The sequence below is a fragment of the Streptacidiphilus monticola genome (assembly GCF_042658505.1).
Classification (GTDB): domain Bacteria; phylum Actinomycetota; class Actinomycetes; order Streptomycetales; family Streptomycetaceae; genus Streptacidiphilus; species Streptacidiphilus monticola.
The window spans coordinates 1-56992 of record NZ_JBHSQJ010000138.1; the positions used below are offsets into that span (position 1 = coordinate 1).

The 56992-nt window shown below is 70.8% G+C and carries 52 protein-coding genes and 4 tRNA genes (1 of these 56 cut by a window edge); 44 read left to right on the top strand and 12 right to left on the bottom strand.

The features are described from left to right. Positions 1-95 precede the first annotated feature (95 nt). The 9 genes from ACFP3V_RS27000 to ACFP3V_RS27040 all read left to right on the top strand — a co-directional run bounded on the left by ACFP3V_RS27000 (position 96) and on the right by ACFP3V_RS27040 (position 9663). A complete protein-coding gene (locus tag ACFP3V_RS27000; RefSeq protein WP_380588730.1) occupies positions 96-1058 on the top strand; it encodes a complex I subunit 1/NuoH family protein in 963 nt (320 codons plus the stop codon). 53 nt (positions 1059-1111) lie between these two features. Continuing rightward, positions 1112-1687, top strand: coding sequence for a NuoI/complex I 23 kDa subunit family protein (locus ACFP3V_RS27005; RefSeq protein ID WP_380588980.1), 576 nt, complete (start codon positions 1112-1114; stop codon positions 1685-1687). Positions 1688-1692: 5 nt separating this feature from the next. Then, positions 1693-2283, top strand: a complete 591-nt coding sequence (locus tag ACFP3V_RS27010) for an NADH-quinone oxidoreductase subunit J family protein (protein ID WP_380588983.1) — start codon at positions 1693-1695, stop codon at positions 2281-2283. Positions 2284-2287: 4 nt separating this feature from the next. Continuing rightward, complete coding sequence (nuoK, locus tag ACFP3V_RS27015; RefSeq protein ID WP_380588733.1) at positions 2288-2701, top strand: NADH-quinone oxidoreductase subunit NuoK; 414 nt, start codon at positions 2288-2290, stop codon at positions 2699-2701. After that, positions 2698-4779, top strand: coding sequence for an NADH-quinone oxidoreductase subunit 5 family protein (locus ACFP3V_RS27020; RefSeq protein ID WP_380588736.1), 2082 nt, complete (start codon positions 2698-2700; stop codon positions 4777-4779). Before nuoK ends, ACFP3V_RS27020 begins: the two co-directional genes overlap by 4 nt. Before the next feature lie 88 nt (positions 4780-4867). Beyond that, the gene (locus ACFP3V_RS27025) at positions 4868-6553 is read left to right on the top strand and encodes a complex I subunit 4 family protein (RefSeq protein ID WP_380588739.1); all 1686 of its coding nucleotides are present in this window, start codon (positions 4868-4870) and stop codon (positions 6551-6553) included. A gap of 3 nt (positions 6554-6556) precedes the next feature. Then, a complete protein-coding gene (locus ACFP3V_RS27030) occupies positions 6557-8107 on the top strand; it encodes an NADH-quinone oxidoreductase subunit N (protein ID WP_380588742.1) in 1551 nt (516 codons plus the stop codon). A gap of 209 nt (positions 8108-8316) precedes the next feature. Continuing rightward, a complete protein-coding gene (gene htpX, locus ACFP3V_RS27035) occupies positions 8317-9183 on the top strand; it encodes a zinc metalloprotease HtpX (protein WP_380588745.1) in 867 nt (288 codons plus the stop codon). A 75-nt stretch (positions 9184-9258) separates the two neighbouring features. Then, positions 9259-9663, top strand: a complete 405-nt coding sequence (locus tag ACFP3V_RS27040; RefSeq protein WP_380588748.1) for a YccF domain-containing protein — start codon at positions 9259-9261, stop codon at positions 9661-9663. On the opposite strand, the gene mug is transcribed toward ACFP3V_RS27040, so the two are convergent. Beyond that, complete coding sequence (gene mug, locus ACFP3V_RS27045) at positions 9651-10223, bottom strand: G/U mismatch-specific DNA glycosylase (RefSeq protein ID WP_380588751.1); 573 nt, start codon at positions 10221-10223, stop codon at positions 9651-9653. The two genes, ACFP3V_RS27040 and mug, sit on opposite strands and share 13 nt — an antisense overlap. A 104-nt stretch (positions 10224-10327) precedes the next feature. Here mug and ACFP3V_RS27050 point away from each other — a divergent pair, with 104 nt between their 5' ends. Beyond that, positions 10328-11800, top strand: coding sequence for a serine/threonine-protein kinase (locus tag ACFP3V_RS27050; protein ID WP_380588754.1), 1473 nt, complete (start codon positions 10328-10330; stop codon positions 11798-11800). 66 nt (positions 11801-11866) lie between these two features. On the opposite strand, the gene ACFP3V_RS27055 is transcribed toward ACFP3V_RS27050, so the two are convergent. Then, positions 11867-12355, bottom strand: a complete 489-nt coding sequence (locus ACFP3V_RS27055) for a YajQ family cyclic di-GMP-binding protein (protein WP_380588757.1) — start codon at positions 12353-12355, stop codon at positions 11867-11869. A 207-nt stretch (positions 12356-12562) separates the two neighbouring features. Here ACFP3V_RS27055 and ACFP3V_RS27060 point away from each other — a divergent pair. After that, positions 12563-12643 (top strand) — tRNA-Tyr (locus tag ACFP3V_RS27060). 133 nt (positions 12644-12776) lie between these two features. On the opposite strand, the gene ACFP3V_RS27065 is transcribed toward ACFP3V_RS27060, so the two are convergent. Both ACFP3V_RS27065 and ACFP3V_RS27070 read right to left on the bottom strand, forming a co-directional pair. Next, on the bottom strand, positions 12777-13010 hold the full coding sequence (locus ACFP3V_RS27065; RefSeq protein ID WP_380588760.1) for a hypothetical protein: 234 nt from the start codon (positions 13008-13010) through the stop codon (positions 12777-12779). Then, positions 13007-13816, bottom strand: a complete 810-nt coding sequence (locus ACFP3V_RS27070) for a single-stranded DNA-binding protein (protein ID WP_380588763.1) — start codon at positions 13814-13816, stop codon at positions 13007-13009. The genes ACFP3V_RS27065 and ACFP3V_RS27070 overlap by 4 nt, the downstream gene beginning before the upstream one ends. Here ACFP3V_RS27070 and ACFP3V_RS27075 point away from each other — a divergent pair. The 8 genes from ACFP3V_RS27075 (at position 13741) to ACFP3V_RS27110 (ending at position 20720) form a co-directional block, all read left to right on the top strand. Next, the gene (locus ACFP3V_RS27075; RefSeq protein WP_380589007.1) at positions 13741-14268 is read left to right on the top strand and encodes a hypothetical protein; all 528 of its coding nucleotides are present in this window, start codon (positions 13741-13743) and stop codon (positions 14266-14268) included. The two genes, ACFP3V_RS27070 and ACFP3V_RS27075, sit on opposite strands and share 76 nt — an antisense overlap. A 667-nt stretch (positions 14269-14935) precedes the next feature. Then, the gene (locus ACFP3V_RS27080) at positions 14936-16234 is read left to right on the top strand and encodes a GNAT family N-acetyltransferase (protein ID WP_380588766.1); all 1299 of its coding nucleotides are present in this window, start codon (positions 14936-14938) and stop codon (positions 16232-16234) included. Between the two features lie 135 nt (positions 16235-16369). Continuing rightward, on the top strand, positions 16370-16549 hold the full coding sequence (locus tag ACFP3V_RS27085) for a GNAT family N-acetyltransferase (protein WP_380588986.1): 180 nt from the start codon (positions 16370-16372) through the stop codon (positions 16547-16549). 466 nt (positions 16550-17015) lie between these two features. After that, positions 17016-18317, top strand: coding sequence for an aspartate--tRNA(Asn) ligase (aspS, locus tag ACFP3V_RS27090; protein WP_380588989.1), 1302 nt, complete (start codon positions 17016-17018; stop codon positions 18315-18317). A 65-nt stretch (positions 18318-18382) separates the two neighbouring features. After that, entirely contained in the window at positions 18383-18901 is a 519-nt protein-coding gene (locus ACFP3V_RS27095; RefSeq protein ID WP_380588769.1) for a GNAT family N-acetyltransferase, read from the top strand. Positions 18902-18926: 25 nt separating this feature from the next. Next, positions 18927-19850, top strand: coding sequence for a LysR family transcriptional regulator (locus tag ACFP3V_RS27100; protein WP_380588772.1), 924 nt, complete (start codon positions 18927-18929; stop codon positions 19848-19850). A 69-nt stretch (positions 19851-19919) separates the two neighbouring features. Beyond that, positions 19920-20102, top strand: coding sequence for a 4-oxalocrotonate tautomerase DmpI (dmpI, locus tag ACFP3V_RS27105; protein ID WP_380588775.1), 183 nt, complete (start codon positions 19920-19922; stop codon positions 20100-20102). Between the two features lie 111 nt (positions 20103-20213). Next, complete coding sequence (locus tag ACFP3V_RS27110; RefSeq protein WP_380588778.1) at positions 20214-20720, top strand: GNAT family N-acetyltransferase; 507 nt, start codon at positions 20214-20216, stop codon at positions 20718-20720. A gap of 126 nt (positions 20721-20846) precedes the next feature. On the opposite strand, the gene ACFP3V_RS27115 is transcribed toward ACFP3V_RS27110, so the two are convergent. Then, positions 20847-21890, bottom strand: a complete 1044-nt coding sequence (locus tag ACFP3V_RS27115; protein WP_380588781.1) for an amidohydrolase family protein — start codon at positions 21888-21890, stop codon at positions 20847-20849. Between the two features lie 198 nt (positions 21891-22088). On the opposite strand from ACFP3V_RS27115, the gene ACFP3V_RS27120 reads away from it, so the two are divergent. From ACFP3V_RS27120 to ACFP3V_RS27155, 8 genes are all read left to right on the top strand, one after another. Next, a tRNA-Thr gene (locus ACFP3V_RS27120) sits at positions 22089-22161 on the top strand. Positions 22162-22204: 43 nt separating this feature from the next. Next, positions 22205-22280 (top strand) — tRNA-Met (locus tag ACFP3V_RS27125). Between the two features lie 88 nt (positions 22281-22368). Then, positions 22369-22533: a 50S ribosomal protein L33 gene (gene rpmG, locus ACFP3V_RS27130; protein ID WP_065962933.1), complete on the top strand. Its 165-nt coding sequence runs from the start codon at positions 22369-22371 to the stop codon at positions 22531-22533. Between the two features lie 128 nt (positions 22534-22661). Then, positions 22662-23114: an FAS1-like dehydratase domain-containing protein gene (locus ACFP3V_RS27135; protein WP_380588785.1), complete on the top strand. Its 453-nt coding sequence runs from the start codon at positions 22662-22664 to the stop codon at positions 23112-23114. 7 nt (positions 23115-23121) lie between these two features. Then, entirely contained in the window at positions 23122-23550 is a 429-nt protein-coding gene (locus ACFP3V_RS27140) for a MaoC family dehydratase (RefSeq protein WP_380588788.1), read from the top strand. A 68-nt stretch (positions 23551-23618) separates the two neighbouring features. Next, positions 23619-24173 (top strand): TetR/AcrR family transcriptional regulator, encoded by a 555-nt coding sequence (locus tag ACFP3V_RS27145; protein ID WP_380588790.1) that lies wholly within the window; start codon positions 23619-23621, stop codon positions 24171-24173. Between the two features lie 93 nt (positions 24174-24266). Further along, positions 24267-25700, top strand: coding sequence for a DHA2 family efflux MFS transporter permease subunit (locus tag ACFP3V_RS27150; RefSeq protein WP_380588793.1), 1434 nt, complete (start codon positions 24267-24269; stop codon positions 25698-25700). 401 nt (positions 25701-26101) lie between these two features. Next, positions 26102-27163 carry a UDP-N-acetylmuramate dehydrogenase gene (locus ACFP3V_RS27155; RefSeq protein ID WP_380588796.1) on the top strand — a complete coding sequence of 354 codons (1062 nt, stop codon included), beginning with the start codon at positions 26102-26104 and terminating at the stop codon, positions 27161-27163. 588 nt (positions 27164-27751) lie between these two features. On the opposite strand, the gene ACFP3V_RS27160 is transcribed toward ACFP3V_RS27155, so the two are convergent. After that, complete coding sequence (locus ACFP3V_RS27160) at positions 27752-28828, bottom strand: adenosine deaminase (RefSeq protein WP_380588799.1); 1077 nt, start codon at positions 28826-28828, stop codon at positions 27752-27754. 238 nt (positions 28829-29066) lie between these two features. Here ACFP3V_RS27160 and ACFP3V_RS27165 point away from each other — a divergent pair. The 9 genes from ACFP3V_RS27165 to ACFP3V_RS27205 all read left to right on the top strand — a co-directional run bounded on the left by ACFP3V_RS27165 (position 29067) and on the right by ACFP3V_RS27205 (position 41706). Beyond that, a tRNA-Trp gene (locus tag ACFP3V_RS27165) sits at positions 29067-29139 on the top strand. Between the two features lie 122 nt (positions 29140-29261). Next, complete coding sequence (gene secE / locus ACFP3V_RS27170; protein ID WP_380588801.1) at positions 29262-29591, top strand: preprotein translocase subunit SecE; 330 nt, start codon at positions 29262-29264, stop codon at positions 29589-29591. 163 nt (positions 29592-29754) lie between these two features. Further along, positions 29755-30603: a transcription termination/antitermination protein NusG gene (gene nusG / locus ACFP3V_RS27175; RefSeq protein ID WP_380588804.1), complete on the top strand. Its 849-nt coding sequence runs from the start codon at positions 29755-29757 to the stop codon at positions 30601-30603. Between the two features lie 239 nt (positions 30604-30842). Then, entirely contained in the window at positions 30843-31277 is a 435-nt protein-coding gene (gene rplK / locus ACFP3V_RS27180; protein ID WP_380588807.1) for a 50S ribosomal protein L11, read from the top strand. A gap of 82 nt (positions 31278-31359) precedes the next feature. Continuing rightward, a complete protein-coding gene (rplA, locus tag ACFP3V_RS27185; RefSeq protein WP_380588810.1) occupies positions 31360-32082 on the top strand; it encodes a 50S ribosomal protein L1 in 723 nt (240 codons plus the stop codon). Positions 32083-32449: 367 nt separating this feature from the next. Continuing rightward, positions 32450-33019: a 50S ribosomal protein L10 gene (rplJ, locus tag ACFP3V_RS27190; RefSeq protein ID WP_380588812.1), complete on the top strand. Its 570-nt coding sequence runs from the start codon at positions 32450-32452 to the stop codon at positions 33017-33019. Positions 33020-33094: 75 nt separating this feature from the next. Next, positions 33095-33478: a 50S ribosomal protein L7/L12 gene (gene rplL, locus ACFP3V_RS27195; protein WP_380588815.1), complete on the top strand. Its 384-nt coding sequence runs from the start codon at positions 33095-33097 to the stop codon at positions 33476-33478. Positions 33479-34228: 750 nt separating this feature from the next. Further along, positions 34229-37702: a DNA-directed RNA polymerase subunit beta gene (gene rpoB / locus ACFP3V_RS27200; RefSeq protein ID WP_380588818.1), complete on the top strand. Its 3474-nt coding sequence runs from the start codon at positions 34229-34231 to the stop codon at positions 37700-37702. 104 nt (positions 37703-37806) lie between these two features. Continuing rightward, entirely contained in the window at positions 37807-41706 is a 3900-nt protein-coding gene (locus ACFP3V_RS27205) for a DNA-directed RNA polymerase subunit beta' (RefSeq protein ID WP_380588820.1), read from the top strand. Positions 41707-41866: 160 nt separating this feature from the next. Here the strand turns inward: ACFP3V_RS27205 and ACFP3V_RS27210 are convergent, their stop codons facing one another. Next, on the bottom strand, positions 41867-43078 hold the full coding sequence (locus ACFP3V_RS27210; RefSeq protein WP_380588822.1) for a DUF2786 domain-containing protein: 1212 nt from the start codon (positions 43076-43078) through the stop codon (positions 41867-41869). 197 nt (positions 43079-43275) lie between these two features. Between ACFP3V_RS27210 and ACFP3V_RS27215 the strand changes: the two genes are divergently transcribed. From ACFP3V_RS27215 to ACFP3V_RS27250, 8 genes are all read left to right on the top strand, one after another. Next, positions 43276-44559, top strand: coding sequence for a DUF2637 domain-containing protein (locus tag ACFP3V_RS27215; protein ID WP_380588824.1), 1284 nt, complete (start codon positions 43276-43278; stop codon positions 44557-44559). Between the two features lie 138 nt (positions 44560-44697). Then, positions 44698-45237 (top strand): DUF1707 and DUF4190 domain-containing protein, encoded by a 540-nt coding sequence (locus ACFP3V_RS27220; protein WP_380588827.1) that lies wholly within the window; start codon positions 44698-44700, stop codon positions 45235-45237. A 327-nt stretch (positions 45238-45564) separates the two neighbouring features. Then, on the top strand, positions 45565-45936 hold the full coding sequence (gene rpsL / locus ACFP3V_RS27225; protein WP_014144289.1) for a 30S ribosomal protein S12: 372 nt from the start codon (positions 45565-45567) through the stop codon (positions 45934-45936). 2 nt (positions 45937-45938) lie between these two features. Continuing rightward, positions 45939-46409 carry a 30S ribosomal protein S7 gene (gene rpsG, locus ACFP3V_RS27230; protein ID WP_380588830.1) on the top strand — a complete coding sequence of 157 codons (471 nt, stop codon included), beginning with the start codon at positions 45939-45941 and terminating at the stop codon, positions 46407-46409. Positions 46410-46448: 39 nt separating this feature from the next. Beyond that, complete coding sequence (fusA, locus tag ACFP3V_RS27235) at positions 46449-48554, top strand: elongation factor G (protein ID WP_380588832.1); 2106 nt, start codon at positions 46449-46451, stop codon at positions 48552-48554. 166 nt (positions 48555-48720) lie between these two features. Next, positions 48721-49914, top strand: a complete 1194-nt coding sequence (gene tuf, locus ACFP3V_RS27240; RefSeq protein ID WP_380588835.1) for an elongation factor Tu — start codon at positions 48721-48723, stop codon at positions 49912-49914. A gap of 266 nt (positions 49915-50180) precedes the next feature. Next, positions 50181-52175: a hypothetical protein gene (locus tag ACFP3V_RS27245; RefSeq protein WP_380588838.1), complete on the top strand. Its 1995-nt coding sequence runs from the start codon at positions 50181-50183 to the stop codon at positions 52173-52175. 111 nt (positions 52176-52286) lie between these two features. Then, positions 52287-53819 carry a hypothetical protein gene (locus tag ACFP3V_RS27250; protein ID WP_380588841.1) on the top strand — a complete coding sequence of 511 codons (1533 nt, stop codon included), beginning with the start codon at positions 52287-52289 and terminating at the stop codon, positions 53817-53819. A 49-nt stretch (positions 53820-53868) separates the two neighbouring features. Here ACFP3V_RS27250 and galE read toward each other — a convergent pair whose 3' ends face one another. The 5 genes in view from galE to ACFP3V_RS27275 are tightly spaced (at most 44 nt apart) and all read right to left on the bottom strand, a layout consistent with a single transcriptional unit that may run on beyond the window. Beyond that, on the bottom strand, positions 53869-54837 hold the full coding sequence (gene galE, locus ACFP3V_RS27255; protein ID WP_380588844.1) for a UDP-glucose 4-epimerase GalE: 969 nt from the start codon (positions 54835-54837) through the stop codon (positions 53869-53871). Positions 54838-54863: 26 nt separating this feature from the next. Further along, a complete protein-coding gene (locus ACFP3V_RS27260; RefSeq protein WP_380588847.1) occupies positions 54864-55766 on the bottom strand; it encodes a glycosyltransferase family 2 protein in 903 nt (300 codons plus the stop codon). Then, on the bottom strand, positions 55763-56518 hold the full coding sequence (locus tag ACFP3V_RS27265) for a glycosyltransferase family 2 protein (RefSeq protein WP_380588850.1): 756 nt from the start codon (positions 56516-56518) through the stop codon (positions 55763-55765). Before ACFP3V_RS27265 ends, ACFP3V_RS27260 begins: the two co-directional genes overlap by 4 nt. Further along, entirely contained in the window at positions 56515-56922 is a 408-nt protein-coding gene (locus ACFP3V_RS27270; protein WP_380588853.1) for a DUF2304 domain-containing protein, read from the bottom strand. Before ACFP3V_RS27270 ends, ACFP3V_RS27265 begins: the two co-directional genes overlap by 4 nt. Positions 56923-56966: 44 nt before the next feature. Beyond that, a protein-coding gene (locus ACFP3V_RS27275; RefSeq protein WP_380588856.1) for a lipopolysaccharide biosynthesis protein crosses the window boundary here: on the bottom strand, positions 56967-56992 show its 3' portion. 1303 nt of this gene lie beyond the right edge of the window; only the last 26 of its 1329 coding nucleotides appear in the window; its start codon lies off the right edge, out of view; the stop codon is at positions 56967-56969.

Genomic DNA, 56992 nt, shown 5'->3' on the forward strand with positions numbered 1-56992 from the left:
CCCTCGGCGCCCTCGGGGGACGCGGAGGGCGATGGCGCTGCGGGCGGGAGCGGGGAGCCCGGTTCGGAGGACGAGCGTGAGCGTGGAGGTGGGGCGTGAGTGCCTGGGAGGCGCTGCTGCGCTGTGTCGTCGTGCTCGTCGGGTTCCTGGTGTTCCCGCTCGTCATCGGGCAGATGGAGCACAAGGTGATGGGCCACATGCAGGGCCGTCTCGGCCCCATGTACGCCGGCGGCTTCCACGGCTGGGCCCAACTCGTCGCCGACGGCGTCAAGTTCGCGCAGAAGGAGGACATCGTCCCCGCTGACGCGGACCGGAAGGTGTTCCAGCTCGCGCCCGCCGTCGCTCTCCTGCCGTACCTCCTGGTGCTGATCGCGATTCCGGTCGGGCCCAGCGACAGCTGGGTGGGGCAGATCGTCGACGCCGGTCTCTTCTACGTCCTCGCGGTGATGGGCGTGGGCGTCCTCGGCTCCCTCATGGGCGGTTGGGCGTCGGCCAACAAGTACTCCCTCCTCGGCGCGCTGCGCTCCGCCGCCCAGCTGATGGCGTACGAGCTGCCGATGCTGATCGCCGGGGCCTCCGTGGCCATGGCCGCGGGCACGGTGTCGCTCGCGGGCATCCTCGGCGGGTTCCACTGGTGGTGGATCCCCTGGCAGATCATCGGCGGCTTCGTCTTCTTCACCGCTGGCCTCGCCGAGCTCCAGCGGCCGCCGTTCGACATGCCGGTGGCCGACTCCGAGATCATCTTCGGTGCCTACACCGAGTACACCGGGCTCCGCTTCGCCATGTTCCTGCTGGCGGAGTACGCGGGCATCCTCGTCCTCTGCCTGCTCACCTCCGTCCTCTTCCTGGGTGGTTGGCACGGCCCGCTCGCGGGCTCGCTCGGCTGGCTGTGGACGCTGCTGAAGACCTTCGCCCTCGCCTTCGTGGTCATCTGGCTCCGCGTCACCTACCCGCGGCTGCGCGAGGACCAGCTGATGCGCTTCGCCTGGACCGTCCTCATCCCGCTGTCCCTGCTGCAGCTCGCGCTGACCGGCATCGTCAAGGTGGTGATCTCGTAGTGTCCGTTCCCGGCCGCGGCCTGGCCAAGGGCCTCGCCGTCACCCTGCGGACGATGACCCGGAAGAGCGTCACGGCGCAGTACCCCGACGTCCAGCCGGAGTTGCCGCCGCGCTCACGCGGCGTCATCGCGCTGCTGGAGGAGAACTGCACCGTCTGCATGCTCTGCGCACGCGAGTGCCCGGACTGGTGCATCTACATCGACTCCCACAAGGAGACGCTGCCTGCGGTCGAGCCGAACGCCCGTGCCCGGACGCGCAACGTGCTGGACCGGTTCGCGATCGACTTCTCGCTCTGCATGTACTGCGGCATCTGCATCGAGGTCTGTCCTTTCGACGCGCTGTTCTGGTCGCCGGAGTTCGAGTACGCGGAGGAGGACATCCATGACCTCACCCACGAGCGCGAGCGGTTGCGCGAGTGGATGTGGACCGTGCCGGCCCCGCCCGCGCTGGACCCGTCCGCGGAGGAGCCGAAGGAGATCGCCGCCGCGCGCAAGGCTGCCGAGAAGGCCGCCGCGGCGGAGGCAGCCGCCCGGGCTGCTGCTGCCGCGGCCGCGGACGCCGATGGCGAGGCAGGCGCCGGTGCCGATGCCGGAACCGACGCCCCCGGCTCCTCCGAGGGGGACGCGTGATCCTCATGCCGACCCCCGGCGCAGCCGCCGGCTCCGCCGGCCACTCCCTCGCCGTGTCTGCTCTTGCCGCCCACGGATTCCTCTCGCCTACCGGTGTCGAGATCGTCTTCGTGCTGGTCGGTCTCGCGGTTCTCGGCGCGGCGCTGCTGACGGTGACCACCCGTCAACTCGTCCACGCCGCCCTGTGGCTGGTGGTCGCCCTGGGCGGGCTGGCCGTCGAGTACCTGCTGCTGACGGCCGAGTTCGTGGCCTGGGTGCAGGTGCTGATCTACCTCGGATCGGTCGTCGTGCTGGTGCTCTTCGGGCTGATGCTGACCAAGGCGCCCATCGGGGCCTCGCCGGACGCGGATTCGGGCAACCGCTGGGTCGCCCTCGCGGTGGCCGCTGCGACCGCCGCGACGCTGGTCACCCTGGTCGTCGACGGCTTCCGATCGACCTGGATCGACCTGTCGACCACCGGCGGCGGCAGCACCTCCGCCAACGGCGAGACGCTGTTCCGCTACTGGGTGCTGCCCTTCGAAGCCCTGTCCGTGCTGCTGCTGGCCGCCCTGGTCGGCGCGGTGGTCCTGTCGCGTCGCCGCTCCGGGGAGCGCTGAACCGATGCATCTCGTCTATCCCGTCGTCCTCTCCTCCCTGCTCTTCGCCATCGGCGTCTACGGTGTGCTCGCCCGCCGCAACGCGATCCTGGTGCTGATGGCCGTCGAGCTGATGCTCAGCGCGGTCAACCTCAACCTGGTCGCCTTCGACGTCTGGCTGCGCGACAAGCTGCATGCCGGGCAGGCACTGACGCTGTTCACCATCACCATCGCCGCCGCCGAGATCGGGCTTGGGCTGGCCATCGTGCTGATGGTCTTCCGCAACCGCGGGAGCACCGACGTGGACCGCTTGCGCGAGCTCGCCGACGCCGACGGCCGCAGCCTGTTCGCCTCCGGGACCGACCCCGCCGACGCGGCTGACGACGCGTCAGGCTCCGAAGCAGCCGACACCGCCGGGAAGAAGGCCGCCGTCGCATGACCGTCACCCTGGCCGCCCTCGTCCCGCTGCTGCCCTTCCTCGGCGCGCTCGGCGGGCTCGCCTCCGACCGCCGTGCCCCCGGCCTGGTCCGCCCGCTCGCCGTGCTGCCGACGCTGGCGGCCGCCGTGCTCGCGGTCGTCGTCGCCGTCCAGCTCGGCGCCGGGCGCCACCTCGACGCGGCTCACCGGCTCGCGCCGACCGGTAGCGTGCCCGTCGACCTGGCCCTGCACCTGGACGGCATCGCCGTCCTACTCGCCGTCCTGGTCGGTGTGGTGGCGACCTGCGTGCAGGTCTATTCGATCTCCTACCTGCGCGAGGACCCGCGTTATCCGTCCTACGCCGCGCTGGTCTCCCTGTTCACCGCTGCGATGCTGCTGGTCGTCTACTCGGGCGACCTGATCGTGCTGCTGACGGGCTGGGAGGTCATGGGCATCTGCTCGTACTTCCTGGTCGGGCACCACTGGGAGACCCGGGACGCCCGCAGCGCGTCGATCAAGGCCTTCCTGGTCACGAAGCTGGGAGACGTGCCGTTCCTCTTCGGCATCTTCGTGCTGGCTGGGGACGCCGGGACGTTCCGGATCAGCGGGGTGCTGGACGCGGCGGCCGCGGGCCGACTGCACCATGCCACCCTGGCGGCGCTGCTGCTGCTGTGCGGCGTGGCGGGCAAGTCCGCCCAGTTCCCGCTGCACACCTGGCTCCCGGACGCGATGGCCGGCCCGACCCCGGTCTCCGCGCTGATCCACGCGGCCACCATGGTCGCCGCGGGCGTCTACCTGGTCGCCCGGCTGCTGCCGGTGTTCCTGCTGTCCACCGCGGCGCTCGCCGTGCTGGGCGTGATGGCGGCGGTCACCATGGTCGGCTCGGCACTCTGCGCGCTGGCGCAGGACGACATCAAGCGGGTGCTCGCCTACTCGACGGTCGGTCAGCTCGGCTACATGTCGGGCGCGTTGGCCGTCGGCGACCGCGACGCGGCGCTGTTCCACCTGATCACGCACGGCGCCTTCAAGGCGCTGCTGTTCCTGGCCGCGGGCTCGGTCATCCACGCCGCGCACACCAACTCGCTCGCCGCCATGTCCCGGATGGACGGGCTGCGCAAGCGCGTGCCCGACGCCTACTGGACGATGACCATCGGCCTGCTCGCCCTGGCGGGCATCCCGCCCTTCTCCGGCTTCTTCAGCAAGGAGTCGGTGCTCGGGGCGGCCGAACACGCCGCCACCGGGGACGCGTTGACGCACGGTCAGGGAGCTGCCTCGGCCGTGCCCTGCTGGCTCGGCTGGCTGGTGCTGGTGGCCGGGCTGCTCACCGCGCTGCTCACCGCCGCCTACGCGACCAGGCTCTGGCTGCTGGCCTTCCGCGGCCCGAGCGTCCGCCCCGCGATCGCCCTCCCGGCCGACGCCCACGGCTCCACCGGGGCCATGTCGCTGGTGCTCTGGCTGCTCGCGGTGCCCGCCCTCGCGCTCGGCGTGGTGGGCCTGCGGGACGACTGGCTGCCCGCGTTCCTCGATGGGAACGCCGCCGAGTTCCGCCCGGCACTGAGCACCTCCCTGCTGGGCGTGGGACTGGCCGTCGTCGGCTGCGCCGTGATGGCCGTCGCCTGGCGCGTCGCGGTGCGCCGGGAGGTCGCCGTCGCTGCGGGCCGAGCGACGCAGGGCGCCTCCGCGGTCCAGGAGGCCGCGGTGCCACCGGAGTTGGAGGCCCGCCCCGGAGAGACGCCCGCCGACCTCGCTCCCGCGCTGGCGGCCGAGACCGCGGCTTCGCTGGCGGAGGCGGAAGCGGCGGTGCCGACGCCCTCGCCCGCGCACCTGCTGCTCGGGCCGCTGCTCGGCCCGGCGGCCCGCGGCTTCGGCATCGACCGGCTCTACCAGCTCGCCTTCGTGCTGCCCACCGAGAATGCCGCCCGACTGGTCCGCTTCCTGGACGCGCAGGTCGTGGAGACGTACGTACGCGGCGCGGCCGGGAGCGCCGGACTGCTCGGCCGACTGGTCCGCCGGGCCCAGAACGGCAACGCCCAGGGCTACCTGAGCGCACTGTTCGCCGGGGTCGTCGTGCTCGCCGTCGTGGTGGCGGTGGCCTGGTGACCGCACGTCGCACCGCATGCCAGCCGAGCCGCCGTCAGGCCGCCCGCCGCTGTTCCCGCTTCCTCCCCAGTGCCACGGAGGCCGCCCGATGAACGTCCTCCTGATCGCGCTGCTGGCGCTGCCGCTGGTCGGCGCGCTGCTGACGCTCGCCCCGGGCCTGCTCGGCACCGCCGGGGCGGGTGCCGGAGGCGGCTCGGGCGAGCCCGGTGACACCGGCGGCGGGAGCTCCGACCAGGTCGGCCGCCGCTGGCTCCGGCTGGGCGCCGTCGTCACGGGTGCGGACCTGGTGCTGGCGATCGCCCTGGCCGCAGGCTTCGACCGTGACCACACCGCGCGGATGCAGGCCGTCACCGACCTGAACTGGATCCCTGCGGTCAACGTCCGCTTCCACCTGGGCGTGGACGGCATCTCGCTGCCGCTGCTGCTGCTGACGGCGCTGCTGACCTTCCTCTGCGCGCTGTACTCGCTGTGGAGGCTGCCGGCGGGGCCCGGCCCACGCGCATGGACCGGCCTGCTGCTCCTGCTGGAGACCGGCATGCTGGGCACCTTCGCCGTGCTCGACCTGGTGCTGTTCTTCCTGGCCTTCGAGATCGTGCTGGTCCCCATGTACTTCCTCATCGCCCGCTGGGGCGGCGAGGGACGAGGCCCCGCTGCGTACCGCTTCATCCTGTACACCCTCCTCGGTTCCGCGGTGATGCTGCTCGGCTTCCTGTTGATCGGGATCAAGGCGGGCACCTTCGACATGACGGTGCTCGCCCACCGGCACGGGGCCGGTCTGTCGCACCAGACACAGGTGCTGGCGGTGCTGGCCATCGGCATCGGACTCGCCGTCAAGGCGCCGATGTTCCCCTTCCACAGCTGGCTGCCCGACGCCCACACGGCCGCCCCCACCGCCGGATCGGTGCTGCTGGCCGGCGTCCTGCTGAAGATGGGCACCTACGGCTTCGTCCGAGTGCTGCTCCCGGTCGCCCCCGACGGGATGCACACCTTCGCGCCCTACCTCGGCGCTCTCGCGGCCGTCGGCATCGTCTACGGCTCGCTCGCCTGCCTGGCCCTGGTCCGCCCGGGAGCCAGGGGGGACCTGAAGCGCCTGATCGCCTTCTCCTCCGTCGGCCACATGGGCTTCGTGCTGCTCGGCATCGCCACGCTGACCAGCACCGGGGTCAACGGCGCGCTCTTCGCCAACATCGGCCACGGCCTGATCACCGGCCTGCTCTTCTTCCTGGTCGGCGCAATCAAGGACCGCTACGGCACGGCCGACCTGGACCGGCTCGCCGGGACCACCGGCGCCGCCCTCTACGGCCGCGCCCCCCGCCTGGGCGCGCTGCTCGCCTTCGGCGCCGTGGCGAGCCTGGGCTTGCCCGGCCTCGCCGGGTTCTGGGGCGAACTCCTCGCCATGTTCGGGGCGTTCCGACCCGCGGCCGGTCTGGACAGGTCGGCCTTCCTGGTCTTCATGACCCTGGCCGGCCTGGGCACCCTGCTGACCGCCGGCTACCTCCTCAACGTCGTCCGGCGGGTCTGCATGGGAGACCCCGCCCGAACGGGCACCGGCGCACCGGACCTGACGCCGGGTCAGCCCGCACGCCCGGGAACCGTCGGTGCCGCCGGCGCCGGTGGAGCGAACGGCAACCCCGCCGGCATCGCCGACGTCCACGGCTACGAGGCCGCCACCTGGGCCCCGCTCGCCGCCCTCACCGTCCTCGCCGGGCTCTGGCCGGCCGTGCTCCTCGGCCTCAGCAACCCCGCCGTCAAGGCCCTGCTCGGAGGCAGCTGAGCCATGACCCACGCGCTCGACACGCTGAACCTGACGACCCCTCTGGCCGTCGCCCACTCCGGGCAGTTGATCCAGTCCGTCGACTGGCTCGCCATCGCCCCGCCGCTGATCGCGGCCGCCGCCGCGCTGGTCGTCCTGGTCGCCGACCTCTTCCTGCCGACGGCCCGGAAGCCGGTCCTTGGCCTGCTGAGCATCGCGGGCCTCGCCCTGGCCCTGCTCAGCCTCATCCCGCTGCACGCCGGGACCCGCTCCACCTTCTGCCTCCGGACCGCCTCCGGGGCCGTCGATCCCACCGCCTGCTCCTACGCGGCGGACCACTTCGCGCTGCTCTTCCAGCTCCTCGTGCTCGCCGGAGCCCTGCTCGTCGCGCTGCTCTCGGTCTACGGGGTGGGCCAGGACCGGTTGCCCGCAGGGGAGTTCTGGTTCCTGCTGCTCAGCTCGGCCTGCGGGGCCGCGCTGCTCCCCGCCGCTCGCGACCTGGCCACGCTCGTCATCGCCCTCGAAGTCACCGCCCTGCCGTCCTTCGCGCTCGTCGGCCTGCGCCGGGACGGGCGCGGCGGTGAAGCCGCTCTGAAGTTCTTCCTGTCCTCGGTGACCGCCACCGCGGTCACCCTGCTGGGCGTGAGCTTCGTCTACGCGGCGACCGGAAGCCTCTACCTGGTCCGGATCGCTTCCGCCCTCCCGCACGCGGACCCGCAGTTGAAGACTGTCGCGGCCGTAGGTGCGGTGCTCACGCTCGTCGGCTTCGCCTTCAAGACGGCGGCCGTGCCGTTCCACTTCTGGGTGCCCGACACCTATGTCGGCGCCCCGGTCCCCGTGGCGGCTTATCTCTCTGTGGTCGGCAAGGCTGCCGGACTCTCCGGCCTGGCCGCAATCGCCGTCATCGGTTTTCACCCCTACGGGCGAGTCTGGGGGACGGCGGTTGCCGTCGCTGCAGCGCTGACGATGACCGTCGGCAACGTCGCCGCGCTGCGCCAGCGTGGCGACGCGCCCGACAGCGCGGTCCGGCTGCTGGCCTGGTCCTCCGTCGCCCAGGCCGGCTACCTGCTGGTCCCGATCGCCGCGGCGGGCTTCCGCCCGGCGCGGGATCCGCTGGGTGCCACGCTCGCCTTCGCTCTCGTCTACGGCCTCGTCAACCTCGGCGCCTTCGCCCTGGCCGCCCTCCTGGCCGGACGGGTGGACGACTACCGCGGCCTGGCCCGCAGCCGGCCCGCCACCGCGCTGGCCATGGCCTTCTTCCTGCTGTCCCTCGCTGGCCTGCCCCCGGGCGTCGTCGGCCTCTTCGGCAAGTTCGTGGTGTTCCGCGCCGCCGTCGACGGCGGCCTCGGCTGGCTGGCCGTGATCATGGCGGTCAACGTCGTCCTGGGCCTGTTCTACTACCTGCGTTGGACCGCCAAGCTGTTCCAGCCGACGGCCGCCGAGGCTCCGCTCGCCGCCCGTCCCCTCCCGCTCCCGCTCGGCCTGGCGCTGGGCCTGACGGCGGTGATCGGCGTGGTGCTGTCGGTGGCGCCGCAGCTGGTGCTGCAGGTCGTCGGCGTCTCGCTGTTCGGCTGACCGGCCCCCGGCGCAACCGCCTTCCGAGTCCGCCGCAGCGGCCCTCGTCTCGGCCGTGGCCCCGGCGCCGGCCCGGGCCCATGGCCCCGACCAGCGGTTGCGCCGTGGCCCCGGCCGGGGGAGAAGGGAACCTGAGGGTCGGTCCGATCCGTTCGTCAGGGTGAACGGGCTGGGAAGACACCCCCCAACGCACCACTCGGAGGGCATCCGTGCACCGCCAGCACAACGGGCTCAAGACGGCCGTACTCCTGGGCGTCATGTCGGCGCTGATCATCGGCATCGGCTCGATCTGGGGCCGCACCGGGCTGATCCTGGGTTTCGTGATCGCGCTGGCCACCAACGGCTTCGCCTACTGGAACAGCGACAAGCTCGCCCTGCGCGCCATGCGGGCCCGGCCGGTCAGCGAGATCGAGGCGCCCTGGCTCTACCGGATCGTCCGCGAGCTCTCGACCTCCGCCCGGCAGCCCATGCCACGGCTCTACATCTCCCCCACGGACGCCCCCAACGCCTTCGCGACCGGCCGCAACCCCCGCAACGCGGCGGTCTGCTGCACCCAGGGCATCCTCAACATCCTGGACGAACGCGAGCTGCGCGGGGTGCTGGGCCACGAGCTCTCGCACGTCTACAACCGCGACATCCTGATCTCCTCGGTCGCGGGCGCCCTGGCCTCCGTGGTGATGTTCCTGGTCAACTTCGCCTGGCTGATCCCGGTCGGGCGCAGCGACGACGACGACGGTCCGGGCCTGGCGGGCATGCTGCTCGTGATGATCCTCGGCCCGATCGCGGCGAGCATCATCCAGCTGGCCATCAGCCGCTCCCGGGAGTACCAGGCGGACGCCTCCGGGGCGCAGCTCACTGGCGACCCGCTTGCGCTGGCCAGCGCGCTGCGGAAACTGGACGCGGGGACGCGCCAGCTGCCGCTTCCTGCGCGCCCGGAGCTGGAGACGGCGAGTCACCTGTTCATCGCCAACCCGTTCCGCGGCGGCATGAGCTCCAAGCTGTTCTCCACCCACCCGCCCATGGCCGAGCGGATCGCCCGGCTGGAGCAGATGGCCGGATACCGTCCTCGCGGCTGACCTGTCGTCAGAGACCAGTCGCACCGGGCATCACCGGATCGAGCGAACTACGACAGAAGGGCTGGGCAGGGTCCCATGAAGGTGCTGAACTTCGTTCTGAACGTCCTCTGGGTCATCCTCTGCGGACTCTGGATGTCCCTCGCCTACATCGTCGCCGGCATCATCTGCTTCGTCCTCATCATCACGATCCCGTGGGCCATCGCCTCCTTCCGCATCGCCGCCTACGTGATCTGGCCCTTCGGGCGCACCACCCGCGAGCGCTCCGACGCCGGCGCCGCGTCCTTCCTGGGCAATATCGTCTGGTTCATCTTCGCGGGATGGTGGCTCGCCCTCGGCCACATCGCGACCAGCATCGCCATGGCGTGCACGATCATCGGCATCCCGTTCGCCTGGGCCAACCTCAAGATGATCCCGATCTCGATCATGCCGCTGGGCCGCGAGATCGTCTCCACGGACCAGCGCTTCGGCTACTCCGCCTGATCCGCGCGCTGCTGCTGACCGGTCGTCAGCGCCGCCCGCAACCGGGCGAACTCCGCCGCCAGGGCGTCCAGTGAGTAGTGGGCGTTCAGCCCGCTGGGGTTCGGCAGCAGCCACACCTGCGTGGCTCCGATCCGCTCCGGCTGCGACCCCACCTGCGCCTGCCGCCGCCCGAACGCGCTGCGGTACGCGCCGATGCCCAGCACCGCCAGCATGCGCGGCCGGTACCGCTCCACCCGCGCCACCAGGGCCCGGCCGCCGTCCGCGTACTCCTGCGGGGTCAACTCGTCGGCCCGGGCCGTGGTCCGTGCCACGACGTTGGTGATGCCGAGCCCGAGCGGCAGCAGCTGCGCCTGCTCGTGGGGCCGGAACTGACGATCCGTGAAACCGGAGCGGTGCAGGGCGGGCCAGAAGCGGTTGCCGGGCCGCGCGAAGTGGTGCCCGGTCGCCCCCGACCACAGACCCGGGTTGATTCCGCAGAACAGTACCCGCAGCCCGGGCGCGATCACGTCGCCGATCGTGCGGTCCTGCGCTGCCGCCAACTGCTCCTTGCTCGGCCTCATGTCCACCATCCTCGCCGGTGCCGGAACGCCTGTGTCGGGCGGGGCAGTTCTGCCAGACTGCGGTGAACGGATCAACCGGGCGTCGGGCGCGGGGGAGCGGCAGGGTGTCGGGGAACGAGGGCAGCGCTGCTGCCACGCAGTCGGGGCGACTGGTCGGGGGACGCTACCGGCTCGTGCACCGCCTGGGCGCGGGCGGCTTCGGCAGCGTCTGGCAGGCGCGCGACGAGGTTCTCGGCGTGGAGGTCGCCGTCAAGGAGGTCCGGCTGCCGCCGACGGCCTCGGCCGCCGAGCAGGCCGAGCGGCTGGCGCGCGCCCAGCGCGAGGCGCGCCACGCGGCGCGGTTGCGCGACCACCCCAACGTCGTCGGCGTGCACGACGTGGTGGTGGACGACGGCGTCCCGTGGACGGTGATGCAGCTGATCGTCGGCCGCTCGCTCGAGGAGCAGGTGGCCCGGCACGGCCCGCTCGACCCGGCCCAGGCGGCCCGCGTCGGCGCGGCGGTCCTCACCGCCCTCGGCGCGGCCCACCAGGCGGGGATCGTCCACCGCGACGTGAAGCCGGCCAACATCCTGCTCGCCGACGACGGCCGGGTGCTGCTGGCCGACTTCGGCATCGCGGTCCAGCGGGACGACACGGCGCTGACCGCGACGGGCGCGTTCATCGGCTCCGTCGAGTACCTCGCCCCCGAGCGTGCCCGCGGCCAGGACGCCGGTCCCGCCGGTGACCTCTTCTCGCTCGGCGCCACCCTCTACTACGCCGTCGAGGGCCGGGCGCCCTTCCGTCGGGACTCCCCGGCGGCCACGCTGACGGCGGTCCTCTTCGACACCCCCGAGCCTCCGCAGCGCGCCGGGGCACTCGCCGCGTTGATCACCGGCCTGCTGGCGAAGGACCCGGCCACCCGCCTGACGGGTCCCCAGGCCGCGGCGCTGCTGGTCTCGCTGCCCAACTCCGCGCCGCCGTACACCCCGACGGCCCCGGGGACCACGACGCCCCCCGGGCACACCAAGACCGCTACGGCTCCCGGCGTGCCCGGACAGCAGCGCCGGCCCGGCCTCCCGCCGGACCGCGGCGGAAGCAGCGACCGCCCCGGCCTCCGGCACGCGCGATCGGTCCTCGCCGGTCTCGCGCCGGTCGTGCTGCTGCTCCTGTGCGGCGTCGCGCTCCCGCTGCGAGGCGTCGTCCTGCATCTCCCGAGCGGCGTCGCCCATGGCTCAGTCGGCTTGCCCGTCTACCAGGTTCTGGGTCTCGACCGCTTCCTCGCCCTCGGCCTGCCGCGCATCGTCCTCCCGTGGCCATGGTTGCTCGCCCCCGTGGCCGCTCTGCTGCTCGGGGCGGTCCTGATCCACCACCGTCACGCGGCTCTGCGCGTTTCGGCCTACGCGCTCGCCCTGGTGCTGCCCGCCCGCCTGCTGGCAGCCGACCTGACGCTCCGTCCGAGCGATCTCGTGCACGGTCTGCCGCAGGTGCTGGCGGACACGACGACGGTCTCGTTCGGCCCCGGCTGGTGGCTCGTGCACGCAGCCGCCCTCTTCTCCGTCGCGGCCCTGGCCTGGGAGGACCTCCGCCCGGCACGCTGAGGCCGGCGAACCGCTCCCGCGACTCGCCGGCCTCCCGTGCCGATCCGCTCCCTGCTCGGCCCCGACTCAGCGGTAGTTGACGAACTGGATGGCGAAGTCCAGGTCCTTGCCGCGCAGCAGGGCCTGCACGGCCTGCAGGTCGTCCCGGCTCTTGGAGGTGACCCGCAGCTCCTCGCCCTGGACCTGCGCCTTGACGCCCTTCGGGCCCTCGTCGCGGATGATCTTCGCGATCTTCTTGGCGTTGTCCTGGGAGATGCCCTCCTGGATCGTCGCGAAGATCTTGTACTCCTTGCCCGACAGCTGCGGCTCGCCCGCGTCCAGAGCCTTCAGGGAGATCCCGCGCTTCACCAGCTTGCCCTGGAAGACGTCGAGGATCGCCCGGACCCGGTCCTCACCGTTGGCCCGCATCTCGATCTTGTCGCCGGACCACTCGATGGAGGCGCCCACGTTCTTGAAGTCGAAGCGGGTGGCGATCTCACGGCCGGTCTGGTTGAGGGCGTTGTCGACCTCCTGCCGCTCGACCTTCGAAACGATGTCGAAACTGGAGTCGGCCATGATCAGTACTTCTCCTTGCCTGCGGTTCCACGATGGCTGCGGTCAGCCTAGCCACCCCCCTGCGCCCTTCGCCCGCACGCCGCCGCCACCGGCCCCTGACCTCAGGCTCAGCCGAAACGACCATGCGACAACCGAGTGGCGAAGCACCCCCCACGATCAGGTATGGTTTACGTCGTCGCCCCGGGAGACCGGCGGAGACGAATCCCTGGCGGGTTGCCCGAGCGGCCAAAGGGAGCAGACTGTAAATCTGTCGCGCAAGCTACGCAGGTTCGAACCCTGCACCCGCCACGGCCAGCCGAAAGGCCCTGTGACCAGCACCAACGGTCCAGGGCCTTTCGCATGTCCGCACTCCGGGGCTCCCTGCGGCTCCCCGGCGTTCCCCGCCTCTTCCGCCACGCGAATGGCACGGGCCTGGGTTCGGTCACGGGATGCCCTCGTGCTCACCCCTGGCGGCACGGAGACGGTGGTTCAGGGCGAGCAACGCGGCTGCTACTTCCGCGGTCTTCTCGTCGCCGTTTCCGGAGACGAGATCAAGTTCCTTCAGGTGCCGGTGCAGCCAGTCCATCAGAAGCGGGTCGTCTTCCACCCGCACGCTGGCCTCCAACCGGGCCAGGACCGCGAGGATCGCGGCGGCATCGCGGTCAACGATGGTCACCGGACGATTCGGGTGCTCTCGGATCTGCTGGAGAGATGAGGACATACGGCCAGCATGGGACCGTCAGAACGGCGGCTCATTGCCACCCGTGGCCGGGGTGGCACCCACCCGGACCCGGCAGGCGCACCCCCACCTGCGGGGCTGGCGGTGGCCCACGGGTCGGCCTCCGCGCCCGGGGTGCTGGTGCGGTTGGTCTTGGTGACCTTGGCGGTGGTGAACCGCAGGGAGGGGCCGACCTCGTTCACGTCGAGGGCGAGCATGGAGCGGTTCTCGCCCTGGTCGGTCTGCCAGTTGTGCTGGACGAGTCGGCCGGTGACGATGACGCGCATGCCCTTGGCCAGGGTCTCGGCGCTGTGCTCGGCCAGGTCGCGCCAGGCGGTGCGGCGCAGGAACAGCGCGGTGCTGTCCTTCCACTGGTTGGTGGTCTTGTCGAAAGGCGCGGCGTGCTGGCGACGGTGAAGCGGGCCATGGCGACGCCGACGGGGGTGAAGCGTATCTCGGGGTTGTCGGCCAGGTTGCCGACGACGGCGATCGGGGTCTCTCCGCGGACACAGCAAGCCTCCAAGGCTCGACAGTTGAGGGGGTGCACGGGGCGGCTGTCCGGCTCCCGCAACCGTCGAGCCCTCGCCCCCAGGCTGTGGACGGGGGCTCGGCAGCACGGCCGGGAGGACAGGGCTGGCGCGTGATCTTCGGCAGTGGTTGGATGCCACCACCTGTTGGGGAGGCGGGGATGGCGAACGACGACGGCCGGACAGCGGCAACCACTTGGGACAAGCCGCGTCCACCGGTGGAAACCGGCGAGCCACGCCTTCTCGGGCAGTTGAAGACGGTGCTTGCCCTCCTACTGGCACCGGTGTGGGTAGTCGTCGGTTGCTCTCTGGCCAGCGGCGCTGTCGGCGCGCACATGGACTTCCGCCACGCGCAGAGGGTCCAAGCAACGATCATCGAGGCCGACTACGCGAAACCTGGTGGCCAGCAGGCTTCAAGAATCGTCGTACGGCTCCCCGCTCCGTTCGGCGGAACGGCCACCGTCGATGACTTGAACTCCGCGCCTGACGGCCTGACCACATCCTCCGCCGAGGTGCTGGTCGATCCGGCGCGGCCCGGCCACGCCTTGTTCCCGGGACAGTTGAGCTGGTGGCACGTGCTCTACCCGGGTGGCTACTTCGTTCTCATCGGCCTGGGGACGCTCGGCTACGGCACTGTCGCCGCGGTCAAGGCGTGGCGTCGGCGTCGCCCGACTCCTCCGACTACCTGAGTGCCGCAAGCCTGCGATAGAGGAGAGGCGTTCATGCCAGCGCTGTTCTGGGCGGGGATCCCCGTCCTGGCCCTGCTGTGGTCACAGGTCATCTGGGGTTTGGTCCACTACGGTTCAGGGCGGGTTGCCCCATGGTGGGCGGGGTCGACCCGCATCAGCGACCGACGGTATGCAATCTTCATGGCCGGCCTGACGGGCTTCATCACGTTCGGCCTGGCGACGGCACAGTCGATGCCCTGGCACGCTCGGCCCGGTCAGCTTCTCGAGCAGGGGTCGTGGACCTGGGCTCTCGCGGACTTGGGCGCAGCAGCGGTTCCGGCTTGTGCCGCTTGGTTGTTCACCCGGTCCCGGCGCTGACTGCCTCAAGCGGCGGCTCGCAGGGGGATGGCGGGGGCTCGGCAGCACTGCCGGGAGGACAGAGCGGGTGCCGGATATCTGATGGGCGGGCCCGTCGGGCGTCGCTAGGATCCCGGTCGGGAATCGCCGAACGATGGTCAGAAGCAACGCTTCCTGGTGCTCCACGACTACGGCATGGGGGGCCTGTGGTGGTGGGTGTGGGCCCGGTCTGCGGAGGAGATCGTCAACACCTGCGCCGAGGTTGAGGTGAGGACCGACCCGGAGGTCGTGCGGGGCTTCTCGGAAGATCCCCGTGTGCAGGAATGGGATATTGACGACCCCGAGCCCAGCCCGCTGGCCAGCCTTCGCGATCGCGGGCCTGATGCTGTTCGGCCCCAGAGTGCGTCGCGGCGGCCTGGCACTCGGGATCCTCCTCCATGGAGCGATCATCGTGGCCATGGGGCTGTTCAGCTTCGGACTCATCATGATCGCGGCGCTGATGCTGGCGAGCGGTTCCGGCAGGCGAGAGAGCTCGGCGTCCATCCCTTCCGAGTCCCGCAGGACGACGGGAGGTCGAAGTAGGCGCCCCCCATCTGTCCACACTCATACGAGCATTCCTTTGAAAGGCCACTCGATGCGCACTGTTGTGACGCCCTTCCTCCCGGCTGAGGCCTCCGAGAGCGAGCTCTCGGACTGCTACGAGGCATGGGTATCGGCTTACGCCGACTTCCCCGACCGACCGGCCCCGAGCTACCGGGCCTTCGTGGACCTGCTGCGCTCCCCGACCAACCTGCTGGGCCCAGAGCAGTTCTGGGTCGCGCGCGCTCTGGGCAGGACCGTCGGCATAGCGAGCCTGACGCTGCCTCAGCACGAGAACACGCGACTCACCGTCACGAGTGTCCGAGTCCTGCCGAAGATGCGTCGGCACGGAGTCGGCACCGCACTGCTGAGGGCAACGCTGCCGACCGCCAAGGCGGCAGGACGGACGACAGTCACCGGTCAGGGGCTCAAGTCGGGTGGCGAGGGCGAGAAGTGGGCGACCGCGCTCGGTTTTGCAAAGGTGCAGGAGTTCGTTCTGCAGCGCCTCGTGGTCGCGGACGTGAGCCCGGACCTCTGGGCCGTGCCGATGCCTCCCGGCTTCGAAGTGCTCCGGTGGACGGGGGCAGCGCCGGAGGCACTTCTCGCTTCATACGCCCAGGCGCGCACCGCCATCAGCGATGCCCCGACCGGAGCGTCCAGCCTCGAGTTCGCGTCCTGGACGCCGGACCGCGTCCGTCGGCACGAGGCCGAACTCCGTGCGCGCGGGGACGAGCAGCGCGTCGTCGTTGCGGTGCACGAGGACAGTGGCCGGGTGGCCGGCCTGACCGAGATGATCACCACTCCGAGTCGGCCGGAACTCGGCATCCAGCAGGAGACCGCTGTGCTGGCGGAATTCCGAGGGGCCGGCCTGGGACGCGTGATCAAGGCTGCCATGATGCGCTGGCTGATCGCGGAGCGGCCGGAGACTGAGCTTGTCATCACGAACACGGATGCCGGAAACGCGCACATGATTCGAGTCAATCTCCAGATCGGCTACGTCACCGATTACATCGTGTCGGACGTCGAGGCCGACCTGGGGCGACTGCTGTGATGCTGCTGGCTTTCGGGTACGGACCGGGCGCGGTGGGCCGGCAGTCGCACCGGAGTAGCGCTGAGGGCGGGGAGGAGTAGGGCATCCGGCTAGCTTTCTCGAACAGCAGATCCACTCCGGTTCGGCATCGCATGCCTGACGCTGCCTCAGCACGCGAACACACAGCTCCCCGTCACCACCGTGCGAGTCCTGCCGGCAGCGCGGCGTCAGGGCGTGGGCACCGCACTGCTGCGGGCGACCCTGCTGGCTGCGAAGGCAGCAGGCCGCCGGGCGGTTCGCGGTGCACGAGGTGTGCCGGAGTGCCGAAGCCTGTGACAGCACCGGAGGTCCAGGACCTTTCGCCGGGCCGCAAAACCGGTGGAGCCGTGATCCCGGCAGGGGCTAGCCTCCCCGCAACGCGATGACGGAGACGAGTAGCCGCGGGGTCGCGCGAGCAGAGAGAGCCGCCGGGAGCTGGGAAGGCGGACTCGCGTCCTGGGGTGAAGACCCTCCCGAGTGCGGGGAGGAACGGCCGGTGACGGCCCCATGCCCCGCCGGCCGGCCCCCGTGACCGGGCTTGAACGAGGCCGCCGCCGTTCGGGCGGCGGCAAAGGCGTGGTGGCACCGCGAGTCCCCTTCTCGCCCACGCTCCCAAGGGATCATGACGACGCCCGGGAGGGCAGTGGTGATCCAGAACCAGAGCCAGAACATCACCGAAACCGAAACCGAAACCGAGACCCAGACCCAGACCCAGACCCAGACCCAGACCCCACCTCCGCCCCCTGCCGGTGTCGGACCACGGGTGCTGGTACGGGAGTTGCCGGAGCACCTCGGGCGGGCGGTGACCGTCTGCGGGTGGGTGCAGACCCTCCGGCTGCAGCGCAGGATGCAGTTCGTGCTGGTCCGGGACCACAGCGGCACGGTGCAGCTGGCGCACCGTCGCGGGGGTCAGCAGGACCTGCTGGAGCAGGAGTTGGAGCGGTTGACCCCGGAGTCCGCCGTGCGGGTCACCGGTCGCGTCGTGGCCGACGACGCGGTGCGGCTCGGCGGGCTCGAACTCGTGCCCGAGGCCGTGGAGGTGCTCGGCCGCGCCGAGCCGCGGCTGCCGATCGACGCGCACACCGGGCCGGAGCAGCGGCTCGACTGGCGCTTCCTCGACGTCCGCCGCCGTCCGCAGGCGCAGCTGCTGTTCGCGGTGCAGACGACGTTCGAGGCAGGGCTGCGCGCGTTCGCCCAGGCCGAGGGCTGCACCGAGATGCACACGCCCAAGCTGATGGGCAGCGCCTCCGAGTCGGGTGCCGAGGTGTTCGAGCTCGGCTACTTCGGGCGGTCGGCGTACCTGGCCCAGTCGCCGCAGTTCTACAAGCAGATGGCGATCGCCGCCGGCATCGACCGGGTCTTCGAGGTCGGGCCGGTGTTCCGCGCCGAGCCGTCCTACACCGCCCGGCACGCCACCGAGTTCACCGGCGTGGACGTCGAGTTGGCGTGGACGGCGGGGGTCGAGGACGTGATGGACTTCGAGGAGCGCATGCTCACCCACGCTCTCGCCCTGGTGGCCGAGCGGCACGGCGCGGAGATCCGGGAACACTTCGGGGTGGAGGTGACCGTCCCTCAACTGCCGTTCCCCCGGCTGGCCATGGCCGAGGCCCAGCAGTTGCTGCGGGCCGAGGGCTGGGACCCCGAGGGAGCCAAGGCGGACCTGGACCCGGAGGGGGAGCGGCGGCTGGCCGCACTGGTGCAGCAGCGGACCGGGCACGAGTTCGTCTTCGTCACCCACTACCCGGCGGCGATCCGGCCCTTCTACCACGCGCGGAGCGCCCAGCAGCCGGGGCTGACCCTCAGCTTCGACCTGCTCTGGAAGGGGCTGGAGATCACGACCGGTGCCCAGCGGGAGCACCGGCACGAGGTGCTGCTGCGCCAGGCGGCCGAGAAGGGGCTGAGCCCCGAGCCGATGCGGCACTACCTTGACGCCTTCCGCTTCGGCTGCCCGCCGCACGGCGGGTTCGGGCTCGGACTGGCCCGGGTGCTGATGGTGCTGCTGGGGCTGGAGTCGATCCGGGAGGCGGTGTTCCTCTTCCGCGGGCCGAACCGGCTGACGCCCTGACGCCCTGATGCACGCGGAGCAAATCCGCTGGTCGGCCGGGCGGAACGCTGAGTACCGTGCGCGGCATGGAGAGCAGCGGGCAGGGCGGCATCAGCAGCGTCGAGATCCGGGAGTTCGCCGAGCGGGACTGGCCCCAGGTCTGGGGCATCGTCCGCGAGGTGGTTCGCGAGCAGGAGACCTTCGTCTACGACCCCGCGATGACGGAGGACGAGGCCCGCGCGGTCTGGATCGAGCCGGGGCCGGGGCTGACGGTCGTGGCGGTGGACGGGGAGCGGGTGCTCGGCACCGCCAAGACGGGCGCGAACCGTCCCGGCCCCGGCGCGCACGTCGCGACCGCGAGCTTCATGGTCGCCGCCGACGCCCGGGGCCGGGGCGTCGGCCGGGCGCTGTGCCGTCACGCCCTGGACTGGGCCCGGGCGCGCGGCTTCGCCGGCATGCAGTTCAATGCGGTGGTGGAGACCAACCACGCCGCGGTCGAGCTGTACCGCAAGCTCGGCTTCGAGGTGATCGGCACGGTCCCGGGCGCCTTCGAGAGCCCGAGTCTCGGCCGGGTCGGCCTCCATGTGATGTACCACCAGTTCTGACAAGGACACGGGGCGGGCGGACGGCATGGAACTGCGGCAGGTGCGCTACTTCGTCGCCGTCGCCGAGGACCTCCACTTCGGCCGCGCGGCGGAGCGGCTGTCCATCGTGCAGTCGGCGGTGAGTGAGCAGATCCGCCGTCTGGAGCGGGAGTTGGGCACCGAGCTGTTCGACCGCTCGCCACGCCACGTACGGCTCACCGAGGCCGGGCAGCGCTTCCTGCCCGCGGCCCGGGACCTGCTCGCGGCCGAGCGGGCCGCACTGGACTCCGTGGCGGCGTGGAACCCCGCCCGGGGCGGACGGCTGCGGCTGGGCACCAGTGTCGGCATGGGCGAGCACCTGGACCGGGTCCTCGCCGCGCTCGCCGCGCACCAGCCGCCCCCGCAGGTCGAGCTGGTCTCCGGGCCCACGGCCGCGCGGCTGGAGCAGGTGGCCTCGGGCGCGCTGGACGCGTCCTTCGTGCGCGGCGTCGAGGAGGGGCCGCCGGGCGTCCGGCTGATCCCGGTCTGGCAGGACCAGCTGGTCGTGGCCCTGGCGGCGACGCATCCGCTCGCGTCCGGACGGGGGCCGCTCGACCTCTCCGAACTCCGGGGACTGCCGCTGCATCTGACGGACCGCCGGAACAATCCGCCGCTGGTGGACCTGGTCGTCGGCGCCTGCCGGGACGCGGGCTTCGAGCCCCTGCCCGGGCCGCCGCGCGGCTCGCTGCAGGACACCCTCGCGCTGATCGGGGCGGGCGTCCCCGGCTGGACCGTCGTCTACGCCTCCTACGCCCAGCAGCTGGCCAACCCGCGGATCGCTTTCCGGGAGGCGGACCTCTCCCTCCCGGGCGTGCTCGCCGTTCCCGCCAGGCTCCCCCGGGAGCGGCTGCGCCTGCTGCTGGACGCGTGCGGCGATCGGGAAACGCGATCGCTGCCGGCTCCGGACGGGTCTCGTTCGCGGGACCGCTGAGCGGTGAACTGGGAGACGGGCAGCAGAGGCCGCCCCGCAGAACCGGAGATCACTTCCCAGGAGGAAGCCGTGCCCATCGTCACCGTGCTGCAGGGTCCCCGCGACATCGAGCTCAAGCGAGAGCTGGTGGCCCGGATCACCGACGCCTTCGTGGACGCCTACAAGATCCCGGCCGACACCGTGCAGGTCTGGATCCAGGAGACCCCCGCGGACAGCTGGGGCGCGGCGGGAAAGCTCACCGCCGACCGCTGACAGCCGCCGCTGACCGGCCCTGCCGGAAGCGCGAGTTCTGATGTTCCGTCATATCCCCTTCGCCGGGGGACCCGTGGTACAACGGGCGCCCGAGCGGGGAGGTGGGAACGCATGGACGAGAGCAGGACCGCCGTGGTGCGCCCGGCCGAGACGGAGGAGCTCGACCGGGCGCTCGCGGTCTGGCAGCACGCGCACGTCGTGCGCCGCAACGGCCGGCCGCTGCCCGCGGGGCATGTGACGGCGTCCGCCGCCCGGGTCCGTCGGCCCGGCGCGCTCGTACTGATCGCCCTGGACGGCGACGCGGTCGTCGGCACGGTCGCCGGGGAGCAGGGCCTCGCGCAGGACGGGGCCGGCGCGCCCGTGCCCGGTCTGATGCACCTGTGCCTGCTGAGCGTGGCGCCCGACCGCTGGGGGCACCGGCTCGGGCACCTGCTGCTCGACGCCGTCGCGGCGGAGGCGGCCGAACGGGGCTACGAGCGGCTGCAGTTGTGGACCCATGCGGACAACCTGCGGGCCAACCGCCTCTACAAGTCGCTGCGCTTCCGCCGCACCGGCCGGGCCCTGATCGACCCCTGGGGCGAACTGCTGGTGCAGTACCAGCGCCCCGTGGCCGGTTGACGGTCCCAGGAACCGCGGCAGCCCCGGAGAGAGACCCGGGAAGGAAAGCACCGGTCGGAGCCGCGTCGTCGCGTCCTCCCCGGGCCGTCGCCCGCCGGCTCGCGGTCGGCTGACGCCGCGTCAGCCTCAGGGCCGACGCGGGAGGTTCTGCCGGGGCAGCGGCCGCCAGGCGGGAACCGGGTCGGAGAACTCACGCACCGCGCTCGTCCGGGAGACGATCCGTCCCCGGTGGATCACCACTCGGCTGTGGCCCGCCGCCAGGGCCGCCTCCAGGTTGTTCCCGCGCACCGCGAGCAGTTCCGCCGGGTGTCCGGGCTCGACGGTCACCGGCCGCAGGCCGAGCGCGCGCCTTGCGGCGGCGCTCACCCGGGCGTACGCCGCCTCCGGACGCAGTCCGGACCGGGCGGAGAGCAGAAAGGCCGCCTCCAGCGGGTCGGCTCGGCCCACCGGGTTCGCCGCGTCGCGCAGTGCTCCGCTTCCCGCGACGGTCCCGGACGGCCCCGCCGTGCCCAGGACGCAGCGACTGCTCTGCGGCAGCACGCACAGGTCCGCGCCGGCCGGGGCCCGGTCCGGGCCGCAGAGCAGCAGGTGCGGGACGCCCTCCGGGACGGCGGCGAGCACCGCAGTCGTGTGCAGGTCGACCGGGACGCCGCAGCGGGCGCCGAGGGCGAGGACCGCGTGCGGGTCCGTGGGCCCCGCGCCGCCGACGGCTTCCGCGCCCTCGTCGAGCGCGGCGCGCAAGGCCGCGAGGTCGCCGGTCGCGGTGACGGCCACGACCTGAAGCTCCATCAGACCGCGCAGGTCCCTGGCCGCTTGGAGGGACGCGAGCAGCCGCGCGGGCCCGTCCGGTCCGTCGACCAGGACGTGCGTGCGCTGGGCGGTCGCGCCGTAGCCGAGGCCGGTGAGGGCCGCCTCGATCACCCGCCGCGGCAGCTCCGCGCCTTCTGGCGGTGCGTCGGCTCCGGAGGGAGGAGGTCGCTCCGCCGTGAAGGCGGCGTCCAGGTGGGTGTGCGGATCGGCGGGGGCGGGGAGCAGCAGATAGCCCGTCAGGTCGACACGCTCGGGCGCGCCCAGCGTGCCCGCCGGGGCGACGGCGTCGATCCGCTCGCCGCGGAGCCGGACGTCCACGGCGCGGCCGTCGGCGAGCCGGGCCCCGCTCAGCAGCAGCATGCCCCGCCTCCGCACTGGTCCCGCAGCCTGTCCGGACGCCTCCGCGGACGACCCGTCCCGCGCGCGAGCCTAGGACCCCGATCCGGCCGCCCCGCGGAGGCGCGACGGGGCCCGGAGCGGGGTTGATTAGTCGTACCGGCCAGGCCGGATACGGATTTCACGGTTGGGCGGCTCACCGTGTAATGTCTTCCTCGGCCCGCCCCAATAGCTCAGTCGGCAGAGCGTCTCCATGGTAAGGAGAAGGTCTACGGTTCGATTCCGTATTGGGGCTCGGATGAGAGGGTCCCGCCTCCGAGGCGGGAGCCGATCGTCGTGGCGGTGTAGCTCAGTTGGTAGAGCAAGCGGCTCATAATCGCTGTGTCACCGGTTCAAGTCCGGTCACCGCTACCACACCCCGGTAGCCGATTTCAGGGTTTGAGGCCCGATCGGCTACTCTCTCTTGTGTTTGTAACGTTGTCTGTCCGAGGAAGGCACTCCCGTGGCCGCCACTGATGTCCGTCCGAAGATCACGCTGGCGTGCGTGGAGTGCAAGGAGCGGAACTACATCACCAAGAAGAACCGGCGTAACGACCCGGATCGTCTTGAGCTGAAGAAGCACTGCCCCCGCTGCAACGCGCACACCGCGCACCGCGAGACCCGCTGACCCCACGCGCCCAGGCGCATACGGGTCGGGCTCAAGGTCCGAGATCTCAGGCGAAGGCCGTCCCCATCCCGTGGGGGCGGCCTTCGCCGTCTCCATCAGCTGACGTCGTCTCAACTCAGGAGCAGCCCATGCCGCTGGACCCCTCCTTCATCGGGCGGAGCTACCCGCCCACCGCGCCGTACGAGGTGGGGCGGGAGAAGATCCGCGAGTTCGCCGAGGCCGTCGGCGACGCCAACCCCGCCTACACGGACCGCGAGGCGGCCAAGGCCCTCGGGTACCCGGACGTGATCGCCCCGCCGACCTTCCCCTTCGTGATCACCTACCGGGCCGCGGCCCAGGTGGTCCAGGATCCGGAGCTCGGGCTGGACTTCTCCCGGGTGGTCCACGGCGACCAGCGCTTCGTCTACACCCGCCCGGTGCGGGCGAACGACCGGCTGAGCGTGACCTGCGTGATCGACTCCATCAAGTCGCTGGCGGGGAACGACATCCTGTCCGTGCGGGGCGAGGTGCACGAGGAGAGCGGCGAGCACGTGGTGACCGCCTTCATGACGCTGGTGGCGCGCGCCGCCGAGGGGGAGTGAGGACCTGATGACCGCACAGATCTCCTGGGACGAGGTCGAGGTCGGCACCGAGCTGCCGGCGCGGAGCTTCCCGGTGACCCGGGCCACCCTGGTCCAGTACGCGGGCGCCTCCGGGGACTTCAACCCGATCCACTGGAACGAGGCCTTCGCCAAGGCCGTCGGGCTGTCGGACGTGATCGCGCACGGCATGTTCACCATGGCCGAGGCGATCCGGGTGGTCACCGACTGGACCGGCGACCCGGGCGCGGTGGCCGAGTACGGGGTCCGCTTCACCAAGCCGGTGGTCGTGCCCAACGACGGGCAGGGCGCCGTGATCGAGGTCACCGGCAAGGTGGCCGCCAAGCTGGACGACCGGAAGGTGCGGGTCGACCTGGTCGCCACCAGCGCCGGCCAGAAGGTGCTCGGGATGTCCCGGGCCGTCGTACAGCTTTCCTGAGCAGGGCGAGGGCTGACCGGTCGGGCCCGGGGTTGACAGGGTAGTGATTGGTCAATAACTTAGCTTCCATGGCGAGCAAGAGCATGCGGATGAGCGCGGAGGAGCGGCGCGAGAGCGTCATCCGCGCCGCCGTGGTCGAGTTCGCCGAGCGCGGCTACAACGGCACCTCCACCCAGGCCATCGCGTCCCGGGTGGGGGTGTCGCAGCCCTACCTCTTCCGGCTCTTCCCCTCCAAGCGTGCGCTCTTCGAGGCGGCGGTGCTCCGCTGCATCGGGGAGATCAAGCAGCGCTTCCTGGAGGCGGCCGAGGGCAAGCGGGGGCAGGAGGCGCTGGACGCGATGGGTGACGCGTACTTCGGCCTGGTCACCGACCGCAGCCACCTGCTGCTCCAGCTCCAGATGTACGTCTCCACGGCGGCGGCCGAGAATGCCGGTGACGCCGAAGTGGGGGAGACCGTGCGGGAGTTGTGGACCGACCTGTGGGACTCGGTGGCCGCGGCCAGCGGTTGCGAGCCCCACGAGGTCACCGACTTCTTCGCGCACGGCATGCTGATCAACGTGCTGGTCGCCATGGGCTTCCCGGTGGAGCACCGGCTGTGGGCGGGCTTCGAGCGCCCCTGCTGAGGTCCCGTGCCTTCCTCGCGGGTTTTCATGGCCGCGAAAGTTATTGACTGATCACTAGCCAGACTGGGTTTCCGCACTCCTACAGGGGGAGTCATGAGCAAGGGCAGTCCGGTCCTCTGGGCCTTCGTCATCACCAGCACCGCCGGGTTCATGGCGGCGCTGGACAACCTCGTCGTCACCACGGCGCTCACCTCGATCCGGGAGCACCTCGGCGGCGGCATCAGCGACCTCGAGTGGACGGTCAACGCGTACACGCTGAGCTTCGCCGTCCTGCTGCTGCTTGGGGCGGCGCTGGGCGACCGCTTCGGCCGGCGCCGGATCTTCGGCCTGGGCCTCGGGCTGTTCACCCTCTCCTCGCTGGCCGCCGCGCTGGCCCCGAACATCGACGCGCTGGTCGCGGCGCGCGCGGCGCAGGGCGTCGGCGCGGCGCTGCTGACGCCGGTCAGCCTGACCATCCTCACCGGCGCCGTCCCGGCCGCGAGGCGGGCGGTGGTCTTCGGGGTCTGGGGCGCGGTCAACGGTATGGCCGTGGCGCTGGGCCCGGTCATCGGCGGCACGATCGTGGAGCACCTGTCCTGGCAGTGGATCTTCGCCATCAACGTCCCGATCGGCGTCGCGCTGCTGCCGCTGGCCCGGCTGAGGCTGCGTCAGAGCCACGGCCCCAACGACCGCTTGGACGTGGTGGGCACCGCGCTGGCCAGCACCGGACTGTTCGGCATCGTCTACGCCCTGATCCGCGGCAACGGCGACGGCTGGACGTCGGCCCCGGTACTGGCCGGGCTGGTGGCGGGGTCGGCGCTGCTGGTCGCCTTCGTGCTCTGGGAGTTGCGGACGGACGCCCCCGCGCTGCCGATGCGGCTGTTCCGCAACCGGGCCTTCGCGGCGATCAACACCTCGTCGCTGCTGATGTCGCTGGGCATGTTCGGCTCGATCTTCCTGCTGAGCCAGTTCCTGCAGGCCGGCCAGGGCTACAGCCCGATGCAGGCCGGGGTGCGGATGCTGCCGTGGACGGCGATGCCGATGCTGGCCTCCCCGCTGGGCGGCCTGCTGGCCTCCCGGATCGGCGGCCGGGTGGTGATCGCGGCCGGACTGCTGCTACAGGCGGCCGGGCTGGCCTGGTTCGCGGTGCTGGCGACGGGAGCGAGCGAGATCACGTACGCGGCCCAGGTGCCGGCCCTGGTCATCTCCGGTCTGGGGATGGGCTTCTTCTTCGCCCCCGTCTCGACGGTGCTGATGGGCTCCGTGCCCGACGCGGACCAGGGCGTGGCCTCCGGAACGAACGGCTCCCTGCGGGAGGTCGGCGGCGCGCTGGGTGTGGCGGTTCTCACGGCGGTGTTCACGGCACACGGCGACTATGCGAGCTTCGCTCGCTTCACCCACGGCCTGACGCCCGCGCTGTGGGTGGGGAGTGGGACGCTGCTCGCCGCGATGGTCGCTGCGCTCGTGATCCCGTCCGCCCGCCGGTCCCGCGGTGCGGGGGTCGCTCTGGAGACGCCCACGACGGAGACGGTTCCTGCGGTGGGCTAAGGCCTGTCCGGCGGATCTTCCCGGGCCCGCGTCGTCTGGCACGGCCTCCCCGGCTTCCGGCTGGGAGGTGCCCCCACCCTGCGTTGGCGAAACGCCCACGTACGTCCAGTACGAGGGCGCTCCGCCGCCTTGGAGCCGGCCGCACCTGGGGCACCTCCCGCCCGAAGGGCGGGGGAACGACGCGGGCTGATCCGGAAAGATCCGCCGGACAGGCCCTGGTTGCACGCTCCCTTCGGGGGCGAGGAACTGTGTGACCAGCACACCACTCGGGGAGGTCCGACCCCGACGACGGGCCGGACCTTCGTGGGTGGTGGGCTGGTCGCGCAGTTCCTCGCGCCTCCGAGGGGGCTCTCGCAGTTGTGGGGAGCTGGGGCGTGGGGTGGGCCATTACGCTTGCGGGCGTGCGTGAAGCTCTGAATGTTCCCCTGGCGCCCTTGACGACCCTGCGGCTCGGTGGGCCGGCCTCGCGGCTGGTGACTGCGGAGAGTGACGACGAAGTCGTCGAGGTGGTCCGCGCGGCGGACCGCGCCGGGGAGCCGCTGCTGGTGCTCGGAGGCGGCAGCAACCTGGTCGTCGGGGACGCCGGCTTCGCCGGCACCGTCGTCCGTGTCGCGAACCGCGGCTTCGAGCTCGACGGCACGACGCTGACGCTCGCCGCGGGGGAGACCTGGGCGGAGGCCGTGGACCGGACCGTCGTCGACCACGGGCTGGCCGGGATCGAGTTCCTCGCCGGCATCCCCGGCTCGGCCGGGGCCACGCCCGTGCAGAACGTGGGTGCCTACGGGCAGGAGGTCGCGCAGACGATCACCCGCGTCACCGCGTACGACCGGCGCCAGGAGCAGGTGGTCGAGCTCGCCGCCGCCGACTGCGCCTTCTCCTACCGGCACAGCCGGTTCAAGGGCGAGCCCGACCGCTATGTCGTGCTGCGGGTGTCCTTCGCGCTGGAGGACGCCGACGGGCTGTCAACTCCCGTGCGCTACGCGGAGACCGCCCGGACGCTCGGCGTCGGGCAGGGCGACCGGGTGGACCTGCGGGTCGCCCGGGAGACCGTGCTCAAGCTGCGCGCGGGCAAGGGCATGGTGCTCGACCCTGAGGACCACGACACCTGGTCGGCCGGGTCCTTCTTCACCAACCCGGTCCTCGACGCCGCGGGCTACCGGGACTTCCTCGCCCGGGTGCACGAGCGCCTCGGCGCGGACGTGCAGCCGCCCGCCTTCCCGGCCGGGGAGGACGGCGCGGTGAAGACCTCCGCCGCCTGGCTGATCGACAAGGCCGGTTTCGCCAGGGGCTGGGGCGCCGGTCCGGCCCGGCTGTCCGGCAAGCACACGCTGGCGCTGACCAACCGGGGCGGCGCCACCACCGCGGACCTGCTGGACCTCGCCCGGACCGTCCGCCGCGGGGTCCAGGAGGCCTTCGGGGTCACCCTGGTCAACGAGCCCGTCCTCGTCGGCGTCGAACTCTGACCACCGCGGCCCGCCCGATCGGACCCAAAGGGTGTACCCAGCACCACCGTTGACCGGGCATCAGGCGCTACCGACCGGGGCCCGTCCCGGACGCGAGTCTTGGGCGCATGACGAAGAACACCTCGCAGCACCGGTTCGTCCCCGCCGCGGCCGTCGCCGGGCCCGGGCTGACGGCCGCCTACGGGATCATCCGGGCGGCCAGCCACCACCACGCCCCGGGCGCGGCCTGGCTCGGCGGGCACGCCCTCTTCCTGCTCGGCCTGGCCTGCTTCGCCCCGGTGCTGCTGGAGCTGCGCCGACGCTGCCGCCCGGGCGGCCTGCGCGAGGCCGTGCACGGACTGGCCCAGCTGGGTCTGGCCTGCGCGGCGGCGCAGATCGCCGTCGACCTCTGGGCGGCCGCAGGCGCCGCGGACCGGGCCGCGATGGACGTCGTCTACCGCCAGGTCGACGCCGTGCCCGGGGCCGGCGTGGCGCTCTACTCGGTCGGTCCGCTCTGCTTCTACCTCGGCCTGTTCCTGCTGACGGCGCTCTCCACGCTGCCGCGCCGGTCCGCACCGCTGGTGCTGCTGGGCAGCCTGACGCCGGTGATCAGCCTCGACCTGCTGCCACTGGCTGCGGTACTGCTCCTGCTGGGGCTGGCACCGCTTGCAGCCACGCATCGATCCCGTCCAGCAGCCGGTTCCGCACGTCCGGCGGCGCGAGCGAGCCGCGGACGCTCTGCCGGGCCAGCTCTGCCAGCTCCTCGTCCGTGAACCCGTGGGCGTCGCGGGCGAGTTGGTACTGGGCGGCAAGGCGGGAGCCGAACAGCAGCGGGTCGTCGGCGCCCAGCGCCAGCGGCACCCCGGCCTCGAAGAGCCGCCGCAGCGGTACGTCCTCGGGCCGCTCGTAGACGCCCAGGGCGACGTTGGACGCCGGGCAGACCTCACAGGTGATCTGCTCCTCGGCCAGCCGGCGCAGCAGCGCCGGGTCCTCCGCCGCGCGGACGCCGTGACCCACCCGCCCGGCTCCGAGGTCGTCCAGGCAGTCGCGGACGCTCTCCGGGCCGGCCAGCTCGCCGCCGTGCGGGGCCGCCAGCAGGCCGCCCTCCCGGGCGATCCGGAAGGCGCGGTCGAAGTCCCGCGCCAGGCCCCGGCGTTCGTCGTTGGACAGGCCGAAGCCGACCACGCCGCGGTCGGCGTAGCGGACCGCCAGCCGGGCCAGGGTGCGGGCGTCCAGCGGGTGCTTCATCCGGTTCGCCGCGATCAGCACCCGGATGCCGACACCGGTCGCGCGGGAGGCGTCCTCGACCGCGCCGAGCACGGTCTCCACGGTCGGGATCAGCCCGCCGAGCAGCGGCGCGTAGGAGGTCGGGTCCACCTGGATCTCCAACCAGCCGCTGCCGTCGGCCCGTTCGTCCTCCGCGGCCTCCCGCACCAGCCGGGCGATGTCCTCCTCGCTGCGCAGCACGGCCCGGGCCGAGTCGTAGAGGCGCTGGAAGCGGAACCAGCCGCGCTCGTCCGTGGCCCGCAGCTTCGGGGGCTCGCCGGAGGCCAGCGCCTCGGGGAGGTGCATGCCGTACTTGTCGGCCAGCTCCAGCAGCGTGGCGGTCCGCATGGAGCCGGTGAAGTGCAGGTGCAGGTGCGCCTTCGGCAGCCGGCGCACGTCGCGAACGGGAACCCTGTCCATCCACAGATCCTTGCGCATCGGACCCCCGTCAGGGAACCTACCGGATCATGCCGCCCGATCGGGTGAGTCCGCGGCGTGTCCGGGGCGGCACAACTCCCGTACGGGACAGGGTCCGAGCTGAACGTATTCGACGCGGGGGCGGTCTTCCCCCTACACTCAACCCTCGTCGGACGCCGACCGGCCAGATCCTCGGATACGGTAGGTTGGTCCACGCGAGCCCGGTGACACGGGCCCGCATAGGGTCGTAGCTCAATTGGTAGAGCACCGGTCTCCAAAACCGGCGGTTGGGGGTTCAAGTCCCTCCGGCCCTGCTGTCCGCCCTGTTGCAATCGCGCACCAGGCGGTACCGTCAGCAGTGCAACAAGGGGATCGCAGCAGCGGTCCCCTACAGGTACCCCCCGTGGGCAATCGGGACGAGTCAGGTGAGGGACAAGTGACGGAGACCGTAGGCTCCACCGCCACACCTGAGAGCGGTAACCACGAGGACGAGCAGCTGTCGCGCCGCGACCGCAAGCGCGCTCGCAAGGCCGGTGACCCCGAGGGCAAGGGCGGCCGCAAGCGCGAGAAGCGCCCCGGTCTGCTCCAGCGCATCGCGCTCTTCTACCGCCAGATCATCGCGGAGCTCCGCAAGGTCGTCTGGCCCACCCGTTCGGAGCTGACCTCCTACACCACGGTCGTCATCGTCTTCGTCGTGGTGATCATGGCCCTCGTCTACGGCCTGGACACCGGCTTCTCCAAGCTGGCCACGCTCGTCTTCGGCTGACCGGCCCGGCCCTTCGCCCGGCCCCCTGCTCCTTCGCCGCGGTCCGCGCCGCCCCACCCCGTTTGAGTCGGTATCGTTGACTACCACCGTCAATGGTGGTCGTCCCACGGCCCACACGCTGTGGCCCACGACCGAGGACCGCAAGAAGGAAGAAGCAGCCAACGTGTCTGAGTCCCCCCTGTACGACGCCGCCGAGGCCGAGGCCGCCGACGCCCAGGCCAGTGACGCCGAGCAGATCGTCGACAACGTGGATGACGACATCGACGAGGTCGAGGCTGCCGAGGCCGACGCCGGCGCTGCCGCCGAGGAGGAGGCCCTGACGGTCGTCTCCGCGGACGAGTCCGCCGCCACGGAGGCCTTCGAGGAGGCCGCGGCCGAGGTCACCGAGGACGACGGGGTGGAGATCGACCCGGTCGCCGCCTTCCGCGAGGAGCTGCGCACCGCACCGGGCGAGTGGTACGTGATCCACACCTACGCGGGCTACGAGAACCGGGTGAAGGCCAACCTGGAGCAGCGCGCGGTCTCGCTGAACGTCGAGGACTACATCTACCAGGCCGAGGTGCCCCAGGAAGAGGTCGTCCAGATCAAGAACGGCGACCGCAAGACGATCCGTCAGAACAAGCTCCCCGGCTACGTGTTGGTGCGCATGGACCTGACGAACGAGTCCTGGGGCGTCGTCCGGAACACCCCCGGTGTCACCGGCTTCGTCGGCAACGCGTACGACCCGTACCCGCTGACGCTGGACGAGGTCGTCAAGATGCTCGCCCCCGACGTCGAGCGCGCGGCGGCCAAGGAGGCCGGCAAGCCGAGCCCGGTCAAGCCGACCGAGATCCAGGTGCTGGACTTCGAGGTGGGCGACTCGGTCACCGTCACCGACGGCCCCTTCGCCACGCTGCAGGCGACCATCAACGAGATCAACCCGGACTCGAAGAAGGTCAAGGGCCTGGTCGAGATCTTCGGCCGGGAGACCCCGGTGGAGCTGTCCTTCGACCAGATCGCCAAGAACGACTGAGCCCGTCCGGCTCCGGCAGGGCCCGGCACCGCCTCCGCGCGGCGCCGGGCCCTGCTGTGTGCCGGGCGGGGGCCGCCCGCGCCTGCGGATTTCGGGCTGCCCCGGGCGACCGGCTATCCTGGTCCGATGTGTGTGCCTTGTCGGGCCCTCCGGCCCGCCCCGCCACACGGAAACCCAAGGCCCCGGCAGCAGGCTGACGCCTGCCGTCGGGACACCTCTCGTTAGGACCCGGAGAGAGCATGCCTCCCAAGAAGAAGAAGGTCACGGGGCTCATCAAGCTCCAGATCAACGCCGGCGCGGCCAACCCCGCGCCGCCGGTCGGCCCCGCGCTGGGTCAGCACGGCGTCAACATCATGGAGTTCTGCAAGGCCTACAACGCGGCCACCGAGTCGCAGCGTGGCATGGTGATCCCGGTGGAGATCACGGTCTATGAGGACCGCTCCTTCACCTTCATCACCAAGACTCCCCCGGCCGCCAAGCTGATCCTCAAGGCCGCGGGCGTGGAGAAGGGCTCCGGCGAGCCGCACAAGACCAAGGTCGCCAAGATCACGGCTGCCCAGGTCCGCGAGATCGCCACCACCAAGCTGCCCGACCTGAACGCGAACGACATCGAGGCCGCCGAGAAGATCATCGCCGGCACCGCTCGTTCCATGGGCATCACCGTCGAGGGCTGACCCTCCGTCAGTTCCCTCACGTGGTAGGGCCGGCGCTGGCCCGCAGCTACCACAACCTCCACGCCAGAACACAGGAGAAGAAGTGAAGCGCAGCAAGGCTCTGACTGCCGCGGCCGCCAAGGTCGACCGCGAGCGTCTGTACGCCCCCCTCGAGGCCGTCCGCCTCGCCAAGGAGACCTCCACCACCAAGTTCGACGGCACCGTCGAGGTGGCCATGCGCCTGGGTGTCGACCCGCGCAAGGCCGACCAGATGGTCCGCAGCACCGTGAACCTTCCGCACGGCACCGGCAAGACCGCCCGGGTCCTGGTCTTCGCGACCGGTGACCGTGCCGCGGCCGCGGAGGCTGCGGGCGCCGACATCGTCGGCTCCGACGAGCTGATCGACGAGGTCGCCAAGGGTCGCCTGGACTTCGACGCCGTCGTCGCCACCCCGGACCTGATGGGCAAGGTCGGCCGCCTGGGCCGCGTGCTCGGTCCGCGTGGTCTGATGCCGAACCCGAAGACCGGCACCGTGACCGTGGACGTCGCCAAGGCCGTCACCGAGATCAAGGGCGGCAAGATCGAGTTCCGCGTCGACAAGCACTCGAACCTGCACCTGATCATCGGCAAGACCTCGTTCACCGACGAGCAGCTGGTCGAGAACTACGCCGCGGCGCTCGAGGAGGTCCTCCGGGCCAAGCCGTCCGCCGCCAAGGGCCGCTACATCAAGAAGGTCGCCTTCAGCACCACGATGGGCCCCGGCATCCAGGTCGACCCGAACCGCACCCGCAACCTGCTGGTCGAGGAAGACCCCGCGGCGGTCTGAACGACCCCGCAGGACGCCTGACGCAGTAGCAGCACGGCACCGGCCCAGGAGCCCGATGAGGGCGATTTGCTCCGGGGCGGGGGCGTCACGTACCTTGGGGACAAGCCAATGACCGCTGGTCGTCGTCGTGTGCCCGGAAGGGCCGCGGCCGCCGAAGGATCCGCAGCTTGCGGACGGCCCGCGCAGGTCGATTCGAGGAGAGTCCCGCTCCGACGCCCTTGCGGTGTCGTCGAGCCGGTTCGAGCCCCGTGCGCCTGCGCCGGGGCTTGTCGCATTCCCGGGGCACTTCCTTCCAGCGAGACGGGCGCAGCAGGTCGACTCCACATGGTCGGCCCCGCATCGACATCACGGAAGGAGGCGTACGCCTATGGCCAGGCCCGACAAGGCTGCCGCCGTCGCCGAGCTCACGGACAAGTTCCGCAGCTCGAACGCGGCTGTGCTGACCGAGTACCGCGGTCTCACCGTGGCGCAGCTGAAGACGCTGCGTCGCTCGCTCGGCGCGAACGCCAATTACGCCGTGGTGAAGAACACGCTGACCAAGATCGCTGCCAACGAGGCCGGGATCTCGACGCTGGACGACCTCTTCGCGGGTCCGACGGCGGTGGCCTTCGTCGCCGGTGACCCGGTGGAGTCGGCCAAGGCTCTGCGTGACTTCGCCAAGGAGAACCCCGCGCTCATCATCAAGGGCGGTGTGCTTGACGGCAAGCCGCTCTCTGCTGATGACATCAAGAAGCTCGCGGACCTCGAGTCCCGCGAGGTGCTGCTCGCCAAGCTGGCGGGTGCCCTGAAGGCCAAGCAGTCCCAGGCTGCCGCGCTCTTCCAGGCCCTGCCCTCGAAGCTCGTCCGCACCGTGGACGCGCTTCGCGAGAAGGTCGAGCAGGGCGGTGCCGGTACGCCGGCTCCCGCCGCCGAGGACGAGGCTCCCGCCGCGGAGTAACCGCCCTCGCAGCGGGCCCGTACGCCCGCCGTCATGTACATCCGGCACCAGCCGAATTAGTGGAAGGACGCCATCATGGCGAAGCTGTCCCAGGAAGAGCTGCTCGAGCAGTTCGAGAACCTCACCCTCATCGAGCTCGCCGAGTTCGTGAAGGCCTTCGAGGAGAAGTTCGACGTCACCGCCGCCGCGCCGGTCGCGGCCGTCGCCGTGCAGGGTGGCCCGGCCGCCCCCGAGGCCGCTGAGGAGAAGGACGAGTTCGACGTCATCCTCGCCGGCGCCGGTGACAAGAAGATCCAGGTCATCAAGGTCGTGCGCGAGCTGACCTCCCTCGGCCTGAAGGAGGCCAAGGACCTGGTCGACGGTGCTCCGAAGCCGCTCCTGGAGAAGGTCAACAAGGAGGCCGCGGACAAGGCCAAGGCCGCCCTCGAGGCCGCCGGCGCGTCCGTCGAGGTCAAGTAAGACCTCGCTGGCTGCAGCCAGCTCCTTCGGGCCGGGCCGGTCACTCTTCGGAGTGGCCGGCCTGGCCTTTTTCGTACCTGCGTACCGGTCCGTTTTGCATAGCTTTGCGGCAATCGGAGCAGTCAGGATGCCTTCTGTCGGCCCGGGCGAGTATGGTGATCACCGTCGCTACGGGTACGACCTGCCCGTGGCGGGTGCCGCAAGCACGCGGTCGCCGGTCGGCGCCTCACCAGGGCTCCCGCCCGGCCAGGCCGCGGGCGGAGCAGGTCTCAAGGTGGTCACCCTCGCCCTTCCGGCGTGGACGTGCCCTTGACGAACCGGACGCGGCGCGCAATTCTCAGGACGCGAGGTCTGCAGCGGGGTCGGCAGCCGAGCAGATGCCGTGCCGGGAGGCATGGAATCGCCCCGTGGTGGGAATGCATTCACCACGACGCAGTGACCGCCCCAGGGCGGGCCCCGGGAGGGGCTCTCCCACGAGGTAGGGAGTTCGACGATTCGGTCTCCGAATCCGGACTGGACAGCAGTGCAGCCTATGGCTACACTGTCCCTTTGCGCTGCCTTTTAGCTGCTCCGTGACTCGTCGCCCGGAGTCTGCGCTGCCCCGACCAGGGGTGGCACCCCGTTCGCGCACCGGCCCTGACCTGGAGAAACGTCCCGGTCGGCAGCCAGTGCGAGAGCGCGGATGCTACCCGTGCGAAGGGCGGGCCCGGTACGCGCGTAGTGAGTCCGAGCCCTCGGAAGGACCCCCTCTTGGCCGCCTCGCGCAACGCCTCGAACACCTCCGCATCCACCGCACCGCTCCGTATCTCCTTCGCGAAGATTCGTGAGCCCCTTGAGGTCCCGAACCTCCTCGCCCTCCAGACCGAGAGCTTCGACTGGCTGCTCGGCAACGCCGCCTGGAAGGCACGGGTCGAGGCCGCCCTCGCCGAAGGACACGAGGTCCCGACCAAGTCCGGTCTGGAGGAGATCTTCGAGGAGATCTCCCCGATCGAGGACTTCTCCGGGTCCATGTCGCTGACCTTCCGCGACCACCGCTTCGAGCCCCCGAAGAACTCCATCGAGGAGTGCAAGGACCGCGACTTCACCTACGCGGCCCCGCTCTTCGTCACGGCCGAGTTCACCAACAACGAGACCGGCGAGATCAAGTCCCAGACGGTCTTCATGGGCGACTTCCCGCTCATGACGAACAAGGGCACCTTCGTCATCAACGGCACCGAGCGTGTCGTCGTCTCGCAGCTGGTGCGTTCCCCGGGCGTCTACTTCGACCAGAGCCTGGACAAGACCTCCGACAAGGACATCTACTCCGCCAAGATCATCCCGTCCCGGGGTGCCTGGCTGGAGATGGAGATCGACAAGCGCGACATGGTCGGTGTCCGCATCGACCGCAAGCGCAAGCAGTCGATCACCGTCCTGCTGAAGGCGCTGGGCTGGACCTCGGAGCAGATCCTCGAGGAGTTCGGCGAGTACGAGTCGATGCGCGCCACCCTGGAGAAGGACCACACCCAGGGCCAGGACGACGCGCTGTTGGACATCTACCGCAAGCTGCGCCCGGGCGAGCCGCCGACCCGTGAGGCCGCGCAGACGCTGCTGGAGAACCTGTACTTCAACCCGAAGCGCTACGACCTGGCGAAGGTCGGCCGCTACAAGATGAACAAGAAGCTCGGCATCGCCGAGTCTCTCGACTCGGGTGTGCTGACCGTGGACGACATCATCGCCACGATCAAGTACCTGGTGCGTCTGCACGCCGGCGAGACCGAGGCCGTCGCGCCCAACGGCGAGACGATCGTCATCGAGCAGGACGACATCGACCACTTCGGCAACCGCCGTCTGCGCAACGTCGGCGAGCTGATCCAGAACCAGGTCCGCACCGGTCTGGCGCGTATGGAGCGCGTCGTCCGCGAGCGCATGACCACCCAGGACGTCGAGGCGATCACGCCGCAGACCCTGATCAACATCCGGCCGGTCGTCGCCTCCATCAAGGAGTTCTTCGGCACCAGCCAGCTGTCCCAGTTCATGGACCAGACGAACCCGCTGTCGGGCCTGACCCACAAGCGCCGTCTGTCCGCGCTGGGCCCCGGTGGTCTGTCCCGTGAGCGGGCCGGCTTCGAGGTCCGTGACGTGCACCCGTCCCACTACGGACGCATGTGCCCGATCGAGACCCCGGAAGGCCCGAACATCGGCCTGATCGGTTCGCTCGCCTCCTACGGCCGGGTCAACGCGTTCGGCTTCGTGGAGACGCCGTACCGCAAGGTCGTCAACGGCGTGGTCACCGAGGACCTGGACTACCTGACCGCCGACGAGGAGGACCGCTTCGTCATCGCGCAGGCCAACGCGCCGCTGACGGACGACAACCGCTTCGCCGAGCCCCGCGTCCTGGTCCGCCGCCGCGGTGGCGAGGTCGACTACATCCCCGGTGACGAGATCGACTACATGGACGTCTCGCCGCGCCAGATGGTGTCGGTCGCGACCGCCATGATCCCGTTCCTGGAGCACGACGACGCGAACCGCGCGCTCATGGGCTCGAACATGATGCGCCAGGCCGTCCCGCTGCTGAAGGCGGAGGCCCCGCTCGTCGGCACCGGCATGGAGTACCGTGCCGCCGTCGACGCCGCGGACGTCATCGCCGCCGAGAAGGCCGGCGTGGTCCAGGAGGTCTCCGCGGACTACGTCACCGTCGCCAACGACGACGGCACCTACACCACCTACCGCGTCGCCAAGTTCACCCGCTCGAACCAGGGCACCTCCTTCAACCAGAAGGTGATCGTGGACGAGGGCGCCCGCGTCGAGGTGGGCCAGGTGCTGGCCGACGGCCCGTGCACCGACGAGGGCGAGATGGCCCTCGGCAAGAACCTGCTCGTGGCGTTCATGCCGTGGGAGGGTCACAACTACGAGGACGCGATCATCCTGTCGCAGCGCCTCGTGCAGGACGACGTCCTCTCCTCGATCCACATCGAGGAGCACGAGGTCGACGCCCGTGACACCAAGCTCGGCCCCGAGGAGATCACCCGGGACATCCCGAACGTCTCCGAGGAGGTCCTGGCGGACCTGGACGAGCGCGGCATCATCCGCATCGGCGCCGACGTCACCACCGGCGACATCCTGGTCGGCAAGGTCACGCCCAAGGGTGAGACCGAGCTGACCCCGGAGGAGCGCCTGCTCCGCGCGATCTTCGGCGAGAAGGCCCGTGAGGTCCGCGACACCTCGCTGAAGGTCCCGCACGGTGAGTCCGGCAAGGTCATCGGCGTGCGCGTGTTCGACCGCGAGGAGGGCGACGAGCTGCCCCCGGGCGTGAACCAGCTGGTCCGCGTCTACGTGGCGCAGAAGCGCAAGATCACCAACGGTGACAAGCTCGCCGGCCGCCACGGCAACAAGGGTGTCATCTCCAAGATCCTCCCGGTCGAGGACATGCCCTTCCTCGCCGACGGCACCCCGGTCGACATCGTGCTCAACCCGCTCGGTGTCCCGTCCCGAATGAACCCGGGACAGGTCCTGGAGACCCACCTCGGCTGGCTCGCCAAGCAGGGCTGGGACGTCTCCGGCATCGCCGACGAGTGGGCCCGCCGTCTGCAGAAGATCGGTGCCGACAAGGCCGACCCGGGCACCAACCTGGCCACCCCGGTCTTCGACGGCGCCCGCGAGGACGAGATCACCGGTCTGCTGGAGAACACCATCCCGACCCGTGACGGCGACCGCCTGGTCGGCCCGTCCGGCAAGGCCCAGCTGTTCGACGGCCGCTCCGGCGAGCCGTTCCCGATGCCGATCTCGGTCGGCTACATGTACATCCTCAAGCTGCACCACCTGGTCGACGACAAGCTGCACGCCCGCTCGACCGGCCCGTACTCGATGATCACCCAGCAGCCGCTGGGTGGTAAGGCGCAGTTCGGTGGTCAGCGCTTCGGTGAGATGGAGGTGTGGGCCCTCGAGGCGTACGGCGCTGCCTACGCCCTGCAGGAGCTGCTCACCATCAAGTCCGACGACGTCCTCGGCCGCGTGAAGGTCTACGAGGCCATCGTCAAGGGCGAGAACATCCCCGAGCCCGGCATCCCCGAGTCCTTCAAGGTGCTCATCAAGGAGATGCAGTCGCTCTGCCTGAACGTGGAGGTGCTGTCGTCCGACGGTATGTCCATCGAGATGCGTGACTCCGACGAGGACGTTTTCCGCGCCGCGGAGGAGCTCGGTATCGACCTGTCCCGGCGCGAGCCGAGCAGCGTCGAAGAGGTCTGACGGAGTCCCGGTCGGGGCTGACGACCAGTCAGCCCCGGCCGGCGCCCCAGGACCCCCTCAGACCAGTAGTAAGACTTCGACCCCGAAGGTGGGATTGACGACCCGTGCTCGACGTCAACTTCTTCGATGAGCTGCGAATCGGCCTGGCGACCGCCGACGACATCCGTCAGTGGTCCCACGGCGAGGTCAAGAAGCCCGAGACCATCAACTACCGCACCCTCAAGCCGGAAAAGGACGGCCTCTTCTGCGAGAAGATCTTCGGCCCCACCCGGGACTGGGAGTGCTACTGCGGTAAGTACAAGCGCGTCCGCTTCAAGGGCATCATCTGCGAGCGCTGCGGCGTCGAGGTGACCCGCGCCAAGGTGCGCCGTGAGCGGATGGGCCACATCGAGCTGGCCGCCCCCGTCACGCACATCTGGTACTTCAAGGGTGTGCCCAGCCGTCTGGGCTACCTGCTGGACCTGGCGCCGAAGGACCTGGAGAAGGTCATCTACTTCGCCGCCTACATGATCACCTGGGTCGACGAGGAGCGCCGCACGCGCGACCTGCCCTCGCTGGAGGCGCACGTCTCCGTCGAGCGTCAGCAGATCGAGCAGCGCCGCGACGCCGACCTGGAGGCCCGCGCCAAGAAGCTCGAGTCCGACCTGGCCGAGCTGGAGGCCGAGGGCGCCAAGGCCGACGTGCGCCGCAAGGTGCGCGAGGGCGCCGAGCGCGAGATGAAGCAGCTCCGCGACCGGGCCCAGCGCGAGCTGGACCGCCTGGACGAGGTGTGGGCCCGCTTCAAGTCCCTCAAGGTCCAGGACCTGGAGGGGGACGAGCTGCTCTACCGCGAGCTGCGCGACCGCTTCGGCACGTACTTCCAGGGTTCGATGGGTGCCGCGGCGCTGCAGAAGCGCCTGGAGACCTTCGACCTGGAGGAGGAGGCCGAGAAGCTCCGCGAGATCATCAAGACCGGCAAGGGGCAGAAGAAGACCCGCGCCCTCAAGCGCCTCAAGGTCGTCTCCGCCTTCCTGCAGACCAACAACAAGCCGCAGGGCATGGTGCTGGACTGCGTCCCGGTCATCCCGCCGGACCTGCGTCCGATGGTGCAGCTGGACGGTGGCCGCTTCGCGACCTCCGACCTGAACGACCTGTACCGCCGCGTCATCAACCGCAACAACCGCCTGAAGCGGCTTCTCGACCTCGGCGCGCCCGAGATCATCGTGAACAACGAGAAGCGCATGCTCCAGGAGGCCGTGGACGCGCTCTTCGACAACGGCCGCCGCGGCCGCCCGGTCACGGGCCCCGGCAACCGTCCGCTGAAGTCGCTGTCCGACATGCTCAAGGGCAAGCAGGGTCGTTTCCGTCAGAACCTGCTCGGCAAGCGCGTCGACTACTCGGCCCGTTCGGTCATCGTCGTCGGCCCGCAGCTGAAGCTGCACCAGTGCGGTCTGCCCAAGGCCATGGCGCTGGAGCTGTTCAAGCCCTTCGTGATGAAGCGCCTGGTGGACCTGAACCACGCGCAGAACATCAAGTCCGCCAAGCGCATGGTCGAGCGTGCCCGCCCGGTCGTGTGGGACGTCCTGGAAGAGGTCATCGCGGAGCACCCGGTTCTGCTGAACCGTGCGCCCACGCTGCACCGTCTGGGCATCCAGGCCTTCGAGCCGCAGCTGGTCGAGGGCAAGGCCATCCAGATCCACCCGCTCGTCTGCACCGCGTTCAACGCGGACTTCGACGGTGACCAGATGGCCGTGCACCTGCCGCTGTCCGCGGAGGCGCAGGCCGAGGCCCGCATCCTGATGCTGTCCTCGAACAACATCCTGAAGCCGGCCGACGGCCGTCCGGTCACCATGCCGACGCAGGACATGGTGCTGGGTCTGTTCTTCCTGACGTCGGACCGCGACCTGGACACCCTCCGCGGTGTCGGCCGCGCCTTCGGCGCCACGGCGGAGGCCATCATGGCCTTCGACGCCAAGGAGCTGGACCTGCAGGCCCCGATCGACCTGCGCCTGCCCGCCGGCACCGTCCCGCCCCGCGGCTGGACCCCGCCGGTGGACGAGGACGGCAAGCCGGTCTGGACCGAGGGCGAGCCGCTGCGCCTGCGCACCACCCTGGGCCGCGCGCTCTTCAACGAGCTGCTGCCCGAGGACTACCCCTTCGTGGACTACGAGGTGGGCAAGAAGCAGCTGTCGGCCATCGTCAACGACCTGGCCGAGCGCTACCCGAAGGTCATCGTGGCGGCGACGCTCGACAACCTGAAGGCGGCGGGCTTCCACTGGGCCACCCGGTCCGGCGTCACCGTCTCCATCTCGGACGTCGTCGTGCCGCCGACCAAGCCGCAGATCCTCGAGGGCTACGAGGCCCAGGCGGAGAAGGTCCAGAAGCAGTACGAGCGCGGTCTGATCACCCGTGACGAGCGCCAGCAGGAGCTCGTGACGATCTGGACGCGGGCGACCAACGAGGTCGCCGAGGCGATGAACGAGAACTTCCCGAAGACCAACCCCATCTTCATGATGGTGGACTCGGGTGCTCGTGGAAACATGATGCAGATGCGTCAGATCGCCGGTATGCGTGGTCTGGTGTCGAACGCCAAGAACGAGACCATCGCGCGTCCGATCAAGGCCTCGTTCCGTGAGGGCCTGTCCGTGCTGGAGTACTTCATCTCCACCCACGGTGCCCGTAAGGGTCTGGCCGACACCGCCCTGCGTACCGCCGACTCGGGTTACCTGACCCGTCGTCTGGTGGACGTCTCGCAGGACGTGATCATCCGCGAGGAGGACTGCGGCACCGAGCGCGGCCTCAAGCTGCCGATCGCCACGGTGAACCAGGACGGTTCGCTGCGGAAGGTCGACAACGTCGAGACCAGCGTCTACGCCCGCACCCTGGCCGAGGACGTGGTCGTGGACGGCCAGGTCATCGCGCCGGCCGGCACCGACCTCGGTGACGTGCTGATCGACGAGCTGGTCCGCCTGGGCGTCTCCGAGGTCAAGATCCGCTCGATCCTGACCTGCGAGTCCGCCGTCGGCACCTGCGCCATGTGCTACGGCCGCTCCCTGGCCACCGGCAAGCTGGTGGACATCGGCGAGGCCGTCGGCATCATCGCCGCCCAGTCCATCGGTGAGCCCGGTACCCAGCTGACGATGCGTACCTTCCACACCGGTGGTGTGGCCGGTGACGACATCACCCAGGGTCTGCCCCGTGTCGTCGAGCTCTTCGAGGCCCGCAACCCGCGCGGTGTGGCCCCGATCAGCGAGGCGGCCGGCCGTGTCCGCATCGAGGACACGGAGAAGACCCGCAAGCTGGTGATCACGCCGGACGACGGCAGCGACGAGATCAGCTACCCGGTCTCCAAGCGCGTCAAGCTCCTCGTCGAGGAGGGCGACCACGTCGAGGTCGGCGAGAAGCTGACCAACGGCACGGTCAACCCGCACGACGTGCTGCGCATCATGGGCCAGCGCGCGGTGCAGGTGCACCTGGTGGAGGAAGTCCAGAAGGTCTACAACTCCCAGGGTGTGTCCATCCACGACAAGCACATCGAGATCATCATCCGGCAGATGCTGCGCCGGGTGACGATCATCGAGTCCGGCGACGCGGAGCTGCTGCCGGGCGAGCTGGTCGAGCGCGGCCGCTTCGAGCAGGAGAACCGTCGCGTGGTCTCCGAGGGCGGTCACCCCGCCTCCGGCCGTCCGCAGCTGATGGGTATCACCAAGGCCTCGCTGGCGACGGAGTCCTGGCTGTCGGCCGCCTCCTTCCAGGAGACGACCCGGGTCCTGACGGACGCGGCGATCCACGCCAAGTCCGACCCGCTGCTGGGCCTCAAGGAGAACGTCATCCTCGGTAAGCTCATCCCGGCCGGTACGGGCCTGCCCCGCTACCGCAACATCCGGGTGGAGCCCACGGAGGAGGCGAAGGCCGCGATGTACTCGGCCGTCGGCTACGACGACATCGACTACTCGCCCTTCGGCGCGGGCTCCGGCCAGGCTGTCCCGCTGGACGACTACGACTACGGGCCGTACACCGGCTGACGGGTAGTCAGGTAGAGGTGGCTGCTTCCCTTCGGGGAGGCAGCCACCTTTTCGTTGCACCTCCAGGAGCGCGGGGAACTCCGCGACCTCCCCACGCGGTGGGCCGGCCGCGCCACACGGCGGGAGCCGCACCAGGGCAACGGCTCCGCGCCGCTGAGGCTCACGGGTGCCGCAGCTGCCTCGAAGTGCCCAGGTTGGCGGCGTCGGCGGCGGCGAGGCCGTGGGCCCAGCCGAGGGGGTCGTCGGCGCGGAGGGCGCGGCCGGTGCGGGTCCTGGGGAAGAGCTTGCGCGTCTCGTCCGCCACGGCGGCGTCCCGGGACGCCAGCACCGGCAGCAGGTCCGCCGGCTCCGCCGCGACCACGGACCTGGCCGCCGCCGTCAGGCGGTGGCGGATCCGCTCGGCGTAGGCGATCAGGAAGGACTTGCGGAACGCCCGGGTCCGCGAGCGGTGCTGCACCGGCGCGTGGTTCATCGCCGTCGTCGCCTGGACCAGCAGCGACGTGTACAGCAGCTCCACCGCGTCCAGGTCCGGGTCGAAGCCGACGACCGTGCAGTGGCCGTTGTGCTTGTCCCAGACGGCGCGGCAGCGGTTCGCCGTGGCCACCGCGTCCAGCAGCAGGGCCTTGGGCTGCTCGTAGGGGTTGTCGATGCCGATCCGGATCGCGGCGGGGGTCTCCGCCCGGCCGCTGCGGGCGGACAGCAGTGCGGCGTCGATGCTGTGACGGGCCATCAGCTCCTGCGCCTTCGCGCTGAGCGCCTCCGCCTCCTCCGGGAAGTCCGTGGACTCGGCCTTGGCCAGCAGTGCCCGGATCCGCCCGAGCATCTTGGGCTCGCCCGGCAGCGGCGCGCTCAGGTCCACCGCCTGCTCCTGCCCGGGAAGCGGGCCGACCGGGCCGAGGCGGGGCAGCCACCGCCACAGCTGGAGCACGGCGATCAGCTTGGACGCGGTGGCGAAGCGGTCGAGCCGGTGCCGCTGGGCGAAGGCGGCGAGGTAGTCCCGGTCGCGGCCCCACCACACCGACGCGTCCAGCTCCCGGAGCTGCTCGTGCCAACGGCGGTCGAAGGCCGCGGCGGGATAGCGCCGGGCCTCGGCGGCGATCAGGTCCACGGCCATCGCCGTCTCCGTGGCCTGCCAGGCCCGACGCACCGCCCGGACGGCGTCCGCCGGGCGCCAGTTGCGCGCCCAGAGGGACGCGACCTCCTCGTCCGTGCGGACCAGGGCCGCCTGGCTGACCAGCGGCCACAGCGGCGGGTGGGCGACCAGCTGGGAGGCGGCCTCGTCCCGCGCCGGGACGGTGCGGTGGCTCTCCGCCTCCAGCGCCTGCTGCACCGCGCGCGTCACCATCTCCCTGACGTGCTGGTTGTCGCCCATCTTCCTGCCCTTCCCACAGCCGAAGGTCAAGTGTCGCAGGGCGGACGGACAGCGGACCGGCGGCCGCGGGCCGCGGCGTTTGCGGATCATGCACACCACCGACACCGGGCCGAGACCGGGGTATGGCAAGCTGTGCCCGCCCCTCCTTCCGCACCGACCGCCTGACTGCGGGTCAACCTCCAAGGGACGAACGGCACATGGCAGACCGCCCCGCCATAACCAAGGCGCACCGCGCCCTCATCGGCATGGTCGCCACCGGCGCCTTCATCATCGCCGGCATCGGCTTCGCCGGTTCGTACGCCGCCGTGCGCGTGCTGGCGACCCGCAAGGGCTTCGGCGTCTTCGCCTATGTCTTCCCGGTCGGCGTGGACGTCGGCATCGCGGTGCTGCTGGCGCTGGACCTGGTGCTCACCTGGATGCGCATCCCGTTCCCGCTGCTGCGCCAGGCCGCCTGGCTGCTGACCGCCGGGACCATCGTCTTCAACGCCGCTTCCTCCTGGGGCGACGCGCTGGCGATGGGCATGCACGCGATCATCCCGGTGCTCTTCATCGTCGTGGTCGAGGCGGCCCGGCACGCCGTCGGCCGGATCGCGGACATCACGGCGGACCGGCACATGGAGTCGGTCCGGCTGATCCGCTGGGTGCTCTCGCCGATCCCGACCTTCCGGCTGTGGCGCAAGATGAAGCTCTGGGAGCTGCGCTCCTACGACGAGGTGGTGCGGCTGGAGCAGAACCGGCTCGTCTACCGGGCCCATCTGCGCGCCCAGTACGGGCGCCTGTGGCGGCGTCAGGCCCCGATCGAGACGGTGCTGCCGCTCAAGCTGGCCAAGTACGGCGTCCCGCTGGACCTGGAGCTGGTCAAGTCCCGTCCGGTGCAGGTGCTACAGGCCGAACCGCAGCTGGTCGGCGCCCCGACGCAGCCTGTCGGGGCGGTGGGCGCGGCGGCTGCCCCGGCTGCCCCGGCCGCCCCGCCGCCGCTGGTCGGACCCGCGCCCAACCCCGCCGCGGTCGCCGTGGACGTGCTCAAGCGGATCTCCGTCAGCCGCTACCGCCGCCCGCTGCAGGACCCGGACGCCGTGCCCGCGCCGGAGACCGGCCCGCAGTCCGTCGAGGAGCCGGTCGCCGAGGCCCCGGCCGCCGAGCCGTTGCTCCAGGCTCCCGCGTTCCCGGCTCAATCCGTCCCCGCTGACGGGCAGTTGGACACCCGCGGGGTGGCCTTCCTGAAGGGCCGGCCGCAGGAGGAGGAAGGCGCCGAGGCCTGGTTCGCGCCGCGCAGCGCGCCCAACGCGCAGATGGACACCGAGGACGCCGACCGCTACGTGGACGCGTTCATCAACTTCACCGAGGACTTCGGCTTCGAGCCCGACGCCGAGAAGCTCTCGCTCTACCTCGGCGAGAACGGCACCCAGGTCCCGCCGGGCGAACTGCAGCGGCTGTGGCCGCTGATGGGCGTGCGCTACCAGGCACGCATGGAGGCCTGAGGCGGGTCGTCCGGGCACCGCCCGGGGCACCGCGGCGCGGCGATCTTGTCACAAGTCCTCGACAGGCGGCCCGGGCACCGTGCGCGGCTCCCGTTCGTCCATCACCATGAGGGGTGAGTGGCAGCAGGGGAGGTCGCGATGTCCATGCAGCAGCCCTGGCGCGGCAACAGCCGGCCGGCGCAGGTGCCGCCCTCCGCGATGCGGGCGTCCACGGCGGACCGTGAGCGCACCGTGGAGGTGCTCAAGTCCGCCTTCGCCGAAGGGCGGTTGGACGTCGCCGAGTACCACGACCGGGTCGAGCTGACCTACCGGGCGCAGACCTACGGGCAGTTGGCGGCGCTGATCCAGGACCTGCCGGTCGGGCCGCTGCCGCCGATGCTGGGGCCGGTCCATCCGGCGCCCTATGCGGCGCCGTCCGTCCAGCAGCTGCTGCGGGGTCCCAGGCGGCGTACCAACGGGCTGGCCATCGCCTCCTTCGTCTGCGGGCTGGGGGAGGCGTTCACCTTCGGGCTGACCTCGCCGGTGGCCCTCGCGCTCGGCCTGGCCGCCCGCGGGCAGCTGCGGGACCGGCCGGACGAGGAGGGCGACGGGCTTGCGGTGACCGGTATCGTGCTCGGCAGCGTCGGCATCGCGATCTGGTGCTTCGTCCTCTGCCTCATGCTGCTGGCCCGCGGCTGACCGGCCCGGACGCCTCCGGTGCCGACGAGGTTGACAGGCGGGGCGGCCCTGGTCTAAAGGGCCCCTGCCCATTTGTTTTGACCCGCGCCCATGCGCTGGGTACGCTCTGACCTTGTGCCTGGGGTGTCCCCGGGTCTCTTGTGCGTGCGTGCATATCGGCCGCCGCGTCATGGGAACCGCTCTTCCACCACCGCACCGAGCAGCACTCTCGCAGAGCTGCCCGCAGGACCGGAAGAGGCCCGACACACCCGACCGCGTGGGTCGGAGAGTCGGTCGGACGCACCAGGTTAGTTTCAACTCAGTTGGCACGACGAAAACGGAGAAACGGTGCCTACGATCCAGCAGCTGGTCCGAAAGGGCCGGCAGGACAAGGTCGAGAAGAACAAGACGCCCGCACTGAAGGGTTCGCCCCAGCGTCGCGGCGTCTGCACGCGTGTGTACACGACCACCCCCAAGAAGCCGAACTCGGCTCTGCGTAAGGTCGCCCGTGTGCGCCTCACCAGCGGGATCGAGGTCACCGCTTACATTCCGGGCGAGGGCCACAACCTGCAGGAGCACTCCATCGTGCTCGTGCGCGGCGGTCGTGTGAAGGACCTGCCGGGTGTCCGCTACAAGATCATCCGCGGCTCCCTCGACACCCAGGGTGTCAAGAACCGCAAGCAGGCCCGCAGCCGCTACGGCGCCAAGAAGGAGAAGTAAGAATGCCTCGTAAGGGCCCTGCCCCGAAGCGTCCGGTCATCATCGACCCGGTTTACGGCTCTCCTGTGGTGACCCAGCTCGTCAACAAGATCCTGCTCCACGGCAAGCGCTCCACCGCCGAGCGCATCGTCTACGGTGCGCTCGAGGGTGTCCGCGAGAAGACCGGCAACGACCCGGTCGTCACGCTGAAGCGCGCCCTGGAGAACGTCAAGCCGACCCTCGAGGTCAAGTCCCGCCGTGTCGGTGGCGCGACCTACCAGGTGCCGGTCGAGGTCAAGCCGGGCCGTGCCAACACCCTGGCGCTGCGCTGGCTCGTCGGTTACTCCCGCGCCCGTCGCGAGAAGACCATGACCGAGCGTCTGCTCAACGAGATCCTGGACGCCTCCAACGGTCTGGGCGCCTCGGTGAAGCGTCGCGAGGACACCCACAAGATGGCCGAGTCCAACAAGGCCTTCGCGCACTACCGCTGGTAGTCCGAACCCCGTCAGAAACAGAAAGAGAGAGAAGCCACCATGGCTGCCACCTCCCTTGACCTCGCCAGGGTCCGCAACATCGGGATCATGGCGCACATCGACGCGGGCAAGACGACCACGACCGAGCGCATCCTGTTCTACACCGGCATCACCTACAAGATCGGTGAGGTCCACGACGGCGCTGCCACGATGGACTGGATGGAGCAGGAGCAGGAGCGCGGCATCACCATCACGTCCGCCGCGACCACCTGTCACTGGACGGTCGACGGCGTCGACAACACCATCAACATCATCGACACCCCGGGTCACGTCGACTTCACCGTCGAGGTGGAGCGCTCGCTGCGCGTGCTCGACGGTGCCGTCACGGTGTTCGACGGTGTGGCCGGTGTTGAGCCGCAGTCGGAGACGGTCTGGCGTCAGGCCGACCGCTACGGCGTGCCCCGCATCTGCTTCGTCAACAAGCTGGACCGCGTCGGTGCGGAGTTCTTCCGCTGCGTCGACTCCATCGTCGACCGGCTGAACGCCACGCCGCTGGTCATGCAGCTGCCGATCGGTGCCGAGGCCGACTTCTCCGGTGTCGTCGACCTGGTGAAGATGAAGGCGCTGGTCTGGTCCGCCGAGGCCGCCAAGGGCGAGATGTACGACGTCGTGGACATCCCCGAGTCGCACGCCGAGCTCGCCGAGGAGTACCGCGCCAAGCTGCTCGAGACCTCCGCCGAGGGCGACGACGAGCTGATGGAGATGTTCCTCGAGGGCCAGGAGCCCACCGAGGAGCAGCTGATCGCGGGCATCCGCCGCGGCACCATCGCCGGCGCCTTCACCCCGGTCTTCTGCGGCACCGCGTTCAAGAACAAGGGCGTCCAGCCCCTGCTCGACGCGGTCGTGAAGTACCTGCCGTCCCCGCTGGACATCGAGAGCATCAAGGGCCACAAGCCCGGTGACGAGTCGGTCGAGGTCTCCCGCAAGGCCTCCGACGACGAGCCGCTGGCCGCCCTGGCGTTCAAGATCATGTCCGACCCGCACCTGGGCAAGCTCACCTTCGTTCGCGTCTACTCCGGGCGTCTCGAGGCCGGCACCGCCGTCCTCAACTCGGTGAAGGGCAAGAAGGAGCGCATCGGCAAGATCTACCGCATGCACGCCAACAAGCGTGAGGAGATCGACTCGGTGGGCGCCGGCGACATCGTCGCCGTCATGGGCCTGAAGCAGACCACCACCGGTGAGACGCTGAGCGACGACAAGAACCCGGTCATCCTGGAGTCCATGGACTTCCCGGCCCCGGTCATCCGCGTCGCGATCGAGCCCAAGTCCAAGGGCGACCAGGAGAAGCTGGGTGTCGCCATCCAGCGTCTCGCGGAGGAGGACCCCTCCTTCCAGGTCAACACGGACGAGGAGACCGGCCAGACGATCATCGCGGGTATGGGCGAGCTGCACCTCGAGGTGCTGGTCGACCGTATGAAGCGCGAGTTCAAGGTCGAGGCGAACGTCGGTAAGCCGCAGGTGGCCTACCGCGAGACGATCCGCAAGGCCGTCGAGAAGGTCGACTACACCCACAAGAAGCAGACGGGTGGTTCCGGCCAGTTCGCCAAGGTCCAGATCTCGATCGAGCCGCTGGAGTCCGGCGAGGGCTACGAGTTCGTGAACGCCGTCACCGGTGGTCGCGTGCCTCGTGAGTACATCCCCTCGGTGGACGCCGGTGCGCAGGAGGCCATGGAGTTCGGTGTCCTCGCCGGCTACCCGCTCCAGGGCATCAAGGTGACGCTGCTCGACGGCCAGTCGCACGACGTCGACTCCTCCGAGCTCGCGTTCAAGATCGCCGGTTCGATGGCCTTCAAGGAGGCCGCGAAGAAGGCGTCCCCGGTCCTGCTCGAGCCGATGATGGCCGTCGAGGTCACCACGCCCGAGGACTACATGGGTGACGTGATCGGCGACATCAACTCCCGCCGTGGCCAGATCCAGGCCATGGAGGAGCGCCACGGCGCTCGCGTCGTCAAGGCGCTGGTGCCCCTGTCGGAGATGTTCGGCTACGTCGGCGACCTGCGCAGCAAGACGTCCGGCCGCGCCAGCTACTCCATGCAGTTCGACTCGTACGCCGAGGTTCCCAAGAACGTGGCGGAAGAGATCGTGGCCAAGGCCAAGGGCGAGTAAGTACCGCCTGATCCCATACGGGGTCAACCCGGTGCAAAACACCCCTTAGGCTGTGAGGAGGTGGTCCTGGGGCTCGTGAACCCGCGAGCCCCGGGCCCCTCCGGCCCCCACCCCAGACCACCTGACGTCGTACGGCGTACAGAAACTGTCCTCAGGAGGACCCCCAGTGGCTAAGGCCAAGTTCGAGCGGAGCAAGCCGCACGTCAACATCGGCACCATCGGTCACATCGACCACGGCAAGACCACGCTGACTGCCGCGATCACCAAGGTGCTGCACGACGCGTACCCGGACATCAACCCCTTCACGCCGTTCGACCAGATCGACAAGGCGCCGGAGGAGCGTCAGCGCGGTATCACCATCTCCATCGCGCACGTCGAGTACCAGACCGAGGCGCGTCACTACGCCCACGTCGACTGCCCGGGTCACGCCGACTACATCAAGAACATGATCACCGGTGCCGCGCAGATGGACGGCGCCATCCTCGTGGTCGCCGCCACCGACGGCCCGATGCCGCAGACCAAGGAGCACGTCCTCCTGGCCCGCCAGGTCGGCGTCCCCTACATCGTCGTGGCCCTGAACAAGGCCGACATGGTGGACGACGAGGAGATCCTGGAGCTCGTCGAGCTCGAGGTCCGCGAGCTGCTCTCCGAGTACGAGTTCCCGGGCGACGACCTCCCGGTCGTCCGCGTCTCCGCGCTGAAGGCGCTGGAGGGCGACAAGGAGTGGGGCGAGAAGCTCCTCGGCCTGATGCACGCGGTGGACGAGGCCATCCCGACCCCCGAGCGTGACGTCGACAAGCCGTTCCTGATGCCGATCGAGGACGTCTTCACGATCACCGGTCGTGGCACCGTCGTCACCGGCCGCATCGAGCGCGGTGTCCTGAAGGTCAACGAGACCGTCGACATCATCGGCATCAAGCCGGAGAAGACCTCCACCACGGTCACCGGCATCGAGATGTTCCGCAAGCTGCTCGACGAGGGCCAGGCCGGTGAGAACGTCGGTCTGCTGCTCCGCGGCATCAAGCGCGAGGACGTCGAGCGCGGCCAGGTCATCATCAAGCCGGGTTCGGTCACCCCGCACACCGACTTCGAGGCCCAGGCCTACATCCTGTCGAAGGACGAGGGTGGCCGCCACACCCCGTTCTTCAACAACTACCGCCCGCAGTTCTACTTCCGTACCACGGACGTGACCGGCGTCGTGACCCTCCCCGAGGGCACCGAGATGGTCATGCCGGGCGACAACACCGCCATGACGGTCGCGCTGATCCAGCCGGTCGCCATGGAGGAGGGCCTGAAGTTCGCCATCCGTGAGGGTGGCCGCACCGTCGGCGCCGGCCAGGTCACCAAGATCCTGAAGTAATTCAGGTCTCTGGGTAGTACCCGGTAAGAACGAGCCCCGCCTTCTGTCCTGATCGGGACAGTAGGCGGGGCTCGTGCGTTTTAGCATCGGATGCAGGTATTCGTTCGGGTTCGAGAGGCGGGTGGCAGCACATCGTGACGGCGCGGGGGACGGCCGGCATACGGCCGGAGGCGGGGGGACCGCCCAGATCGCGACGGAACAGCCGACGGAGGCACGGCCTGGCCGCGCTGTGGCTGGCGGCGTCCTGGATCCTGCCGCCGCTGCTGGTGTTCCTGCACGGCGGTCCCGTCCTGCTGGTCCTGGTGCTGCTCGGCACGGCGGCCGCGGTCCGCTCCGGGGGCGTGCTGCTGGACCGGCTGGTCCTGGCCGGGCTGCTGCTCTGCGGCGAGGTGCTGCTGCTGGGCCTGCTGCTCTCGGTCTGGCCGTGGGGGCTGTCCGTGCCGCTCTCCTGCTCGCTGCTGCTGACGGCGGCCGGGCTGTGGTGGTGGGCCGCGGGACGGCGTCCGGAGCTGCCGCTGCGGTTCCGCCCGAGCGACCTGCTGGTGCTCGGCACCGGCCTCTTCACGGCCCGTCAACTCCTGCGTCCGCTCCGGGGGTTGACCGACGTCCAGCAGCTCGCGTACGACGCGCAGGCGCCCGACGCCTACGTCCACTACGCCGTCCTCGACGGCATCCAGCGGCTGCACGGCTACCTGTTCCTGCACGCCGACGCGGCGCGGACGTTCGTCAAGACGCCGACGGAGACGGCCTACCCGCAGGGTTCGCACTTCCTGCTGGCCTGGATCGACCTGGTGCTGCGCGACGGCCGGGTGGAGACGGACGCGCTGGCCGGGTTCACCTGGCTCTTCCACGTCCAGCTGCTCCTGCTGGCGCTGCTGTCGGCGCTGGTCGTCTGGGGTGCGCGCTGGGTGGGCGGGCCGCGGCTGCGCGGCTGGCGCACCGGTGCCGTCTGCGGCCTGCTGGCCGGGCTGGTGACGGCGTCGCCGTTCGTGGTCCTGATCCGGTACGGCTTCTACTCCGAGGTGCTGGGCCTGGTCGTCGTGGCCGCGGCCGTCGCGCTGCTGGTGCGGCCGGCGTTCCCGCTCCCGGAGCAGGCCGCGGTGGTGGTCGCCGCGGGAACCGCGATCGCCTACACCTACAACGTCTACCTCGGCCTGTTCGGCTTCGCGGCCGTCGGACTGATGCTGGTGGAGCGGGCACGCATCCGCCCGGCGCTGCGCTGGTGGCTGCCGGTGGTGCTGCTGGGCGCGGGGCTCGCCGCGCTGCCCACCCTGATCGCGGTCACCACCTCGCTGAACGTCGCCGACCAGGCGAACGCGGGGGGCAGCCCGGCCAGCACCCAGTCGCTGCTGCTGCTGGTCGCCCTGGGGCTGCTGGTGCCGCTCACTCTGCTCCGGCCGGCGCTGCGCGGCGTGCCCGCGGCCCGGTCCGGTCTCGCCGTCGTCCTGGGCGGCGGGCTGACCCTGCTGGCCTTCGCCGCCTGGCAGCTGAGCACCCGGCACTCGCTCAGCTACTACTTCCACAAGGACGCCACCGGCACCGTCGTCGCGCTGCTGGTGCTCAGCGGCGGCGCGGGCTGGCTGCTGCGCCCGGCCCCCGTGCCGCGCGGCCGCTGGGGACGGGTCCCCGGCGCCCTGGCGGCGGTCGCGGCGACGGCGATAGCCGCGCTGCTCGCGCTGAACGTCGACTGGGGCGTGCAGACGCCGACGACGACGAACACCGCGTCCGCCTTCGCCGGACTGCCGCTGTCCGGCTGGGCGCACGGCGACTTCCGGGAGCCGGGGACCTCCCTCGACGTCGGGGGCGCCCGCAGCGGCCGCGCCGCCCAGGCCGACTACGGGGGCCGGACGCACAGCCGGGGCCCTGACCTCGACACCACCGCGCCGCCCGGAGCACAGGCCGCCGAGAGCAGGCAGCTGCGGGAGGCCACCGGGCCGGTCATGGTGCTGGACCGGGCGGACGGCTGGGCCAACCGCCGGGACAGCTTCCTCGCCGCGACCCTGCGGCACCGCCAGGGCGACATGACCGGCGTGGACATGGAGATATACCAGGTGGACATGGGCCCTGAGGTCCCGTCGCCCGCCGTCTACCGCAGCTCGCTGTGGCACCTGGCGGCAGCGGTCCGGGCCGAGCACGAGCCGGTGACGGTACTGGTCGCGAACGCCGAGCTGGCCGACCGGATCCGCCGCGACCTTCCGGTCCTGCTGCACGGAGCCCGGGTGACGGTCCGCCGGCTCGATCCCTTGGTCACGGCCCGGTAGGCGGCGGTTCGGGATCGGTTGTGAGCCGTCGCCCGTCCGACCGGCCGGTCAAGCGGCTTCCGGCGGCCGGATAGAGTGTGCTGGTTCGTTCTGGCTCCGAAAGGACGGCTGGTGTCCCGGACCCTCGTCTCAACCCAGGAGGACGGCCCCGCGACGGCGGTGCGGCCGCCCTCGCTGCGTTCGCGCGCGACGCGGCTGTGGGAACGCGTCCCTCCCCGGCTCCGGCTGCCCGTCGCCGTCTACGCCGCCTGCCAGCTGGTGCTGCTGGGCTGGTGGGCCGCGTTCTTCCCGGGGCTGATGAGCTACGACAGCATCGCCTACGTCTGGCAGGTCACCACCGACCACTGGCTGGGCAACCACTCGGTGCTCTACAACGCGCTGGTGTGGCTGTCCATCCAGATCTGCGGCGACCTGTGGCTGCTGACCCTGGTGCAGACGGTCGCCTACGCCGCGGCCTTCGCCTACACCTGCGTGGCGCTGCGCGATCTCGGCGTCCGCGGGCGCTGGAGCGCGCCGGCGGCCGTCGCCCTCGCGGTGCTGCCGGCGACCGGCTCGCTGGCCGTCTTCGTGTGGAAGGACTCCGCCTTCACGGCCAGCGCGCTGCTCGCCTTCGCCGCCTCGCTGCGCCTGATCGCCCGGCGGCTGAAGGGCCGTCAGGCCGTCCGCGACCGCGGCTTCTACCGGGAGCTTGCGCTGCTGGAGGCCGGGCTGCTCGGCATCGCGCTGTTCCGGAACAACAGCATCCTCGTGGTGCTGCTGGCCTTCCCCTTCCTGGTGTTCGCGCTGCAGCGGATGCGCCGCTGGATCACCGCGCTGACCGCCGCCACCACCGTGGTCTACCTGCTGCTGCAGTTCCTGGTCTATCCGGCCGTCGGCATCGTCATGCCGCGCACCGACCAGGTCTACGCCTTCAACTACGCGGACATCGCCGTCGCCTACGGCAAGGACCCGAGCAGCTTCACCGCCGCCGACCTGGCCGTGATGAAGAAGGTCGCCCCGCTCTCGCACTGGCGCGGCAACGGCGCCAACTGCTGGGACGTGGACGACACCATGCAGGCGCCCTTCGACCGGGCGGCCGCGAGCGCCAACAACGACCAGCTGCTGACCATCTGGACCGAGGTCCTCAAGCGGACCCCCCAGCTGGTGGCGTACGGCCACCTGTGCCGCTCGCAGATCGCCTGGGGCATCTTCCCCGGTCCCGGCGCCCTGCACGGCAACACGATGATCGCGCAGCCGGTCGTGCCCGCGAACCTCTTCGGCTGGGCCGACTGGAACAAGCAGATCAAGCACAGCCCCTACCGCTCCGAGCTGCGGATCCGCCCGCTCTCGGACACCCTGCACAAGGCCGCGAGCTGGTGGTACTACCTCAGCGAGACCCCGCAGCTGCAGTGGCTGCTGTGGCGCGGCGCGTTCTGGTGCTACCTGGCCTACGGCGTCGTGGCGCTGTGGATCCGGCGCCGCAGGCAGTGGGCCGCGATCGGACTGGCCGCGTTCACGGCCGGCCTGCAGCTGTCGGTGATCGCCGCCAACCCGGCGCCGCTGGCCCGCTACGTGCTGCCGGTGGTCTACCTCGGCGTCTTCTCGCTGACCCTGCTGCCGGCGCTGCGTACGCCCCGCCGCGGCGGCGAGGAGCCGGAGGCCTGACCCCGGGGGCCGACGGACCGTCGGCCCCCGCACGGCTCCTGACGACGCGTCAGGAGCCGTGCCGCATCCGCCAGGACGCCCAGGCCGAGGAGACCATGTCGGTCAGGTCGTAGCGGGCGGACCAGCCCAGCTCCTTGGCGATCAGCTCGGCGGAGGCGACCACCCGGGGGGAGTCCCCGGGACGGCGGGGCACCACCTCGGGGGTGGTGTCCCTGCCGGTGACCTCGGCCACCACGTCGAGCACCTGGCGCACCGAGACGCCCTCGCCGCGGCCGATGTTGAGCACGAGCTGGGTCCGCTCGTCCCGCTCCAGCCGGTCCGCGGCCGCGACGTGCGCGTCGGCGACGTCCGCGACGTGGATGTAGTCGCGGATGCAACTGCCGTCCGGCGTCGGGTAGTCGTCGCCGAAGAGGCGGGGGCGCTCCCCGGCCTCCAGTCGCTCGAAGACCATCGGGACGAGGTTGAACACGCCAGGGTCGCCCAGTTCGGGGGCGGCCGCGCCGGCCACGTTGAAGTAGCGCAGCGAGACCGTGCCCATGCCGTGGGCCCGGCCGGCGGCCCGGACCAGCCACTCGCCGACGAGCTTGGTCTCGCCGTAGGGGCTGAGCGGCGCGCACGGCGTGTCCTCGGTGACCAGCTCGGCGTCCGGCATGCCGTAGACCGCGGCGGAGGAGGAGAGCAGGAAGCCCCTGACCCCGCCCGCAGCGGCCGCCTCCAATACGGTGCGCAGGCCCTCGACGTTCTCCCGGTAGTACCGCAGCGGCTGCTCCACCGACTCGCCGACCTGCTTCTTCGCGGCGATGTGCAGCACCCCGCGTACGCCGTGCTCGCGGATCGTCCGGGCCACCAGCTCGCCGTCCAGGGTCGAGCCGCGCACCAAGGGCACGTCCGCGGGGACGAGCCCCGCGTCGCCGGTGCTCAGGTCGTCCAGGACGACGACCTGACGGCCGCTCGCACGCATGGCGCGCACGACATGTGCGCCGATGAATCCGGCACCGCCGGTGATCAACCAGGTCATGAACTCGCTCTTCGCTCGGCTGCGGGTCAGCGCGAGCGTACCGCGTGGCGGATCATGGCCCGGGCGCCGGGAAGCCCGGCCTTGGTCACCGCCCCGGGCAGCATGGTGAGCGCGTGCAGCCGCGAGGACAGGTGCAGCCGGGACACCTTGGCGGCCCGGTGCCAGCCGTGGGCCTCCAGCCGGTCCCCGGTCTCGGCGAAGAACCGCCGGGCCTCGTCGAAGCGTTCGCCGCTGAAGGCCTTGGCCGACGACTCGCTGGCCGCGTGCCGGCGGTAGCTGAAGCACAGCTCCGGGCTGACGGCCAGGGTCGCCCCGTCCAGCAGGAGGTCGACGACGAGGGCGAGGTCCTGGATGACGCCGAGGTCCTTGCGGAAGCCGTGCCGGCGGACGTCCTCGGTGCGCCAGCAGACCGACGGGAAGTACAGCCAGTTGCCGCGCAGCAGGCTCGCCGCCAGCTCCTCGCCGCCGAGCAGTCCGGCGGGGGGCTGCTTCGGGGCGTAGATCATCCGCTTGGTGCGGTCGGCCAGGGTGTCGTAGGGCTGCCCGTCGGAGCCGATGACCTCGACGCCGGGCTGCACCAGCCACGCCTCCGGGTGCCGGGCCAGGGCCGCCCGTACCACCGCGAGGTAGTTGGGGTGCATCAGGTCGTCGCAGCCCATCATCACCATGCGCTCGTACTCGGCGAGTTCGACGCAGCGGTTGAAGTTGCCGGTGACGCCCAGGTTCTGCGGATTGCGGAAGTAGCGGACCCGGGGGTCGGCCAGCTCCTCGAACCACTCCGGGACGCCGGGCTCGCGCCCGTCGTCCACGACGGTGAGGCGCCAGTCGTCGCCGTCCTGGGCGAGGACGCTGCGCACGGCGTCCTGCATCTGCCCGACATCGCCGTAGTAGGGCAGCAGGATGTCGAACCCCGGTGCTGCGCTGGTCACTTGGCCGCTGCTCCCGCCAGTTCGCGGGTCTCCTCGCGGCGCGGGACCTCGGGCATCCGCCGGATCATCGCCAGCAGCAGCACGAACCCGGCGCGGCCCAGGTAGACCATGGCCTTCAGCGGGGAGGCGCTCGGCGTCCCGGTGGTGCGCTCCCGCATCGCCACCGGTATCTGACGCACCGTGAAACCGCAGCGGATCGCGCCGACCATGCTCTCCACGGTGTCGCCGAGGTACTCCACCGGGTACCAGTGGGCGAAGAACTCGATCAGGTTCCGGTTGCAGGCGCGGAAGCCCGACGTGGTGTCCGTGAGCCGGGTCCTGGCGATCCGTGACAGCACGACGGACAGCAGCTTCATGGCCCACTTGCGCGGACCGCGGACGGTGTAGGCGCCCTCCCCGGCGAAGCGGGCGCCGATCACCAGGTCCGCCTGGCCCAGCGCGGCGACCAGCTGGGGGACGTAGGCCGGGTCGTGCTGGCCGTCCGCGTCGCACTGGATGGCGATGTCGTAGCCGTGCTCGTAGGCGTAGCGGTAGCCCAGCCGCATCGCGCCGCCGACGCCCAGGTTGTAGGGGAGCCGGGCGACCGCGGTGGCGCCGTAGGCGGCGGCCACGGCGGCCGTCTCGTCCGCGGATCCGTCGTCCACGACGAGGGTGTCCACCGACGGCAGCTTCTCCTGGATCTCCTTCAGGATGGCCGGCAGGCCCTCCGACTCGTTCCAGGCGGGCAGGATGAGCAGGACGCGCTGGTTCATCGGGCGGACACCTCGTGGTTGTCGGTCTGGCCCTGGTGGAGCTCCTCACGGAGCTCGGCGAGCGCGGAGCCCTGCTGCTCCAGGGTGGTGCGGAGCAGGGCGATGTCCTCGGCGAGGGTGCGGGTCTCCTCCTCCAGCCGGCTGGACTCCCAGCTGAGGTGCAGGCTGACCAGCAGGACCAGGATGAAGCCGGCGAAGAGCACCAGGCTCGCGCCGCTGGCGACGCCGAGGTTGTGCGCGATGCCGTCGAGCAGGCTCGGGAAGAAGCCGACCGGGACCACGACCAGGCCGATGGCCAGCCAGATGGCCGCGTACTTCTCCCGCAGCTGCTGGCGGCGCAGCAGTTCCAGGATGCTCCCGAGCACCAGCAGGCTGGTGATCGAGGTGAGCACGGAGAGTTGCACTGCCGTGGCCTTTCGCAGTCGAGGGCTGGGGAAAGCGTATCCGGTCAGAGGGAACGATGCGTTTCCTGCC

Coding starts and splice junctions, on each gene's coding strand:
- ACFP3V_RS27005 (WP_380588980.1), top strand. CDS start 1,112: ATGACCCGGAAGAGCGTCACGGCGCAGTACCCCGACGTCCAGCCGGAG.
- ACFP3V_RS27010 (WP_380588983.1), top strand. CDS start 1,693: ATGCCGACCCCCGGCGCAGCCGCCGGCTCCGCCGGCCACTCCCTCGCC.
- nuoK (WP_380588733.1), top strand. CDS start 2,288: ATGCATCTCGTCTATCCCGTCGTCCTCTCCTCCCTGCTCTTCGCCATC.
- ACFP3V_RS27020 (WP_380588736.1), top strand. CDS start 2,698: ATGACCGTCACCCTGGCCGCCCTCGTCCCGCTGCTGCCCTTCCTCGGC.
- ACFP3V_RS27025 (WP_380588739.1), top strand. CDS start 4,868: ATGAACGTCCTCCTGATCGCGCTGCTGGCGCTGCCGCTGGTCGGCGCG.
- ACFP3V_RS27030 (WP_380588742.1), top strand. CDS start 6,557: ATGACCCACGCGCTCGACACGCTGAACCTGACGACCCCTCTGGCCGTC.
- ACFP3V_RS27040 (WP_380588748.1), top strand. CDS start 9,259: ATGAAGGTGCTGAACTTCGTTCTGAACGTCCTCTGGGTCATCCTCTGC.
- mug (WP_380588751.1), bottom strand. CDS start 10,223: ATGAGGCCGAGCAAGGAGCAGTTGGCGGCAGCGCAGGACCGCACGATC.
- ACFP3V_RS27055 (WP_380588757.1), bottom strand. CDS start 12,355: ATGGCCGACTCCAGTTTCGACATCGTTTCGAAGGTCGAGCGGCAGGAG.
- ACFP3V_RS27075 (WP_380589007.1), top strand. CDS start 13,741: ATGGCGAACGACGACGGCCGGACAGCGGCAACCACTTGGGACAAGCCG.
- ACFP3V_RS27095 (WP_380588769.1), top strand. CDS start 18,383: ATGGAGAGCAGCGGGCAGGGCGGCATCAGCAGCGTCGAGATCCGGGAG.
- ACFP3V_RS27100 (WP_380588772.1), top strand. CDS start 18,927: ATGGAACTGCGGCAGGTGCGCTACTTCGTCGCCGTCGCCGAGGACCTC.
- ACFP3V_RS27110 (WP_380588778.1), top strand. CDS start 20,214: ATGGACGAGAGCAGGACCGCCGTGGTGCGCCCGGCCGAGACGGAGGAG.
- ACFP3V_RS27115 (WP_380588781.1), bottom strand. CDS start 21,890: ATGCTGCTGCTGAGCGGGGCCCGGCTCGCCGACGGCCGCGCCGTGGAC.
- ACFP3V_RS27135 (WP_380588785.1), top strand. CDS start 22,662: ATGCCGCTGGACCCCTCCTTCATCGGGCGGAGCTACCCGCCCACCGCG.
- ACFP3V_RS27140 (WP_380588788.1), top strand. CDS start 23,122: ATGACCGCACAGATCTCCTGGGACGAGGTCGAGGTCGGCACCGAGCTG.
- ACFP3V_RS27145 (WP_380588790.1), top strand. CDS start 23,619: ATGGCGAGCAAGAGCATGCGGATGAGCGCGGAGGAGCGGCGCGAGAGC.
- ACFP3V_RS27150 (WP_380588793.1), top strand. CDS start 24,267: ATGAGCAAGGGCAGTCCGGTCCTCTGGGCCTTCGTCATCACCAGCACC.
- ACFP3V_RS27160 (WP_380588799.1), bottom strand. CDS start 28,828: ATGGACAGGGTTCCCGTTCGCGACGTGCGCCGGCTGCCGAAGGCGCAC.
- rplK (WP_380588807.1), top strand. CDS start 30,843: ATGCCTCCCAAGAAGAAGAAGGTCACGGGGCTCATCAAGCTCCAGATC.
- rplJ (WP_380588812.1), top strand. CDS start 32,450: ATGGCCAGGCCCGACAAGGCTGCCGCCGTCGCCGAGCTCACGGACAAG.
- rplL (WP_380588815.1), top strand. CDS start 33,095: ATGGCGAAGCTGTCCCAGGAAGAGCTGCTCGAGCAGTTCGAGAACCTC.
- ACFP3V_RS27210 (WP_380588822.1), bottom strand. CDS start 43,078: ATGGGCGACAACCAGCACGTCAGGGAGATGGTGACGCGCGCGGTGCAG.
- ACFP3V_RS27215 (WP_380588824.1), top strand. CDS start 43,276: ATGGCAGACCGCCCCGCCATAACCAAGGCGCACCGCGCCCTCATCGGC.
- ACFP3V_RS27220 (WP_380588827.1), top strand. CDS start 44,698: ATGTCCATGCAGCAGCCCTGGCGCGGCAACAGCCGGCCGGCGCAGGTG.
- rpsG (WP_380588830.1), top strand. CDS start 45,939: ATGCCTCGTAAGGGCCCTGCCCCGAAGCGTCCGGTCATCATCGACCCG.
- fusA (WP_380588832.1), top strand. CDS start 46,449: ATGGCTGCCACCTCCCTTGACCTCGCCAGGGTCCGCAACATCGGGATC.
- galE (WP_380588844.1), bottom strand. CDS start 54,837: ATGACCTGGTTGATCACCGGCGGTGCCGGATTCATCGGCGCACATGTC.
- ACFP3V_RS27265 (WP_380588850.1), bottom strand. CDS start 56,518: ATGAACCAGCGCGTCCTGCTCATCCTGCCCGCCTGGAACGAGTCGGAG.